Source organism: Hyphococcus sp., from assembly GCF_965228385.1.
In the GTDB taxonomy this organism is placed as follows: Bacteria; Pseudomonadota; Alphaproteobacteria; order Caulobacterales; family Parvularculaceae; genus Hyphococcus.
Map to the genome: position 1 here is coordinate 2514873 of NZ_OZ245810.1, position 57041 is coordinate 2571913.

General features: G+C 56.5%; 54 protein-coding genes, 1 tRNA gene and 2 pseudogenes (2 of these 57 cut by a window edge). 28 read left to right on the forward strand and 29 right to left on the reverse strand.

Annotation, left to right across the window (positions count from 1 at the left end):
* Positions 1-364, reverse strand: partial view of a UDP-glucose 4-epimerase GalE gene (gene galE, locus ACQK2Q_RS11725; protein ID WP_425409927.1) — the start only. It extends 623 nt beyond the left edge of the window; 364 of the gene's 987 nt are visible here — the first part of the coding sequence; it begins with the start codon at positions 362-364; its stop codon lies beyond the left edge, outside the window.
* A gap of 117 nt (positions 365-481) precedes the next feature.
* Between galE and ACQK2Q_RS11730 the strand changes: the two genes are divergently transcribed.
* Positions 482-1219, forward strand: a complete 738-nt coding sequence (locus ACQK2Q_RS11730; RefSeq protein ID WP_425409928.1) for a metallophosphoesterase family protein — start codon at positions 482-484, stop codon at positions 1217-1219.
* Here ACQK2Q_RS11730 and ACQK2Q_RS11735 read toward each other — a convergent pair.
* From ACQK2Q_RS11735 to argE, 3 genes are all read right to left on the reverse strand, one after another.
* Positions 1216-2574: a class I SAM-dependent methyltransferase gene (locus ACQK2Q_RS11735; RefSeq protein ID WP_425409929.1), complete on the reverse strand. Its 1359-nt coding sequence runs from the start codon at positions 2572-2574 to the stop codon at positions 1216-1218. The two genes, ACQK2Q_RS11730 and ACQK2Q_RS11735, sit on opposite strands and share 4 nt — an antisense overlap.
* 147 nt (positions 2575-2721) lie before the next feature.
* Positions 2722-3114, reverse strand: coding sequence for an MAPEG family protein (locus ACQK2Q_RS11740; protein ID WP_425409930.1), 393 nt, complete (start codon positions 3112-3114; stop codon positions 2722-2724).
* Positions 3115-3126: 12 nt separating this feature from the next.
* Positions 3127-4287 carry an acetylornithine deacetylase gene (gene argE, locus ACQK2Q_RS11745; protein ID WP_425409931.1) on the reverse strand — a complete coding sequence of 387 codons (1161 nt, stop codon included), beginning with the start codon at positions 4285-4287 and terminating at the stop codon, positions 3127-3129.
* A gap of 147 nt (positions 4288-4434) precedes the next feature.
* Between argE and ACQK2Q_RS11750 the strand changes: the two genes are divergently transcribed.
* Positions 4435-4815, forward strand: coding sequence for a hypothetical protein (locus ACQK2Q_RS11750; protein WP_425409932.1), 381 nt, complete (start codon positions 4435-4437; stop codon positions 4813-4815).
* A 145-nt stretch (positions 4816-4960) separates the two neighbouring features.
* On the opposite strand, the pseudogene ACQK2Q_RS11755 reads toward ACQK2Q_RS11750, so the two are convergent.
* The 7 genes and pseudogenes from ACQK2Q_RS11755 to ACQK2Q_RS11785 all read right to left on the reverse strand — a co-directional run.
* Positions 4961-5353 (reverse strand): annotated as a pseudogene (locus tag ACQK2Q_RS11755) (FKBP-type peptidyl-prolyl cis-trans isomerase); the annotation flags it as partial.
* 33 nt (positions 5354-5386) lie between these two features.
* Positions 5387-6001, reverse strand: a pseudogene (locus tag ACQK2Q_RS11760) (FKBP-type peptidyl-prolyl cis-trans isomerase); the annotation flags it as partial.
* Between the two features lie 51 nt (positions 6002-6052).
* A complete protein-coding gene (locus ACQK2Q_RS11765; RefSeq protein ID WP_425409933.1) occupies positions 6053-6619 on the reverse strand; it encodes a hypothetical protein in 567 nt (188 codons plus the stop codon).
* On the reverse strand, positions 6610-7245 hold the full coding sequence (locus tag ACQK2Q_RS11770; protein WP_425409934.1) for a lysophospholipid acyltransferase family protein: 636 nt from the start codon (positions 7243-7245) through the stop codon (positions 6610-6612). The genes ACQK2Q_RS11765 and ACQK2Q_RS11770 overlap by 10 nt, the downstream gene beginning before the upstream one ends.
* Positions 7245-8201: a phosphatidate cytidylyltransferase gene (locus ACQK2Q_RS11775; RefSeq protein WP_425409935.1), complete on the reverse strand. Its 957-nt coding sequence runs from the start codon at positions 8199-8201 to the stop codon at positions 7245-7247. Before ACQK2Q_RS11775 ends, ACQK2Q_RS11770 begins: the two co-directional genes overlap by 1 nt.
* Entirely contained in the window at positions 8188-8802 is a 615-nt protein-coding gene (locus ACQK2Q_RS11780) for a CDP-alcohol phosphatidyltransferase family protein (RefSeq protein WP_425409936.1), read from the reverse strand. The genes ACQK2Q_RS11775 and ACQK2Q_RS11780 overlap by 14 nt, the downstream gene beginning before the upstream one ends.
* Positions 8803-8859: 57 nt before the next feature.
* Positions 8860-9129 carry an usg protein gene (locus tag ACQK2Q_RS11785; RefSeq protein ID WP_425409937.1) on the reverse strand — a complete coding sequence of 90 codons (270 nt, stop codon included), beginning with the start codon at positions 9127-9129 and terminating at the stop codon, positions 8860-8862.
* Positions 9130-9424: 295 nt separating this feature from the next.
* Between ACQK2Q_RS11785 and ACQK2Q_RS11790 the strand changes: the two genes are divergently transcribed.
* The 4 genes from ACQK2Q_RS11790 (at position 9425) to ACQK2Q_RS11805 (ending at position 13840) form a co-directional block, all read left to right on the forward strand.
* Positions 9425-10642 carry a type III PLP-dependent enzyme gene (locus tag ACQK2Q_RS11790; protein WP_425409938.1) on the forward strand — a complete coding sequence of 406 codons (1218 nt, stop codon included), beginning with the start codon at positions 9425-9427 and terminating at the stop codon, positions 10640-10642.
* Positions 10643-10757: 115 nt separating this feature from the next.
* On the forward strand, positions 10758-11504 hold the full coding sequence (locus tag ACQK2Q_RS11795) for a sulfotransferase family 2 domain-containing protein (protein ID WP_425409939.1): 747 nt from the start codon (positions 10758-10760) through the stop codon (positions 11502-11504).
* Positions 11505-11667: 163 nt separating this feature from the next.
* Entirely contained in the window at positions 11668-12717 is a 1050-nt protein-coding gene (locus ACQK2Q_RS11800; RefSeq protein WP_425409940.1) for a 1,9-bis(guanidino)-5-aza-nonane synthase, read from the forward strand.
* A 184-nt stretch (positions 12718-12901) separates the two neighbouring features.
* Positions 12902-13840 (forward strand): alpha/beta hydrolase, encoded by a 939-nt coding sequence (locus tag ACQK2Q_RS11805; RefSeq protein WP_425409941.1) that lies wholly within the window; start codon positions 12902-12904, stop codon positions 13838-13840.
* Here ACQK2Q_RS11805 and ACQK2Q_RS11810 read toward each other — a convergent pair.
* From ACQK2Q_RS11810 to ACQK2Q_RS11820, 3 genes are all read right to left on the reverse strand, one after another.
* A complete protein-coding gene (locus tag ACQK2Q_RS11810) occupies positions 13837-14151 on the reverse strand; it encodes a hypothetical protein (RefSeq protein ID WP_425409942.1) in 315 nt (104 codons plus the stop codon). The genes ACQK2Q_RS11805 and ACQK2Q_RS11810 overlap by 4 nt on opposite strands.
* An 89-nt stretch (positions 14152-14240) precedes the next feature.
* Entirely contained in the window at positions 14241-14552 is a 312-nt protein-coding gene (locus ACQK2Q_RS11815; protein WP_425409943.1) for a hypothetical protein, read from the reverse strand.
* Between the two features lie 224 nt (positions 14553-14776).
* Complete coding sequence (locus ACQK2Q_RS11820) at positions 14777-15328, reverse strand: helix-turn-helix transcriptional regulator (RefSeq protein ID WP_425409944.1); 552 nt, start codon at positions 15326-15328, stop codon at positions 14777-14779.
* Positions 15329-15457: 129 nt separating this feature from the next.
* Between ACQK2Q_RS11820 and ACQK2Q_RS11825 the strand changes: the two genes are divergently transcribed.
* A complete protein-coding gene (locus ACQK2Q_RS11825) occupies positions 15458-17275 on the forward strand; it encodes an ABC-F family ATP-binding cassette domain-containing protein (protein ID WP_425409945.1) in 1818 nt (605 codons plus the stop codon).
* Positions 17276-17277: 2 nt separating this feature from the next.
* Entirely contained in the window at positions 17278-17751 is a 474-nt protein-coding gene (locus tag ACQK2Q_RS11830; RefSeq protein WP_425409946.1) for a GFA family protein, read from the forward strand.
* Here ACQK2Q_RS11830 and ACQK2Q_RS11835 read toward each other — a convergent pair.
* Complete coding sequence (locus ACQK2Q_RS11835) at positions 17748-18128, reverse strand: VOC family protein (protein WP_425409947.1); 381 nt, start codon at positions 18126-18128, stop codon at positions 17748-17750. The two genes, ACQK2Q_RS11830 and ACQK2Q_RS11835, sit on opposite strands and share 4 nt — an antisense overlap.
* A 9-nt stretch (positions 18129-18137) precedes the next feature.
* Positions 18138-18938 (reverse strand): acyl-CoA thioesterase, encoded by an 801-nt coding sequence (locus ACQK2Q_RS11840; protein WP_425409948.1) that lies wholly within the window; start codon positions 18936-18938, stop codon positions 18138-18140.
* Between the two features lie 197 nt (positions 18939-19135).
* Between ACQK2Q_RS11840 and ACQK2Q_RS11845 the strand changes: the two genes are divergently transcribed.
* The 3 genes from ACQK2Q_RS11845 (at position 19136) to ACQK2Q_RS11855 (ending at position 23827) form a co-directional block, all read left to right on the forward strand.
* Positions 19136-20530 (forward strand): hypothetical protein, encoded by a 1395-nt coding sequence (locus tag ACQK2Q_RS11845; RefSeq protein WP_425409949.1) that lies wholly within the window; start codon positions 19136-19138, stop codon positions 20528-20530.
* Positions 20531-20790: 260 nt separating this feature from the next.
* Positions 20791-22761, forward strand: coding sequence for a ribonucleoside-diphosphate reductase subunit alpha (locus ACQK2Q_RS11850; RefSeq protein ID WP_425409950.1), 1971 nt, complete (start codon positions 20791-20793; stop codon positions 22759-22761).
* Positions 22762-22765: 4 nt separating this feature from the next.
* Positions 22766-23827 carry a hypothetical protein gene (locus ACQK2Q_RS11855; protein WP_425409951.1) on the forward strand — a complete coding sequence of 354 codons (1062 nt, stop codon included), beginning with the start codon at positions 22766-22768 and terminating at the stop codon, positions 23825-23827.
* 692 nt (positions 23828-24519) lie between these two features.
* On the opposite strand, the gene ACQK2Q_RS11860 is transcribed toward ACQK2Q_RS11855, so the two are convergent.
* Positions 24520-24894 carry a hypothetical protein gene (locus ACQK2Q_RS11860; RefSeq protein WP_425409952.1) on the reverse strand — a complete coding sequence of 125 codons (375 nt, stop codon included), beginning with the start codon at positions 24892-24894 and terminating at the stop codon, positions 24520-24522.
* A gap of 347 nt (positions 24895-25241) precedes the next feature.
* On the opposite strand from ACQK2Q_RS11860, the gene ACQK2Q_RS11865 reads away from it, so the two are divergent.
* Both ACQK2Q_RS11865 and ACQK2Q_RS11870 read left to right on the forward strand, forming a co-directional pair.
* Positions 25242-25628 carry a DUF1304 domain-containing protein gene (locus ACQK2Q_RS11865; RefSeq protein ID WP_425411157.1) on the forward strand — a complete coding sequence of 129 codons (387 nt, stop codon included), beginning with the start codon at positions 25242-25244 and terminating at the stop codon, positions 25626-25628.
* 124 nt (positions 25629-25752) lie between these two features.
* Complete coding sequence (locus ACQK2Q_RS11870; RefSeq protein WP_425409953.1) at positions 25753-26517, forward strand: hypothetical protein; 765 nt, start codon at positions 25753-25755, stop codon at positions 26515-26517.
* Between the two features lie 17 nt (positions 26518-26534).
* Here the strand turns inward: ACQK2Q_RS11870 and ACQK2Q_RS11875 are convergent, their stop codons facing one another.
* The 5 genes from ACQK2Q_RS11875 to ACQK2Q_RS11895 form a co-directional block, all read right to left on the reverse strand.
* Positions 26535-26972, reverse strand: coding sequence for an FKBP-type peptidyl-prolyl cis-trans isomerase (locus tag ACQK2Q_RS11875; RefSeq protein WP_425409954.1), 438 nt, complete (start codon positions 26970-26972; stop codon positions 26535-26537).
* 248 nt (positions 26973-27220) lie between these two features.
* Positions 27221-28150, reverse strand: a complete 930-nt coding sequence (locus ACQK2Q_RS11880; protein ID WP_425409955.1) for a PLP-dependent cysteine synthase family protein — start codon at positions 28148-28150, stop codon at positions 27221-27223.
* A gap of 399 nt (positions 28151-28549) precedes the next feature.
* Positions 28550-28975: a hypothetical protein gene (locus tag ACQK2Q_RS11885; protein WP_425409956.1), complete on the reverse strand. Its 426-nt coding sequence runs from the start codon at positions 28973-28975 to the stop codon at positions 28550-28552.
* A 124-nt stretch (positions 28976-29099) separates the two neighbouring features.
* Positions 29100-31628 (reverse strand): TonB-dependent receptor, encoded by a 2529-nt coding sequence (locus ACQK2Q_RS11890; protein ID WP_425409957.1) that lies wholly within the window; start codon positions 31626-31628, stop codon positions 29100-29102.
* Positions 31629-31982: 354 nt separating this feature from the next.
* Positions 31983-33152: a hybrid sensor histidine kinase/response regulator gene (locus ACQK2Q_RS11895; protein ID WP_425409958.1), complete on the reverse strand. Its 1170-nt coding sequence runs from the start codon at positions 33150-33152 to the stop codon at positions 31983-31985.
* Between the two features lie 165 nt (positions 33153-33317).
* Here ACQK2Q_RS11895 and ACQK2Q_RS11900 point away from each other — a divergent pair, with 165 nt between their 5' ends.
* Entirely contained in the window at positions 33318-36071 is a 2754-nt protein-coding gene (locus ACQK2Q_RS11900; RefSeq protein WP_425409959.1) for an ATP-binding protein, read from the forward strand.
* Positions 36072-36093: 22 nt separating this feature from the next.
* On the opposite strand, the gene ACQK2Q_RS11905 is transcribed toward ACQK2Q_RS11900, so the two are convergent.
* Entirely contained in the window at positions 36094-36750 is a 657-nt protein-coding gene (locus tag ACQK2Q_RS11905; RefSeq protein WP_425409960.1) for a helix-turn-helix domain-containing protein, read from the reverse strand.
* A 231-nt stretch (positions 36751-36981) separates the two neighbouring features.
* Between ACQK2Q_RS11905 and ACQK2Q_RS11910 the strand changes: the two genes are divergently transcribed.
* Positions 36982-37182, forward strand: a complete 201-nt coding sequence (locus tag ACQK2Q_RS11910; protein ID WP_425409961.1) for a hypothetical protein — start codon at positions 36982-36984, stop codon at positions 37180-37182.
* Here the strand turns inward: ACQK2Q_RS11910 and ACQK2Q_RS11915 are convergent.
* Positions 37179-37865, reverse strand: a complete 687-nt coding sequence (locus tag ACQK2Q_RS11915; RefSeq protein ID WP_425409962.1) for an HAD-IA family hydrolase — start codon at positions 37863-37865, stop codon at positions 37179-37181. The genes ACQK2Q_RS11910 and ACQK2Q_RS11915 overlap by 4 nt on opposite strands.
* 139 nt (positions 37866-38004) lie before the next feature.
* Between ACQK2Q_RS11915 and glmU the strand changes: the two genes are divergently transcribed.
* From glmU to gor, 4 genes are all read left to right on the forward strand, one after another.
* On the forward strand, positions 38005-39354 hold the full coding sequence (glmU, locus tag ACQK2Q_RS11920; RefSeq protein ID WP_425409963.1) for a bifunctional UDP-N-acetylglucosamine diphosphorylase/glucosamine-1-phosphate N-acetyltransferase GlmU: 1350 nt from the start codon (positions 38005-38007) through the stop codon (positions 39352-39354).
* 8 nt (positions 39355-39362) lie between these two features.
* Positions 39363-40064: a ribose-5-phosphate isomerase RpiA gene (gene rpiA, locus ACQK2Q_RS11925; RefSeq protein ID WP_425409964.1), complete on the forward strand. Its 702-nt coding sequence runs from the start codon at positions 39363-39365 to the stop codon at positions 40062-40064.
* 85 nt (positions 40065-40149) lie between these two features.
* Positions 40150-40692, forward strand: coding sequence for a hypothetical protein (locus ACQK2Q_RS11930; protein WP_425409965.1), 543 nt, complete (start codon positions 40150-40152; stop codon positions 40690-40692).
* Positions 40693-40701: 9 nt separating this feature from the next.
* Complete coding sequence (gene gor, locus ACQK2Q_RS11935; RefSeq protein ID WP_425409966.1) at positions 40702-42090, forward strand: glutathione-disulfide reductase; 1389 nt, start codon at positions 40702-40704, stop codon at positions 42088-42090.
* A 314-nt stretch (positions 42091-42404) separates the two neighbouring features.
* Here the strand turns inward: gor and ACQK2Q_RS11940 are convergent, their stop codons facing one another.
* Positions 42405-42929 (reverse strand): invasion associated locus B family protein, encoded by a 525-nt coding sequence (locus ACQK2Q_RS11940; RefSeq protein ID WP_425409967.1) that lies wholly within the window; start codon positions 42927-42929, stop codon positions 42405-42407.
* 176 nt (positions 42930-43105) lie between these two features.
* Here ACQK2Q_RS11940 and acnA point away from each other — a divergent pair, with 176 nt between their 5' ends.
* From acnA to ACQK2Q_RS11965, 5 genes are all read left to right on the forward strand, one after another.
* Positions 43106-45781 (forward strand): aconitate hydratase AcnA, encoded by a 2676-nt coding sequence (gene acnA / locus ACQK2Q_RS11945; RefSeq protein ID WP_425409968.1) that lies wholly within the window; start codon positions 43106-43108, stop codon positions 45779-45781.
* A gap of 188 nt (positions 45782-45969) precedes the next feature.
* A complete protein-coding gene (locus ACQK2Q_RS11950) occupies positions 45970-46722 on the forward strand; it encodes a hypothetical protein (protein WP_425409969.1) in 753 nt (250 codons plus the stop codon).
* Positions 46629-48428: a glycosyltransferase family 2 protein gene (locus ACQK2Q_RS11955; RefSeq protein WP_425409970.1), complete on the forward strand. Its 1800-nt coding sequence runs from the start codon at positions 46629-46631 to the stop codon at positions 48426-48428. Before ACQK2Q_RS11950 ends, ACQK2Q_RS11955 begins: the two co-directional genes overlap by 94 nt.
* Positions 48429-48489: 61 nt before the next feature.
* Positions 48490-49311 carry a diaminopimelate epimerase gene (gene dapF / locus ACQK2Q_RS11960; RefSeq protein WP_425409971.1) on the forward strand — a complete coding sequence of 274 codons (822 nt, stop codon included), beginning with the start codon at positions 48490-48492 and terminating at the stop codon, positions 49309-49311.
* Between the two features lie 2 nt (positions 49312-49313).
* A complete protein-coding gene (locus ACQK2Q_RS11965; protein WP_425409972.1) occupies positions 49314-49895 on the forward strand; it encodes a thymidine kinase in 582 nt (193 codons plus the stop codon).
* 10 nt (positions 49896-49905) lie between these two features.
* Here ACQK2Q_RS11965 and ACQK2Q_RS11970 read toward each other — a convergent pair whose 3' ends face one another.
* Positions 49906-52722, reverse strand: a complete 2817-nt coding sequence (locus tag ACQK2Q_RS11970) for a phosphoenolpyruvate carboxylase (protein ID WP_425409973.1) — start codon at positions 52720-52722, stop codon at positions 49906-49908.
* A gap of 116 nt (positions 52723-52838) precedes the next feature.
* Positions 52839-52928: transfer RNA gene (locus ACQK2Q_RS11975), tRNA-Ser, on the reverse strand.
* A 291-nt stretch (positions 52929-53219) separates the two neighbouring features.
* On the opposite strand from ACQK2Q_RS11975, the gene ACQK2Q_RS11980 reads away from it, so the two are divergent.
* The 4 genes from ACQK2Q_RS11980 to ACQK2Q_RS11995 all read left to right on the forward strand — a co-directional run bounded on the left by ACQK2Q_RS11980 (position 53220) and on the right by ACQK2Q_RS11995 (position 56226).
* Positions 53220-53861 (forward strand): 50S ribosomal protein L21, encoded by a 642-nt coding sequence (locus ACQK2Q_RS11980; protein ID WP_425409974.1) that lies wholly within the window; start codon positions 53220-53222, stop codon positions 53859-53861.
* Between the two features lie 3 nt (positions 53862-53864).
* The gene (rpmA, locus tag ACQK2Q_RS11985) at positions 53865-54122 is read left to right on the forward strand and encodes a 50S ribosomal protein L27 (RefSeq protein WP_425409975.1); all 258 of its coding nucleotides are present in this window, start codon (positions 53865-53867) and stop codon (positions 54120-54122) included.
* Between the two features lie 96 nt (positions 54123-54218).
* Positions 54219-54776 carry a GNAT family N-acetyltransferase gene (locus ACQK2Q_RS11990; RefSeq protein WP_425409976.1) on the forward strand — a complete coding sequence of 186 codons (558 nt, stop codon included), beginning with the start codon at positions 54219-54221 and terminating at the stop codon, positions 54774-54776.
* A 367-nt stretch (positions 54777-55143) separates the two neighbouring features.
* On the forward strand, positions 55144-56226 hold the full coding sequence (locus ACQK2Q_RS11995; protein WP_425409977.1) for a DUF2855 family protein: 1083 nt from the start codon (positions 55144-55146) through the stop codon (positions 56224-56226).
* Between the two features lie 36 nt (positions 56227-56262).
* On the opposite strand, the gene ACQK2Q_RS12000 is transcribed toward ACQK2Q_RS11995, so the two are convergent.
* Positions 56263-56802: a DsrE family protein gene (locus tag ACQK2Q_RS12000; RefSeq protein ID WP_425409978.1), complete on the reverse strand. Its 540-nt coding sequence runs from the start codon at positions 56800-56802 to the stop codon at positions 56263-56265.
* Between the two features lie 13 nt (positions 56803-56815).
* On the reverse strand, positions 56816-57041 hold the final stretch of the coding sequence (locus tag ACQK2Q_RS12005) for a nitrilase-related carbon-nitrogen hydrolase (protein WP_425409979.1). The gene runs 1334 nt beyond the window's last position; only the last 226 of its 1560 coding nucleotides appear in the window; its start codon lies beyond the right edge, outside the window — the gene reads right to left on this strand; the stop codon is at positions 56816-56818.

Sequence of the window (57041 nt, forward strand, 5' to 3'; positions counted from 1 at the left end):
CGTAGACAGCGGCGGTGGATGAAAAAATGAAACGCTTTACGCCCGCTTCGACACAAGCGCGCAAAAGCGTCAGAATATTCGCCGTATTGTTGGCATAGTAATCCAACGGCTTTTTGATTGATTCCGGAACCAGAATTGATCCTGCGAAATGTATAACTTCTGTGATATTGTGGTCTTTAAAGGTTTTCGCGAGCGCGGTCTTATCGCCGACATCCGCTTCGATAAACGGAATTTCTGCAGGCGTCAGCCAGCGCGCGCCGGTTGAAAGATTGTCGAGCGCAACGGCGTCCTCTCCGGCGTCTTTCAGCGCCAGCAACATATGGGCGCCGATATAGCCAGCGCCGCCTGTTACAAGAACGCTCATAAAGCCGCTTTCATCCTCCCATTATCGCCGCAATGAGTTGGTAGTGATTCTATGTCACTTTTCTTATACTCTTTTTATAGGCTTTTTTGCACGCGGGATTAAAAGTTAACAACCATTATGTTCGAGAAATTTCTCAATCGTGAAGGCAGGGAGGCCGCTGCGCCGGACGGTAAACGCATCTACGCTATCGGCGATATTCACGGGCGCGCGGATTTGCTGGACGCCCTGCTTGATGCAATCTCAGCTGATTGCAACGATTTGGCAAAAGCGCAGCTTGTATTTCTAGGCGATTATGTCGATCGGGGAGAGAACAGCCGGGGTGTGATTGAACGGCTGGTTTCTCTCGCCGAAGCAAAACACGAAACTGTGTTTTTAAAAGGCAATCACGAAGCAAGCATGCTGGATTTTCTGAACCACCCGGAGGATCTTCCGCACTGGCTTGATTGGGGCGGTCTTGAGACGGCGGCGAGTTATGATGTGGATACCGCATTGCCCGACGCGCTGTTGGCCAACGCGCTGCGCAAGAACATGCCGAACGGGCATTTGAAATTTCTCAAAAATCTCGCGCTTACACATACCGAGGGCGATTATGTATTCGTGCATGCCGGCATTCGCCCCGGCGCGCCGATGGAAGAGCAGACGGAGGAAGATCTGTTGTGGATTCGTTCGCGATTTCACAACGCCGCCGCCGACGAGCGGCCGGATTTTGTCGTTGTGCATGGCCACACGCCGGAGGAAAAGCCGGTAGACGCCGGTTGGAGAATTAATGTGGACACAGGCGCTTGCTATGGCGGTCCCCTGACCGCCGTGGTGCTCGAAGGAGCCGAGCGCTGGTTCCTCAGCGTGCGCGACTAGCCGTTCGCTGTTTTCACCAGACCCGGATTATCAGCTATCAGCCGCGGCCCGCCGGATGCGGCGAGGATGGCGCGCAAGGTTTGCGCCCCCGCCGGCCCGTCGCCAGCGTTTATGGCTTTGCCATATTCAGCCGCAAAATTCGCTGCTGTAACGATATGCGGCGTTGGCGTCAGGAATATCATCCGGGCGCCAAGCATGATCGATTCACGCCAGCACTCCAGCGTCTCGCGCTTGTAGCGGCTTGACGCGATCAAAAAGTCGGGCTCTGCAGCGCGGCATTCAGTATCCGATATAATTCTCGGGCCTGTCTCGCCGAGACGCGCCGCGTCGCGCGCAGCGTCCGTATCCACAACCGCCGTGACGGCTTTCGCCGCCGGTCCCGCCCAGCGAAGCAGCGCCGCAGTTTGTGCGTCGGCGCCAAGAATATGGGCGCATTCTCCCCGCGATTCGATGTCTTCCAGTATCTCGATAAAGTCGCGTTGGACTTCGCCCGCCCGTTGTTCAAAGGATTGGTATGGCTGAAGCGCCCGCATTGCAAGGGCGTTTTCCTCATCCCACAATCGCGCCAGACGTTCGTACCATGGATCGAAATCATAGTCTTCGAAACCGGCATGTGTAATGAAAAGACGGATGGAGCCGCCTTCCTTGCCAGTAAGCGAGCCTTTGAATATTTTCAGCCCAGCCTCTCGCAGCATCCACTCGATAACGGAAAGCGAGTACACAGCGGAAACGCCAGCCTGCAGTGTTTCAACGCATGTGCGCGTCAACACCATGGGCGCGTAAATTGTTTCGAGCACGAACACGCCATCATCGGTCAATAGTGATTTTACGCGCGACAGCACTGTTTTCGGATTGTCGTGATGCTCAAGCAGGGAAACCGCCGTAATAATGTCGAATTTTTTTTCGCCAAATGCATCATCGAGTTCTTTGGACGGAAAAGCCGCCTTTCCGGTCCACGCCCAGTCGCCGATCTCGTCGAGAAAATCAGCCGGATCAACGCCGAAACGATCCACCCAGCGCGGGTAGAAAGACAAAAGCGTGCCGTCGCTGCATCCGATATCCAGGGCTGCGCAGTCGCGTCCGGAAATCATTTCCAAAGCTTCGGTGGCGACGGCGCGCAACTGATCGCGCGTCGAACTGTGTCGGGCCGAGGCGATAAACTCATCCGCCCGGTCAGCGCGCGCCGATTGCAAAAGACCGCATGCGCGCGCTTCGATAGACGGATCGCATAATACGAAGTCCGAGGACGCCTGGCGCTTTCGTGTAAATGGTTTTTCCATGCCGCCCAATGGCATTGAAAAAGCCGGGGTAAGCGCTTTCGAACCGCAAGCGCGGCATTGTGTTATCTTTTTCACGGAGATCGGCGCCTTTCTTCAGGATAGCCCGGTTTACTTATCCCGCAGGCTCGCAAAGCACCGTAAAAAGTTAGTAAAATTTACCGGCAACGCCTTATAAAATGCGGCTTTCGATACGCTCCGTTTACAACTCTTAACAGCAGATTTCTAAAACACCGCAAGGGTGATCAGGGAAATTCCCGTAACAAGCAGCGTGATCATGGTGAACACTGTACCGACAACGCGCCCTTGCGGCCAAACGCCCATCCCCAGACCCAGGAGATGAGAAATCCGTGCAAATAAAAACATCGCGCCCAATAAATGGATCAGCATGATCGGCGCGTTCAATAAAGCCAGCAGAACGAGACCGCCAAGCGCCGCTGGCGCATATTCAATATAATTTCCTTGCGTGCGTATCGCTTTCACCATGTACTCATTCCCGCCATCACCGAGATTGACTTTATGCTTCATGCGTGTTGCGCCGACGCGCGCGCTTAAAAATATCAGCAAAAAAGCATTTAACCCGACCCAGAGACTGGCGGCTTCAACTGGCGACATCATGATAGTCCTTTTCTATGCGGCGCTTAGCTTTTCAATCAGCTTGCGGATGAACTTAGTCCCTTCGCGCACCTGGTCAACTGTAATAAACTCATTCGCCTGATGCGCCTGGTCGATGGAGCCCGGACCGCAAATGACGACGGACAATCCGGCTTCCTGAAATTGCCCCGCTTCCGCCGCGTAAGCAACGACGTCCGTACTGTTTTTCCCTGTCAGGGATTTGGCGAGGTCAGCCGCCGGGTTCGCCGGCGACGGCGCCAGAAACGGCACATTTGTCATCTGTAGAATTTCAACGCGGCAACCGGGCGCTTTGGTGCGCATTTCCGCCTCTACGCCTTTTGCAAAGTCAGTAAATTCTTCGACAATCTCATCAAAACTATCGCCCGGCACGACGCGCAAATCCCATTCAAACCACGCTTCGCCAGCCATGATGTTCAATTGCGTACCACCGTGCGCAACATTCACCGTCATCGTCGAATAAGGCGGTTCGAAAGGCGACTGCGGATCGGCGCTGGCGGCGCGCAGGGCGCGCATGTCGGCGATCTTTGCGATCAGACGCGCGGCCGCTTCTACTGCGGACACGCCGCGATCCGTCTGGCTGGAATGGGTGGTGTAGCCTGTAACGGTGACTCGAAACGAACTGATGCCCTTGTGTCCGTCGATCACTTTCATGCTCGAAGGCTCGCCGACAATAACTGCTGAGGGCAACGGCGTCGTTTTGACAAGTTCTGCAATCATGCGCGGCGCGCCGATGCAGCCGACTTCCTCGTCATAAGACAGGGCAAAAATAATCGGGCGCTTCAGCCCCGCATTCAACATTTCCGGCACCAGCGACAGCCCGATGGCGGAAAAACTTTTCATGTCGGCGACACCCCGCCCGAAGAGTTTGCCCCCTTTTTCGACAACCCGCCACGGATCAGTGTCCCAATCCTGTCCGGTGACGGGAACGACATCTGTATGGCCGGAAAGCACGACGCCGCCCGCAACGTGCGGCCCGACAACAGCGTACAGATTTGACTTCGTTCTCTCGTCATTTTCGACGCGATACGTCTCTATGCCGAAACCGGCGAAATACTGTTCTATATCTTCGATAAGGGCGAAATTTGAACGCGACGATGTTGTGTCAAACGCAACAAGGCGCGAGATCCAATCCAGCTGTGGTGCAATATCTTTCATAGGCACGGTTTGCCCGACAAAGGCGCACGCATGCAAGCGGCAATCGCTGGACGGGGCTGATTACCCCGCAAACAAAAGAAAAAAGCCGCCTTCGCAGGCGGCTGAATATCGTGGATGTCCCGGCGATTCGCCGGAACATCACCTGGATTGTATTCAGAACAGCGTTACGCGGCTTTGCGGCGGGTCGCTGTTTTACGGCGCGCTACTGTGCGCTTGGCCGGCTTTTTCGCCGCTGTTTTTTTGGCTGCAGGCTTCCTTGCCGCTGTCTTTTTTGCGGCAGGCTTGCGGGCCGTCTTCTTTTTTGCCGTCGTCTTTTTCGCTGCGCGTTTGGCGGCAGGCTTCTTGACGACTTTAAGCTTTACTTTTTTTGATGTTTTTTTCTTGGCGGCCGTTTTGCGGGCGGCCGGTTTGGCCTTGGCTTTTACGGTCCGTTTCTTTGCTGCTGGTTTTGCAGCTTTTTTTGTCGCTTTTCTCATTGGAGAGATCCCCTTAACCGCTGACCTTAGTGCCAGCTACATCCCTCCTTAATATAAAGTTCGTAAATGAAAGGTAAAAATCGTTAACCACATAAATAACTGATCAGACTACGATACATGCAGCAATATAAAGGAAGAGCCCGGAAAGCCATTGCATTCCGGGCCCGGATTGAGCATCGCCCACAAGCGAACGCCGCCTATTTCACTTCAATTAGCTCAACTTCGAACACCAGCGCTTCGTTGGGCCCGATCGGACCGCCCGGCGTGCCGCCTTCGCCATATGCGAGTTCCGGCGGTATGAAAAAACGGTATTTGTCGCCCTCGCTCATCAGCTGGACGCCTTCTGTCCAGCCGGGAATAACGCGATTGAGGGGAAACTCGATCGGCTCGCCGCGAGCGTATGATGAATCGAATTCCGTTCCGTTGAGCAGGGCGCCCTGATAGTGCACTTTTACGGTGTCAGTGGCTTCGGGACTTTTACCATCGCCCGCACCTTCATTGATGACCTCATATTGCAGGCCGGACTGGGTCGTTTTGACTTCTGCTTTTTTCTCATTCTCAGCCAGAAATTCCTGAGCGGCTTCCAGATTGCGTTCGGGGTTTTGCACTTTTATCAACTCCACATCAAAGATCAGGGCTTCATTCGGGCCAATCGGCCCGCCGGGTGTGCCGGTCTCGCCATATGCTAATGCGGGCGGCACGAAAAATCGGTAACGGTCGCCTTCGCTCATCAATTGGACGCCTTCGGTCCAGCCGGGAATGACTTGATTAAGCGGAAATTGTGCGGCGGCGCCGCGCGCGCGCGATGAATCGAATTCAACGCCGTCCTTTAGCGTTCCAACATAGTGGACAACAACAAGATCGGTGGATTCCGGCGAGGCGCCGCCTTCAGCGCCCTCTTCAAGCACCATATATTGCAGGCCGCTGTCAGTGACGCTAACGCCTTCGCGTTGCGCATTGTCGTCAAGAAATGCTGTTGACGCCGCAAGGTTTTCCGTTGCTTTCTTTTGAAAATCCGCCTCGAGTTCCGCGCCGGACTTTGCTTCGTCCGGCAACGCCGCCCGCGATGAGTCAGCGCCCGGGTCGGTCGGGTCAATATCGGTCGGCGAGTCGGGCTGATCTTCCGGCTCGCCCGGGCCCGGCCGGTCGCACGCCGCCAGCGTCACCGCGAGTGCGGCGGCGGCTGTAAATTTCAACAGGTCCTGCAAGGGAAATCTCCTAATCAATAAAATGAGCATGCAAACCTAACCTAAGCCTTATTCCAGGCAAAATTACCAGATGGACGGGTTTTAATTCGCGCTCACACGGATCCAGACATAGGCCGCATAGAGGCCAGCCCAAACGAGCGCAAGCCCGGCGGCGTTAAGCCGCGCCAGCCCCAGCCGCTGCGCCAGTGCAAAACCGCCAGCCGCGATACCGATCGCCAGTGTAAAACGCATTAAACGCGCGCCAAAAGAAACAATCGCGAAAAGCAGCGGATTCACCCCGGCGCCGCCCGCTTCTACAGCATATATTTTATAGGGCGCGCCGGTAACCGCGCCGAGCGTCATGTTGACTGGCCATGCACCGTTCATTTCAGCCGACACGCGATGTATCAGATCGTCGCCAATCAACGGGACGCCCAGCAAGAACGTCCGCGCGCCGTCAATATCGCCTGCGCCCCAAATTATCATGATCAGCCCGCCGGCCGACGCCGAAAATGCGGATACCACTGCGAGACGAAACGCCCGCGCCAGACCGAAAACGAGCACCGCGGCCGTCAGCAGAACATCCGGCACAATGAAAAAGAAAGTCGCTTCGGCAAAACCCCAAAGCGCGGCCCCGGCAAGCCAGAGTTTTGGATCTCTTATTCCCACGGATGAAACCGGCCTTGCGCAGCAAGATCATTCATTGCGGTTTCGAGACTGTCCATAAAAGCGCCTGTATCGCCCCTCCAGCCGATTGGTTTTTCCGCAATCACATCACAATTGAACGGCACAAGAATCAGACTGCCGCGCGGCAGCGCTTTGCCGAGGCCATGCATGAACACTGGATGCACGGGCGCGTTGGCGCGCGCTTTGGCGAGAAAGGCGACGCCGCGTTTGAATTCCGCGCGCCGCTCCGGCTGACCGCGCGAGCCTTCCGGGAACAGAATCAGAATTTCATCGCGGTCCAGCGCCGCCTCCAGATCGGCGAGCGGGTTCCTGGCGACGCCAGTGCGTTTCAAGGGAATGATGCGGATAATATGCGTCGCAAACCAGGCGAGCCATTTATTCGAGAGGAAATAGTCAGCCGCCGCCGCCGGCCGCAAACGATGCAAGTCTTTCAGCGGGAACAGCGCCATCAGGGTCAGCGTATCAAGGTGAGAGTTATGATTGGCGACGATGATCGCCGGGCCTTTTGTCGGCAGGTTCTCGCGGCCGCGCACATTCATGCCGAGAATAATCAGCAGCACAGGGCGCACGATCAGCAAAAAGAACAGGAATTGCAAAAACCGCGTCATCAGATCCGCCCGCTGAACGCAAAGAAATGCATGGCGTGGTAAAAAACCGGCGCGGCGTAGGTAAGACTGTCAACGCGGTCGAGAATGCCGCCATGCCCGGGGATTAGCCCGCCTGAATCCTTGACGCCAAGGTCTCGTTTGAACGCGGAAATCGTAATATCGCCGAGGAACCCGGCGACCGCGATCATGGCCCCGGCCAGCGCTGCATAGTATATCGGCAGCGGCGTCAGAAACGGCCCGGCAAGCGCCGCCAGCACCGTCGTGGACAAAAGCCCGCCAAGAAACCCTTCCCAGGTCTTCTTGGGACTGACTTTCGGCGTGATTTTGCGCCGCCCGAATAGTTTGCCCCATGTAAACTGCGCCACATCGTTGAACTGCGTCAGCGCTACAAGGAACAGCAACAGTCCCGCCCCGCCCGCCGGCCCCGCCACGGCGTCGTCAGCCGCCAGCAGCATCGCCGTATGACTGAGCGCGAAGACGGTAATCATCAGTCCCCAGCTTAATGTGCCGACCGCGCGCAAAAACCCTTCGGTTCTGCCAGTGAGCGTCATGGCCATGGGAAAAAACAGAAACATCCACACGGGGATGAAAACCAGAAACAGCCCGTAGCTGTTCATGTGCGCGAAGGTGAACTGAACGGGGATCGCGAGATACGCGAACAGGAGGATCAACCGGTCGACCCTGCGCGTCGGGATGAGCGACACATATTCCTTGAACGCCAGATAGGCCACAAAGCCCAGGAAAACTGTGGAGACAACCGGATTGGTGACAATGGCGATGGTGAAAATGGTGATCATGAACCACCATGACGTCACACGGCGCGACAATTCGGCCGTCGCTTCGCTTACGCGGCGGCGCTTCATCACCGCGACGATAAGGCTGGCGGCGATCAGCAGCGCGTAGATGGCGCCGATAGCCCATAAAACGCGCATGGATATAGCGTCAGGCGTTTCCATGACGGCCTTCCTTTAGCGCCATTCGGCTGCGATTGACGATAGTCGCAAACGCCAGCGCCGCAGCAAAAGCGAGAAGCACCGTACTCCACCGCCCCGGTTCGATGAATAAGAGCAACAACGCCAGGGCGCCGAAGAAAAAGGCGCGGTCCGATTTGCCGAACGGCCCGTCATAACGCCGTGTCGCGCCGATCTGCACCGCGACAGCGCCGGTCATTTCCGCAATAATTGCGAGTATCACCAAAATGACAATGAGCGCGGCGGGCATGCCCGCAATCAGCGCGAAAGGCAGATAAAGCGCAGCGTCTGAAAAAACATCCGTCAGTTCGTTGAGGATCGCGCCCAGTCTTGACTGCTGGCCGAATTCCCGCGCCAGCATGCCGTCAATAGCGTTCATCGCCATACGAACAAACAACACAAAAGGCAGCGCCAGCAACACCCACGCCGCGCCGCCCGTCGCCGCATTCGCAGCGCCATGCGCCAAACTCAAGCCGAACGCCGCAATTGTCACCTGATTGGCGGTGACGCCGTCCTTCGCCAGCGCGCTGCAAAGTGGGCGCAACAACGCCTGAAATTTCGGTTTGAGGTCGTAGATGGTAGGCAAACGCGCAGCTCCCGCTTCGGCTAATTCAGCCTAGCGGGATTCAATTTGAAAACGAGCCTAGTTCAGCCCAAATCCGCTGACAGTTCTCAGATCCGCCGCGCCGATGATCCGCTTGCCGGCAAGGCGCACAGAATGAATCGGCCCCTCCAGCTCGCGGCTCCAGAAATCCAGAAACTTTTGCAGCACCGGATAGGACGGCGCGATGTCGTAATCCTGCCAGACATAGGACTGCAAGAGCTCGGGATAATCCGGCAAATGGTAGAGAATCTCCGCCGTCGCCAGGCGATAGCCCAGCATCTGCTTCTTGAAAGCCAATTCAGAACGCATATCCTCTCTCCTTGACGCAACAACCAGTCGATTATGAACCCGCTATTTTTGCGATTTGGCAAGCTTGACATGGCTGTTTGGAATAAAAATCTTTGAAATATTACAACACCTTAGCAGCCTCGCGCGCACCCTGCTGACAATCCGGCGACGCACAAGCGCGCAAAAACCGGTCCGCGCGCGCAATTTTTTCTTTACAAGACCCCGCTTCGTTCCTATTTGGCGATTTCGCCATTCCCATGGGACCTCTCCGCAAGAATGGCGCTTGGTTGAAGCAGCTTTTGCGAGGTTCCATGAGATGGAAAGGCACACTTCAGCGCTTGCGCTGGTCCTAGGGACAGGAATTGAAGGGTCCGGGCCGGACCTTCCCGTACATTGTCTTCGCCCGCACGCCGCGACACGCGCGGCGGACTGGTTCGTGCGCCATTTTCCCGGCGACGTTCTTTATGCGGTCAAAGCCAACCCGCACCCTGCGATTATTGACGCAGTGTACGCAGCCGGCGTCAAATGGTTCGACGTGGCGTCCTTGCCGGAAATCGAACTCATCGCCGGCCGCTGTCCGGACGCAACGCTCGCCTATATGCACCCGGTGAAGGCGCGCTCGGCCATCCGCCGCGCCTATTTCGATTTCGGCGTGCGCATTTTCGCCGTCGATTCCTCGGCCGAGCTGGCGAAACTGATTGCCGAAACAGGCGGCGCTACGGATCTGCACATTATCGTGCGTCTCGCTGTGTCGTCCGATTACGCGCAACACAAACTATCCGGAAAGTTCGGCGCGAGCGGCCCGGAAGCGGTAATGGTCCTGCGTGAAGCGCGCGCCGTCGCCGAAGAACTGGGCGTTTCGTTTCACGTTGGCTCGCAATGCATGCGCCCCGAAGCCTGGCGCGTCGCCATGCAATCGGTAAGCGAGATTATTCGCGCAGCCGGCGTCACGGTCGATATTGTCGATGTGGGCGGCGGTTTTCCGGCAGCCTATCCGGGCCTGACCCCGCCGCCGCTGATCGACTATATTGAGGAAATCAAGGCTGCGTTCGAGGAAATGCCCGTTCTGGAAAACGCAGATTTGTGGTGCGAACCGGGCCGCGCGCTATGCGCCGAAGCCGGCAGCCACGTCGCCCGCGTGGAATTACGCAAAGGCGGCGCGCTTTACCTGAATGACGGCGCTTACGGCGCGCTATTCGACGCCGCGCATGACGGACTCAACTTCCCTGTGAAAATGCTGCGCAAGGAAGGCTCTCCGCGCCGTCCGCTGAAGCCGTTCAAGCTGTTCGGCCCGACCTGCGATTCAATTGACGTCATGGAGGGGCCGTTTTTCCTGCCCGCCGACATCAGCGAGGGCGATTATATCGAGTTCGGCCTCACCGGCGCCTATGGCGGCGCGCTCGCCACCAAATTCAACGGCTTTGGCGACTATATAGAGATCGTCGCCGAGGACGCTCCCATGACAACCATGTATGCGGCGCAGCCCGCCGAAACCGTTCAAACCGTCACCCTGGAATTTCAGAAACGCGTCTGAGTTTTATTAACAAACCCGGTTTCGTGAAGAACCGACCGCCTTTACGCTTCGTTTGCGCAAAGGCGGTAACTCTCATAAAAGCCGTTCCACCGACTGCCAGTGAGATTGTGTACGCATGAATAATCAGAAACTGTTTTGGTTGCATATACGAAAATCGGGCGGGACGTCCACGCGGAACCGGTTGCCGGATAGCGTTTACAGCAAGACGGACCACTATTATGCGCCGCGCTGTTTTCTGCAATCGGACCCCGCTGACTGGAACGACATTCTCAACAATTACCGGGTGGTGCTTGGAGAGTATACCTTCCGGCGCGCGCAGTTCGCCAAAAAGTTTCTGTACAAGGACAATTGGGATGACTTACTGAGCTTTGCGTTTTCACGTGAGCCGCTCGATCGATGTCTCTCGATGTTTTATTATGTGTTCTGGCGTAACGCGGAGATAGGCGCGCGCCTTCTTGATTCCGTGCGCATCTATCGATCCACCGGCAAAGCGACTCTGACGGACAGCCGCGCGTTTGATATATTTCTGGATGTGCTTGACGAGTGCCTGAATGACGAGAAAAAATCCATCGTGTCCCCCAATCTTCATTTCCGGACGCATATTTCGCGCATGTCGCTGGACGTTACCGACGAGAACGGCGCGGTGATGCTGAAGCGGATTTACCGGCTGGAATCGATGAACGGCGCGTTGAAAGAAATACTCGGCGAATTTGGGCTTGAAGCCTTGCCCCCCGAAGAAACAAAGCGTGTAATGAACAAATCGAAGCAAAAACGCTTCACCCCAAGCCGGGAACAGATACGTAAAGTCGAGGCTTTGTACAAAGACGACTTCGATATTTATGAAAATGCGCGCGTTGTGTAAAAGACTAAAGATGAGCGGCCGGGCGGCGCCGCGCCGCCACTTGCAACAAGCCGCTCACAAGCTATAAACGCCACAAAACCAACACGGCCCTCCGCGCGTTCAACATCATAACGCGGCCCGGATCCGGTTCCAAAAAACCTGATAGATTGGAAGGACCGATATCATGACATCACAGGACAATCGTAAAGCCGAACTGCTTGCAAATCCGGTTGAACATTTCGACATCACCGCATTCGACGCGCGCCCCGTCATCGATGCATGGGAAAAAATGTCTTTTACCTCGCGTGATGCGGCGCGCGCGGCGCGCATTTACAATATGGCGCTGGAAGACAAAGACTGCACCGTTTTCTTAACCCTTGCGGGCTCTACCTCCGCGGGCGGCTGCATGCATGTCTGGCGCGATATGGTGCGCAACAACATGGTCGATGCGATTGTCGCGACCGGCGCTTCCATCGTTGATATGGATTTCTTCGAAGCGCTTGGTTTCAAACACTATCAGGCAAAAGAAATTCCCGACGACAAGGTATTGCGCGATCTATATATTGACCGCATTTACGACACCTATATCGATGAGGAAGAGCTTCAGGCTTGCGATCATACGATTTACGAAATCACGGAAAGCCTGCCGGCGGGGCCGATGTCTTCACGCGGATTCATCCACGCCATGGGCAAGTGGCTGGCTGATGGAAACGCCAAAAAGGAAGGCTCTCTGATCGAAGAAGCCTACAAGGCGGGCGTGCCCATATTCTGTCCGGCGTTTACGGATTCATCAGCCGGTTTCGGTCTCGTCAAGCATCAGGTCGAAAGGATGAAGCAAGACAAGCCTTACCTGTCGATCGACTCCATCGCCGACTTCCGGGAGTTGACGGACATTAAGATTCAGGGCGGAACCTCAGGACTATTCATGGTAGGCGGCGGCGTGCCGAAAAACTTTGTTCAGGACACGGTCGTATGTGCGGAAATTCTGGGCCATGACGATGTGGAAATGCACAAATACGCAATCCAGCTCACTGTCGCCGATGTCCGCGACGGCGCGTGTTCATCCTCTACGTTGAAAGAAGCCTGCTCTTGGGGAAAGGTCGATACCGCGCTTGAGCAAATGGTGTTTGCCGAAGCAACAACTGTCGCGCCGATGATCGCCTCGGACGCGTATCATCGCGGCCACTGGAAGTCCCGCCCCAAGCGCAACTGGGCAAAGCTTTTTAACGATTAATCAGGGTGCTGGTTAAGTTTCATTTACCTTGGTTACCAAAAAACGCGCGCGCTGGGGAAGAAAACCGCCTCACGCGCGCTTTTGGTTTCAAAATTGCGGCGTCAAATTAACCAGATCTTTCCCGCCGCCGGTCAAACTCGCGCCTGACGACAACGCGAATATCGCGTGGTGCAGGGGTGAGAGTATGGCGCTGACAGCGCGGCGTTTGGGCAAGGCCATCAGCGAGAATGCGCGTATGCGTATTTCAAGCTTGCGCGCCTATCCGGTGATCGACACATGGATGAATCCGGTAACGCGCGGGCTTGCGCGGCGATTTACGCATCAGGAGTGGCTGAAATCGCACGATGAAATCGATTTCGCATTTCGCATGAGCGATGTCGAGATCGGCGGCCATCCATGCGTGCGTTACGAGACGCAAACGCTTCGCAGGAATGATACAATTATTCTTTATCTGCACGGCGGCGGATTGGTCAGCGGTTCTCCGCGCGTCAACGCGTCAATGATTTTACCGACCTGTCAACTTGCCGGCGTAGAGGCTGTTGGCGTCGCCTACACGCTTGTGCCCGAAGCGCGTTTTCCCGCCCAGCTCGACGAAATTGAAGCCGTTTATCTTTCCTTGAAGGAACAATGCCCTGAAAAGTCGATTGTGCTTTTTGGCGATTCCATTGGCGGCACGCTGGCGCTCTCCAGCATGTTGCGATGGCGGGACAGCGGTATAGAACTGCCGGTAGGCGCGATCCTGGCGTCGCCCGCCGTTGACGGCGCAGGCGAAAGCGACACGCATATCAGTATTGGCGGCAGCGATCCGCTGTTCAGCGCAAACAGCGATCGCAATTGCAGGCGATTGTTTAACTTTTATGCGCCGGGATGCGATCTTACAAACCCGCTGATTTCACCGATATACGGTAATCTCGAAGGTTTGCCCCCCATCCTTGTTCATGCAGGCACACGCGAAGTCCTGCTCGGGGACGCGGCCCGGTTGACTGAACACGCCCGCCGCGCGGGCGTGGATGTGACATTGCGTGTTTACGACGGGATGTTTCATTTGTTCCACATGCACTGGGAACTTTCCGAGGCAAAAGACGCGCATGCGGATATCGCCAGCTTCATAGAAACGCTTTAAACTGAATGAATATGGCGTCTACGTGATATGCGAAAAAGCGCGCATATTATTATGTAAATAATACAGGCTTCAAAGAAGCGGTTGACGATAATCGCCATCCAGAATATTTCCGTTTCTATAAAACCCGCATACAGATGATAACCGACAAGGCCGCAATGCAGGATCGCCAGCGGCGCAGGAAACCATTTCGCTTCCGCCATACGATAAAACGCAACAGCAAGCATGACATCGACAAGCGCATAGGCGGCGTTCAATGCAACGCCGTCCAGCACCATCCAAAGCTGTAGTGAAAACAGCCAGCTGATGGTCATCAATCTTGCGGCCGCCGTTAATTGCGGCGACCGCGAATAGTAAGTGAGAAATAATGCGCCGCTGATGAGAGCGGCGTAAAACAGAAGCGTTATCCAATACCAAGAATTGATAGCACCGCCTCCGAAGGCTTTCTCTTCGGTATGCCCCCCGTCGCCTGCATCACAGTGATTCCCGCCTCGACGGCTTTTGCATTCAGGACGTCGTGGGCGTTGCTCGTGACCTCGGCAAGATTGACCAGTGCGGCCTGAATATCCGCGTAGGCCTGCGTGCCTTGTGATGCATGAAGCTTGCCATCGACTCCTCTGGCGACGACGGCGCCGGCGGCCAGTGTGGCCGCAAGGCCCGCAATTTGCTTTTCAAATCGTAATAACGCCAACTGTTCCTTTCGGAGATCGCTCATTGTACCAGTCCTTATTATCTAGAGTTGTATAAATGGTGCGAAATACAACCATAGATGGATTTTTATGCGGTCTCCACCCTAAAATACAACCTGTGGGAGAAATTTTACTTTGAAGTCGGAAGAGGACAACTATGCGGCGAGGATAGGCCGCATGATGTGGCGCGTCGCCAAGCGGCGCGCGGGGGAGCTAAACCGGCAGGATTTAGCAGAGCCGGCGCGCGCTACTATCTTGACGGCGGACGACCGCTGGGCTCGTGATACAGCCGGGCTGCAAGTTCCGCCCCCCGGTCAAGCGCCGCCGGCGCAGGAACACCCCCGCACTCTTTCAGAATTTCTTCAAGCACTGGCCGCAGAGCTTGCTCAAGACGAGCCGGACCCTGACGAGTCGTGACCTTGGCGAGCGCTGAATAAGTATTCGCCACCGCTTCGGCGGCCACATCCATTGTTTCGGGCGGCGTTAAACGCGTGTCGCCGGGAAGAAAATGATTAATAACCACGGCGATAGCACACATTAATCGCTCATGATCCAACAGCGGTTCTTGCGAGCGCGGATCAAGGCTGATGATTTCAGCCGAGCCCGGCGCATCGCCGCCATAGAGCACGTCGAGGGTCACTGCGCCGCCTGTCGCCTCAACAATGCGCCGGGCAAGCGCTGGTTTCGGCGCCTGCATACCGTTGACAATACGATATAATGTTTGCCGGCTGGCCCCGATACGTTCGGCAAAATACTGAACGGGCTCTTCCAGTTCCGATAAATACTGCTTCAACGGGTGCATTCTTTTCCCGCTTGTTGCTTTGGGCCCACTCGCCTTAGGAAAAGGTGTCACAAAATCGGCAACATTGCGTTAAGCACAGCGCGTGTCCCATGCTCCCGTGTCAAGAGATCCTCAGGATAGATAAACTTTATGTCTGCGCTCCTCCTATCGCTTACAGGCGTCAATCTCACTGTCGGGAGTGAAGCCCTGTTTGTGAACGCCGCCATAACCGTGACGGAACGCGCGCGCATCGCGCTTGTCGGGCGCAATGGCTCCGGCAAATCAACACTGATGAAAATCGCCGCCGGGCTGGTCGAAGCGGACAGTGCGGAACGCTTTATTTATCCGGGCGCAACTGTGCGTTATCTGCCGCAGGAACCTGACGCGAGCGCATATGAGACGATTGGCGATTACGCCTGTGCGGGACTGGATGAAACCGGCGGGCGCCATCGCGCGCAGGCCATGCTGGACGAACTTGATCTCGATCCCGGCGCCTCGCCGCTGGGATTGTCCGGCGGAGAATTACGCCGCGCCGCGAACGTGCAGGCCCTCGCCAGCAGGCCGGACATCCTGCTGCTGGATGAACCCACGAACCACCTCGACTTGCCCGCCATCGCCTGGCTGGAAGAAAATCTGAGGCGCGCCTCGGCCGCTATTGTCGTCATCAGCCATGACCGGCGCTTTTTGCAGACCATCACCAACGACACCGTGTGGATTGATCGCGGCGAAGCGCGCGCGACCGGCAAGGGCTTCAAAGACTTTGAATCATGGCGCGATAAATTTTTTGAAGAGGAAGAACTGGCCTTCCACCAGCTCGGCCGCAAAATCGTGGCCGAAGAACGCTGGATGCGCTACGGCGTTACCGCGCGGCGCAAACGCAATATGCGCCGCGTCGGCGAGCTACAGTCATTGCGCAAGGAACTGCGCGACACGCGGCGCGCACAGGGCGCGGCGAATTTCACCATTCAATCCGGAGAGCGGTCAGGCAAGCGTGTAATCGTAGCTGAGGATATTGCAAAATCATTCGGTAAACGGAATATTGTCAAAGATTTCTCAATTGAAATTGCAAGAGGCGACCGCATCGGCGTGGTGGGTCCGAACGGGGCCGGCAAAACCACATTGATCAATATGCTCACCGGCGCAATGCAGCCGGATCATGGGCAGGTCACGCTTGGAGCCAATATTGAAATCGTCTCACTGGATCAGCGGCGAGAGTCGTTGCGGCCTGAGATGCGCGTTGCTGATGCTATTAACGATGGCGCTGGCGACTGGGTGACCATCAACGGCCATAAAAAACATGTGGCGACTTATCTCAAAGATTTCCTTTTTGAAGCAGAGCAGTGGCGCCAGCCCGTCATGGCGCTTTCCGGAGGCGAACGCGGACGCCTCGCGCTTGCCGCCGCCATGGCGCGCCCGTCAAATCTTCTCATCCTTGACGAGCCGACCAATGACCTAGACCTTGAAACCCTGGAAATGCTGGAGGAGCAGCTCGCCGCCTATGAGGGAACATTGCTGCTGATCAGTCACGACCGCGCATTTCTGGATAATTTGGTGACAAGCGTGATCGCCACTGATCCTGAAGGGGATGGCAAGTGGGTGCGGTACGCCGGCGGCTATGACGACATGCTCGCCCAGCGCGGCAGCGCGCCGGGTGCGGAAAAAATTCAATCCCGCGCAAAAGACAAGCCGAAAACCAGCACTGAAATGGGAAAGCCAAAGCGCGTTGCGAAAGAAAAACTTTCCTACAAGGAGCAGTTCGCGCTGGAAAAGCTACCCGGCGAGATCAGCAAACTGCAATCGCAAATTGCCGGCCTAAAAGAACAGTTGAACGACCCCACATTGTTTGAGCGGGACGCGAGACTTTTCGACAAGACGGCGAAAACACTCGCCGCTGCGGAAGACACGTTAGGCGCCAAGGAAGAAGAATGGCTGGAGCTGGAAATGAAAAGGGAAGCGCTGGAGGGCTGAACATGGAAAGTACTATCACGCCGCCATTGAAGGCTGCTTGCCGCTGCGGAAAATTACAGCTTTCGATGGATGCGCCGCCGCTGGCGACATGCGCCTGCCATTGCGCCGGTTGTCAGAAAATGGCGGCGAGTGCGTTTTCGCTGACTGCAATCTTTGCCGCCGACAGCTTTTCTCTGTCAGCAGGCAATCCGGTAATAGGCGGCATGCATGGCGGGCTTCGCCATTATTTCTGCGATTACTGCCTGAGCTGGACGTATACGCGTCCGGACGAATTTGATGGTTTTGTCAATGTTCGCACGACCATGCTTGAACACGCAGAGGATTTTCCACCCTTCATGGAAACCTGCACAAGTGAGAAACTATCATGGGCCCATACCGGCGCCGTTCGCAGCTTTGAGCAATTTCCCGGCGCAGACGAGTTGGATGTTCTGTTCCGGGATTATGCGGCGTGGCGTGTTGACGACAGCCGCGCCTAAACCGGCTGAATCAGATCCCACTTGTTGCCGTACAAATCGCGAAAAACCACAACACGGCCATAAGGTTCGTCACGCGGCGCCTCGATAAATTCAACGCCTGCCTGTTTCAATCGCTGATATGTTTCATCGAAATTGGCTGTATTGAGAAACATGGCCACGCGCCCGCCGGTCTGGTTACCGATAGCGGCGCGCTGCTCATTGCTCGCAGCTTTTGCCAGAAGGAGATCGGCGCCGTCTTCTCCTGGAGAAACGACGACCCACCGTTTTTCCGGCGTCACCGTTGAATTGTCTTTCAACGTGAAGCCCAGCACATCGCAGTAATACGCGATCGCCTCATCGTAATCGCCAATAACAAGCGTAACGAGCGCAAGCCGCATGCATAATCCTTAAACGAAGATCGCCACCGACTGACGGCCTGCGATGACAAGGTCGCCGTCGGAATTCCAGACCAGCATATCCTGGCTTGAATAACCTTCCGACGCATTCTCGCCGCGCGAGTGCAACAGCCACCAGCCGTCTTTCGATTTTGGCGACGCATTTAAAACATTCACCATCCAGGTCATGGAACTGATCGGCGCGAATTCCTTAAACATCGGGAAAACTGCCGGCGGCGGCATATCGGCGAGCGCCAGCAGCGCCACGAGACCCTCCGCGTCCGGATCTTCATGCCGGACCCAAAGATGAAACTCATGTTTATCAGAGCTAGAAACAGGGCGGTCGCCTTTCGCCAGACGCACGCCGAAATGTTCAGTGAAACTTCGCCCGCGCGGGCGCTCCTCCGCCGGCGGGAAGAAAGCTTCGCAGTCATCAGGACCCGGCGCATCAGCCGCCGGGGTAAAAGTCGCATCGAATACCGATTCCCGCCCGGCGCCGAAAGCAAAATTACAACGCGTTGCAATGCCAGCGTCAGACGCCAGTTCGGATTCGACAAAGGCGACCGATTTGCCGCGCCGCAGTAATTTCGCGCGCCCTTCAACATCGCCGCCCGCCGGCCCGATAAAGGAAACCAGCGCCGAACGCAGCGGCGGCAAATCCGGGAAAGACCGGCGCGCGGTTTCAAGACATAGCGCGGCGGAAAGCCCGCCATAGGTCGTGCGCCCCTGCATCCAGCCTTGCGGGATATTCACGGAAAAGACGCCGTTTTCGTAAGAAGCGCTTTTTATCAGCGATGTGAAGTTCATGCTCATTGCGCGTGAAATCTCCACGGGCGGCGCGGACAATTCAAGCCTCTCATGCAGCAGTAAATCCAAGGCGAAGTTGACGCAAAGCCGGGGACATTCCTCCAAAACCCGCCAAAACCGGGGACCGGAAAGGATTAACGCCTCCCGCTTTTTCGTTTACCATGACCCCCTTGGGCGGTGTGAAGCGCTGGGGGTTTGTACAAATGGCGGCTGGCGGGAAACATGAAAAGAGCGGCATGCTGGATGCGATGCGCGAGAGCGCACAAGCTGCGCTGAAACATCTTGCGCCAGCGCCGTCTTTGACCGCAGCGCCTGAAGACGCCGCCGCGGAAACACTTTCTTTCACCGATCCCACGCGAGCGCTGTTTCCAGGCGCCAATATGGGCGAGCGCCAGGCGGACGAACTCAGCTTTTCCCTTGATCAGCGGCTGGCCGGCAGCGCCGACAGCGTTGCGCGTCGTGAAGCCATGCTGGCCCAAGACGCCATGGATCTGAAAAACGTCAGCGATGCGCGCGCCGCCGGGGAAAAGAGCCTCACCATCTGGGGATTGCGCTTCTTGATCGGCGCGGCGTGGCTGGCGATCGGTTTCTGGCTCAACCAGACGGCGCTTTACGCGCGCGCCAATGATTTGCCCACCGCTTTTGCGGGCGTTCTTGTGGCCGACGCCGGCCCCCTCGCCTACGCCTTTGTCATCGCCGGCGCCGCCGGCGCAGGGTTTGCCGTTCTGATGATCGCTTATGTGTTTATCAGCGGCAATGCGACGAACACAAAGCTCCGCCGCCAGGCGGAACGGTTCGGCGACCGGCTGGCTCAGGAAGCGCGCGCGCTGACCGCCTCGCTCAAAACCTATCGCGACAAGGTTGTCTCCAGCGACAGCGGCGGCGGCGTTTCCGCGGCCAGCCAGGCGCATCTGGCCGCACTGGAAGCGGCGTATTTCTTCCGCAATATCGCCTTTCTGACGACGATCGACCATCGGGCCGCCGATGATTCCTATCGTAATTTCCTGCGGCGGTATTGCCCGCCGGGCGCCGGCTTTTCGTTTGCGGAAATGGTGCTGATGGGAATTTTCGGTTCGCTCGTTGGTCTTGCAGCAGGATGGAAAACGTTCCGCGCGGGCCCGGCCGAACCTGTCGAGACGGGCGCGCTCGCCATCATGCAATACCCTTGGGCGGCGCAGATTTTAGTGTTCGGCGGGCTCGCCTATCTTCTCACCGGGGTTGCAATCGAACTCCTCTCCGGAGCCATCGGCGCGCGCGAAATGACCGCGGCGCGCAAGGACGCGCTCGATTCCATGCGCAGCGCCTATACAGCACAGGAAGCGCCGCTCGAATCGGAAGTCGTCCGGCAGGTGGAGGATGTGGTGGCGATCCTCACCGCCCGGCTTGGCGGCAAGGCGCCGGGGAAAACGAATCAATCCGCCGCGTTCACCGGCGGCGAAGCCGAACCCGACTGGCGCCGCCGCGATTCGTCGGTGAAATTCGTCGAAACCGGCTTTACCGGCGCCCCGGAACGCTGGCGCACGGACGCCTATGCGAAAAAATTTGAAGCCGCGGACAGGCGCAAACCGGGAGCGAAACGAGAGCCGAAACGCCCGTAAAACCTGTCTTTGCGTTAATATTATAAGCGCACTTATTGCGCCTCGTTAAGACCTCTTTAACCAAAAACTTTTGCCCATCGACCAACTTCATATTGACGTTCCCGGCAGGGTCGATCACTATATCTTGTGTCGATGCAGACCATCGGCGATTCATAAAAGAAACGAAAAGCCGCGCCGGATGCGGCCCCTCAAGGCCACTCCGGAGCAAGGGAATTTGCGCGCCTGATTTCGGGCGCGAAAGGAAAAAAGACGGGGTAGCGATGTCGTTTTCAGAGGCCGCAAAATCTACGCAGAACGCCAATTTGGAGGCCGCGCGCCCCGAGCCGTCGCCCGCGCCTGCCCCGGCCGACCATATCGCTGACAAACCGGCCAAACCCGCCCTGAAACTGGTGCGCGACATTGAAATCGACCGCTCGCGCGACGCGCTGCTGACCGATTTCGGCAAGACCACCATGGAAGACCGTTATCTCCTGCCGGGCGAGTCGTTTCAGGACATGTTCGCCCGTGTGGCGCGCACCTATGGCGACGACGCCGACCACGCCCAGCGCATTTATGATTATATCTCGAAACTCTGGTTCATGCCGGCGACGCCTGTTCTCTCCAATGGCGGCGCCAATCGCGGCCTGCCGATTTCCTGCTTTCTGAACGGCGTCGGCGATTCGCTCGACAATATCGTCGACACCTGGAACGAAAATGTGGCGCTCGCCTCCAACGGCGGCGGCATCGGCACCTATTGGGGCAATGTCCGCTCCATCGGCGAGAAGGTGAAGCACGCCGGCGCGACCAGCGGCATCATTCCGTTCATCCGCGTGATGGATTCCCTGACGCTGGCGATCAGCCAGGGCTCGCTGCGCCGCGGCTCCGCCGCCTGCTATCTCGATGTGCACCATCCGGAAATCGAGGAGTTTCTCGAAATCCGCAAACCGTCCGGCGACTTCAACCGCAAATCGCTGAACCTGCATCACGGCGTCAACATCACCGACGCCTTCATGGAGGCGGTGCAGAACGATGAGGAATTCGGCCTGAAATCGCCGAAGACCGGCGAAGTGCTGCGCACGATCAGCGCCCGGAAATTATGGCAGAAAATCCTGGAAGTGCGCCTAGCCACCGGCGAGCCTTACCTCTTGTTCTCCGACACGGTGAACAAGCAGATGGCGAAACACCAGCGCGATCTGGGCCTGAAAGTCTCGACCTCCAATCTCTGCTCGGAGATTATGCTGCATACGGGCAAGGATCACCTCGGCGAGGAGCGCACAGCCGTTTGCTGCCTCTCTTCCGTCAACGCGGAAAAATACTGGGAATGGAAAGACGAGCCGCAATTTGTTGAGGACGTCATGCGTTTCCTCGACAATGTCCTGCAGGACTTTATCGACCGGGCGCCGGCCTCCATGGCGAAGGCGGTCTATTCCGCCAGGCGCGAGCGTTCCGTCGGACTCGGCCTTATGGGCTTCCACTCCTTCCTGCAGTCCATGAACATTCCGTTCGAGAGCGCCATGGCGAAATCATGGAACAACCGCCTGTTCAAACATATCCGCATGGGCGCCGACGCGGCCTCGGTCGCGCTCGCCGAAGAGCGGGGCGCCTGCCCCGACGCGGAGGAGCGCGGCGTCAAGCAGCGCTTCAGCCACAAAATGGCGATTGCGCCGACGGCCTCCATCTCCATCATCTGCGGCGGTTGCAGCCCATGCATCGAGCCGATCCCGGCAAACGTCTTCACGCACAAGACGCTGTCGGGCTCGTTCACGGTGAAAAACGCGGCGCTGAAGAAACTGCTGGCGGAAAAGGGTCAGGATACGGATGAAGTCTGGTCGTCCATCCTCGAACATGAGGGCTCGGTCCAGCATCTTGAGTTCCTCACGCCGGATGAAAAGGACGTCTACAAGACGGCGTTCGAACTGGACCAGCGCTGGGTGATCGAGCTTGCCGCCGACCGCACGCCTTACATCTGCCAGGGCCAGTCGGTGAACATCTTCCTGCCCGGCGACATCGATAAATGGGACCTGCACATGCTGCACTGGATGGCGTGGGAGAAAGGCTGCAAGTCGCTCTATTACTGCCGCTCGAAATCAATCCAGCGCGCAGGGTTTGCAGGCGGCACGAAAGCGGCGAACGACGCCGCCGCTGCGGACGCTATCGCCGAGGGCGGGAACGCGGCCGAGGCCGAAGGCGTCGAGCAGATGATGCAGGCCGCCGCCAAGACCGACTATGACGAGTGTCTGGCTTGTCAGTGAGTTCGTGAAATTACTAGGCATAAAAGATGAGTGCTGGTGCGGTTCGAAGAAACTCTTTCGAGACTGTCACAAAGCGCAAGTCTCACGCGAAGTAGATGAGATCATAGCAGTTTCCGCCATTTCGAACGCCATGAAACGATGGAAAAAATGCTATCATTGGGATGCCTCAGAGTCGTGCAAAGGTCGCCCCATCAGAGCCCATACAATCCAAAGACAAGGCGTACTCAGACATATATTAGACGAGAATCAGCATTGCTTATCATTTAAAGGGGCAAGCCACGATGAAAGCGACCTACCCGAATTAAAAGAAGTTGGATGGAGAAATGCTTCTGCATTTTTTGGATTCTGTCAGCATCATGACAAAATATTTGCCCCAATTGAAGAAGGAAATTTTGAAGTTACTGAAAAAAATCTCTTACTGGCAGCATTCCGTGTAGTTTCATTCGAATTGCATCAAAAAGAATCTTCACTCTCAGCAATAGAACAGTTCAAAGCCAAAAACCCTAGTATAAATAACGATCTGCAATTTCATGCTATGCTGAAGGTGCATCAGGAAGGGTTAGAAAATGCGTTAAAATATGCGCAGATGATTTCATCTGAGCTAAAAGGAGGAAAATCGCTCTTACGGCATGCTGTTATTGAAGTAGCGGGAACTGCAGAATTCCTCGCAGCAGGAACCCCATCGCCCGGTAAGTTAGGCGGCCCTCCAAGAATCGCGCCCATTGGTTCACCGCTTCCTCCAGACGGCTTTTTGTTTACCTCCGTTCATGAGCAAAAAAACGGCTACATTTGGTGCTTTTCTTATCCGCCAGATGATAAAATAGCTTCGGATTTCGTAAATTTTGTCGTCGATAAAGAAACCAAATTGGATGAAAGCATACTACCACATATTCTTAGTCAGTACTGTGAGCACACTTTCTTTTCTTGGAGTTGGTGGTCGGCACTAAATTACAACCAACGAACTTTTTTACGCATGGTTACTGCCGATCTTTTTGAAGAATTCGACCCTCACAAATTACAACCTATGCCATCACAAAGGACGGCGATAAAAGCGTATCATCTATAATATTAGCGCCTGCCAAAATGACGGTTATGGTTAGCTTCATCGCACTCCCCTAATGACGCCGGAAACGACGCAGGCTAAACTGCGCGCCCATGAACAACTCGATTTTCGAGTATGTGGGTAATCTCGACACACTGCTGTGGCGGTGGCGCTCGGCGCAATGCTCGCCACTACAGGCGCGCCTATTCAGGCCGCATAAACTGAAACATTGCTGTGACCCGGCACCCTCGCCGTCATTGTTATCATCATCGCCTCGCTGCATGGCGGCTTTTTCGTTTTGAACCGTTTGCTTTAAACTGTGTGGGTCCCGGCGTTCGCCGGAAGGACGATGGTTGCTGGTTACGCGCGCGCTCTCCACGCCGTCATTGCGGACTCCGGTTCAAAGCATGCTTTGAACCAATCCATAAACGTCTTTCCTGTTGTTGGAGTTAAGAATGGATCCCGGCTCGAAGGCCGGGATGACAGTGGTGTTAGATTCGCGATTAATCACTTCCTCCGCTCACCCCGGCGAAAGCCGGGGCCCAGTCACAAGAGACTCATGCCGGGCGGCGCCCGGTTTTATGCTTTTGCTGGTTTCCGGCGTTCGCCGGCACGGGCGGCGCATCGACAAGCGAACGCCGCGGCGCCTGATCGGCCCGCGGCGGCGCAAGATACGTACAGGGAAGAACCGGGCGGCGTCAGGCCGCGCCGTGCCCTCAAGGGCGGCAAGCAGCGCCGGTGCAGGCAGTCTGTGAGCGGCGCATTTTGTCGATCTGATCGCCTGTCCGTTTGGTCTGTTCGGCCTGACGGGTCCACTGATCTACAGTGGCGCAAACGCGCTTTTTAAACCGCGTACCGGTCTTGGCCTGCATGCGGCAAACGATCCTGTCGCCGTCAGCTTCCGCCATTTTCTGCTCTTCCGCGGCGCCCTCTTCTTCCACGACCGTCTCTTCTTCCGGCGCGGCAGCGGTTTCAGTCATCTCCGATTCGGGCTCCGGCGCGGCGGCGACATTTGTCGAGCTTTGATTTTGCGTTGCACAACCCGCTGCGGCGCAGATAATCCCAATCGCCGCCAATTTGAACAGTTTCATCACTTCACTCCGCAATTCGAACAAACAAAAATAAACTTGCCGAAAACCTACTTGAAGGCCTTTTACACGTCAATGAACCGGGTCCGTTCGCCCATACGCATTAACAAATCCGATGCCATAATTGCTTTTTTGCTGTTGACCGGTTGCGCAGCAAAGCCGAGACGTAACGGGCGGCGCAGCGCGCTTACGCCAACCTCTTTGCGTAACCTTTCCGTAAACCGAATGATTGCAATCCCGTCAGGGCAAGGAACGTAAAAATTCGCGTCCTTAACCCTGAAACGCCGCTTTCTTCATGCGCTGTGTCTTGATACGCTGGAACGCGCCACCCGTTCAGGAGGTCTCATATGCTGAGAATCTTCGCTGCTATCGCCGTACTGATTGTCGCCGCGCTGCATGTGGCTTTTCTCGTGCTGGAAATGTTTTTGTGGCAGACTGAGACCGGCCGCGCGGTCACCGGCTATTCAGTGGAAGAAGCCGCGTTCACATCTGTTCTCGCCGCCAATCAGGGGCTTTATAACGGCTTTCTCGCCGCGGGGCTCTTATGGGGCCTCATGGCGGGCAAACGCGGTGTACAGATATTCTTTTTACTGTGCGTCGTTACCGCCGGACTATACGGCGCCTGGAGCGCGGATTCCTCAACCATCCTGATGGCGCAGGCGATCCCCGGCGCGCTCGCGTTGATCCTGACCGCGCTTGCGGGCAAGCCCGGGACCAGCGCTAAAATCGAGCTCTAAATAGCGGCGGCGGGGTTTACGCTCGTGAATGACGCGGCGCCTTTACCGTGACGAGACCGGCGACACGCTGAAAAGCGTAAGCCCCCGCGTTTTAACACATGAAACTGATTTTCCGGAGGTACAGATGAATTTTTTTGTAAAATGCCTCGCGGTGTTGTTCACCGCATACGCGCTCGTCACCGCGCCGGCGGCGGCTGAACCCACCGACGTCACCGTGCGGGTGATCGCCAAGGGTGCAAAGTTCATCGGCGATTCAATGGGCGGCGTGCGGATCGTTCTGCGCGACGCCGCGACTGGCGCAATCCTCGCCGAGGGAGTCACGACCGGCGGCACGGGCGACACGAATAAAATCATGCGCGAGGGGATCGACCGCTACGGCGCACGCTGGACCCCGGGGGCCGCCGCCTTCAATGCGCGGCTCGATATTGACGCGCCCGTCAAGATCCGGGTTGAAGCCACAGGCCCCCTCGCCCAGCCGCAATCGGCGCTTACCGTGACAAGTGAACAATGGGTCGTTCCCGGCCATCCGGTGACCGGCGGCGACGCCTGGCTATTGGAAATGCCGGGTTTCGCCGTCGATATACTGACGCCGGCGGCGCATTCCTCCGCCGACGGAGAAATCACCATCGCCGCCAATGTTGTGATGATGTGCGGGTGCCCCGTCACGCCCGGCGGACTTTGGAACGCCGACGCCTATGACATCAAAGCCATGATCTATCGAAACGGCGAACAGGTTGACGAAGTCACGCTGGAGTACGCCGGCGAGGCGAGCCAGTTTAAGGCAATGTTTTTCCCGAAAGACAACGGCGCCTATCAGATTATCGTCGTCGCTTTTGATGAAGCGAGCGGCAACACCGGCCTTGACCGGACGAGCGTTCTCGTCAGATGAGAAAGGGCGGTCCTGCTCTAGGCGGCTTCCTTGATCTCCACCAGCGTCAGGCCGAAATGCAGATCCTCGCCGGCCAGCGGATGATTGCCGTCGGCGGTGATGTTTTTTTCACCCACTTCCGTGATCACAAGATTGACGGTGGTCCCGTCCTGCTGTTTCGCCGACAACGTCATGCCCGGCTGCGGCGGCTGGTCCTGCGGCAGCTGATCGCGAGGAAGCTGCACCACCATTTCCTCGCGGCGCGGGCCAAAGGCGTTGGCGCTTTCGATGGTCACGGCTTTTTCCGCCCCGACTTCCATGCCTTCAAGCGCGGCTTCGATGGCGGGAAAAATCTCCGCCTTGCCGAGCGTCAGCGTCTGCGGGCCCGCCTGTTCGGTGCCGCCCACAACGCGTCCGTCGCCGGTGCGGACAGTATAATCGATGACGACCGTGTCGCCTTGCTTTGCATTCGTCATGAAAATTCCTTTTTGGTCTGCTGATTATTTTATTTGCGCTACTGTTTATAGTGCGCTGCTGCTTTTGTTCGCTGTTGGGCGGCCGCCGCATATATGCGGGGAAAACCGCAGCGCAGGGGCGCGCGAACAGATCTTCGCCGGCCGCATCCTTGCCGGCGCCGTTTACCGGCTTTCGCAGGTTGTCTCACCGACGCTCGCCGACAGACCTCGCAAACGCCGGGCGCGCGGTCAAGGCGCCGCCGGACGCCCTAGAAATATTTCATGCCCGTATCGCATAAAATGGTGACTATTGTGGGATCGTCGCCAAGTCGGCCCGACGCGATCAGCTTGGCGCTCGCGCAGACATTGGCTGCAGCGCTGTATCCGACGAATACGCCTTCCCTGGCGCCGAGCGCGCGCCGCCAGCTTTCCGCCTCGTCGTCGGAGACGGCAAGGCTCTCGTCCATCAGATTCATATCGAACAGGTCTGGAATATGCGCGTAGCCGGCGCCCTGAATGACGTGTTTCGGTTTTACTATCGTCTTGCCCGCCAAGGGCTCGGCGCCTTCCGGTTCGACGGCGGAGACGACGATCGCCAGGTTCTGCTCTTTTAAATATCGCCCGGCGCCGATCAGCGTCGCGCCGGTGCCGACCATCATCACGTAAGCGTCAACCTTGCCGCCAGTCTGATTCCAGATTTCAGGCCCGGTGCTTTCATAATGCGCGGCAAAGCATGCTCTGTTTCGCCATTGGTCCACATAATAAGCGCCGGTCTCTTCAGCGCGCGCTGAAGCAAACGCCTGCGCCGATGCGATGTCTTCTCCGGTAACCTTGCCGGGTTCGCCTGAAACTTGCGGCACACGGATTACTGTCGCGCCGAAGGCTTCCATGACTTTCGCCCGCGCAATCGAATTGCCTTCCGACATCACAGCCGTAAAAGGGTGACCGTATTGCGCGCAGGCGACCGCGAGCCCGGCGCCCATATTGCCGCTTGTCATTTCAATAACAGCGCCGCCCGGCTTCAACGCGCCGGTCGCAAGCGCTGTTTTTATAGCCCATCGGCCGTTACGGTCTTTCATGCTGCCGCCGGGCTGCATAAATTCGCATTTGCCGAGAATGCGTCCCGGGCCTTCATAAACCCGCCGTAAATCGATCAGCGGCGTTTGCGCCACAAGGCTGGCGGCGTCCGGATAACGCATGTCGGATTATGCTCCCCTGTTATTGATCGGCGCGCGAAAGCGATCCATTTGCAGCGATAAATTCGGTTATGATCACAGCGGCGAATGCGGCGCAAGCGCTTGCGCAGTTTTCTGACGGGTTAAGCGCGCGAACCTTTTGGCGCGCGCATTTAGGCCCGCGGCCGCAAAAACAGGCTTGAAATCGCCAGTCCGGAATTCACCGCGATAAATGTGATCAGTACGATCTCCAGAACGCCCATGGTCTCTCTCCCCGGCCAAAGCGTTTCAACGATCTGGTCATTGGGTGCGGCTTTGGTGGTGGAAATGGGGCGGCCCGGCGCCGGGACAAGGGTTATCTATAACGCATGTCGCTGAAAGGGGGCGATTGTGCGGCGAATGGTTTTTCGTTGCGCGGGCCGGCTATTTTGTGCCGGGCTCCATGACTTTCAGCCCTACGCGGCCGAGATCAGCAAGCATGACGAACATGCCGACAGCGACGCCGCGGTGCACCGTTCCTGTCAATTGGTAGACGTCATATGCGAAGTTTCCGAGCGCGCCCATAATCAGCAACCGTGCGATGAACGTCGCGGTGAAATTGACCGATTTGGCGGCTAGTCTTTTTTTTCGTTCTTCGGGCGTTTCGTCGATGCCGCGCGGACGCATGCGGCTGAGATCGGGTTCGAGAGTCGCCGGCCGCTCCGCTACGACATTGCCGCCTGACGCTGTTACAGCCTGCGCGGCGCTGACGCCGCCTGCCAGGCTTGACAGCCTGTCCGCGCTGATCGCGAACGCCGCCTGATTTTGTTTCCCGCCAAACGCCATCGCGCCCGCCCCGCTCTCATTCATTGCGCCTTAACTTTGCAGGAACAGGCATTCTCATCCGCTTACAAAAAAGCTTTGAATTTTACGGACATAAAAAAACAGGCGGTCCGAAGACCGCCCGTTTTCATCCCCTTCTACGCGTCCGGCGTTAGAAAGACTTGCGTACTGTTACGCCATAAGTGCGCGGCGGATTGAGATAGCCGGAGAAGCTGCCCGGCTGAATAACCGTCGGAAACGCACTCAGGAGATACTGGTCGTCCGTCGCGTTGCGAACCCATCCCATCACTTCAAAGCCGTTTTCCCACTCAAGACCCGCGCTGACATTCAGCACGTTGACTTCGCGAGAGGCTACCGCTGCGGCAACGTTATCGACAACCTGCGTCGAACTCTCGAAAAGATATTCGGCGCGAAGATAGCCCTCGAGCGTATCCGCGAAATTATGCGTATACGTCGCAGACGTTGAAACGCTCCACGGATGGATGCCGGCGGGCCGGAAGCCGGACGCGTCGAACGTGGCGGCGCCGGCGGCGCAAGCAGGAATCGTCACGCCTGCAAAGGTGGAGCAAGGGGCGTTCGAAAACGAGTCGTATTCCGGATCCAGATAGGTCACGCCCAAAGTGAAGGCGAGCGGATCAACCGGAGAATACGCCGCGTCAATTTCAAAACCGCGAACCGATTGCTCTTCAGCATTCGCAAGCACAAAGCCTGTGCCGATGAACAGGTTGGACTGGAAGCCATCGATGGTCTGGTCGAACAGCGCCACGTTGAAGTATCCACGGTCGAAACTTGCTTTCAGGCCGATCTCAAAGAGTTCAACGTCTTCCGGATTGGCTTCGCGGCCAAATCCGGTAACCGGGTCAGGCGGACGCGAGTCGGAAGACATGTTCACAGCGCCAGCTTTCCAACCGGTTGAGTATGAGAAGTACGTGCTGAAACTGTCAGTCCAGTCGTATGTGATCCGCGCCGCGTATGTGATTTCGTCATCCGACAGCCGGCCGTCATCCAGCGGGTCGGCCGGGTTCGGCACCGGCACGGGAACAGGCAGGAACTGCAGCGGCGCTAGCGCTAGCGCTGAGTTACAGGCTGGCGGCGGATTCATCGGCGAACATGGCGTGGTGCTGATCGCCGACGCTGCGGCGACTGCGCCGGCGAACATCGGATTTGCGAGGTTCATCGGCGTTGGCGGCTGACCCGTCAGAGTCTGGAATGCGCCGCCGAAGCCGACCTGTACAAGGTCAACATTGTAGAATGGCTCATTGTTGACCTCATCGAACCGGTAATCCTTTTCGTCGTTGATATAGGCAACGCCGCCGGAAAGCGTCAGGCGATCCGTCAAATGCAGGTCTACCTGACCGAAAAGAGAATAGGACTGGTTATCGAGATAATAATCGCCGAAATAACCGCCGCCTGGCTGCAGGAATGTTCCCGGCGGAAGCATCAATGCGCTTTCCAGACCTGAGATGCCGCCCATGGCGAGAACGCCGTCAAGATAGGCGCGCGTATGCACGCCGGAAATGACATCGCGGCTCAGGAACACTTCTTCATCAAAGAAAAATGCGCCAATCAGCCAGTCCAGCGTATTATCGCCAGTTGAAGCCAGGCGAATTTCCTGTGTGAAGGTTTCATAATCCCGGGATTGCGGGTTCAAAACGATGTCCGCTGCGCTGAAATCGGCGTCGGTCGCGCTGTCGTCGCTTTGTTCGCGATATGCGGTGATCGAGGTTAATTGCGCAAAGCCGAGATCCCAGTCCGCCTGCAAGGAAACGCCCTTGCCCACAAGCTCGTTTGACGGTGCGGTGTTAAACGCAACATCATAGTTTGTGTCGCCCGCGGGATCGATGGTCAAACCGAGGCCGAATGGCGCAGGAGCGCCAATGGCTTGTGTCGCCGGACCGTTCAGAAGCTGGATCGCGCCGCAGCATTCTTCGTCAATTTTATTATAGTCGCCGATCAAACGGAACGAGAGCGTTTCCGTAGGCTCGAACAACAATTCTGCGCGCGTAGACCAGCGGCTGCGTTCGTTCGTGTCGTCGCCGGTGACGATATTCGTATAATAGCCGTCACGCTGGTTAATGCTGCCCGATACGCGAAATGCGAGCGTCTCGCTGATGGGGCCTGTAAGCGTTCCCGCAAACAGAATTTGATCATAGTTGCCGTAAGACGCCTCGACGCTGCCGCCAAGTTCATATTCAGGCGATTTCGTCGTGATACTGATGGCGCCGGCGGACACGTTTTTACCGAACAGGGTAGACTGTGGACCGCGCAAAATCTCAACCCGCTCAAGCGTAGGAAGGTCGAGGATCGCCGCCGCCGAGCGTGAACGGTAAACACCGTCAATAAAAACGCCGACCGATGATTCAATTCCGGGGTTATTCGCACCGTTGCCGAACCCGCGAATGACGAAATTCGTCTGCGAGGAATTCTGCAATTGCGTCACGCGCAGGGAAGGAACCGAAAATTGCAGATCGAGAAGATCTTGCACCTGCGCCTTTTCAATCACCTCCGCATCGACAACGCTCACCGCAATCGGCACTTCCTGAAGGGTTTGCGGGCGCTTTGTGGCTGTAACGACGATCGTGTCAGATTGCGCCGCAACGTTTCCGGCGCTGAAAGCGCATGCCGCAACGCCCGACAAAAGCAATTTTGTCAACGTGCGGTTTGAGTTGTTTTGTGTCATATTAGACCCCTGAATTTGCCCCTCCCTGATCGGGGCTGGTGATTTGCCGGCCGTTGGGAAAATCGGCCGAACTTTCGACTTCACTATTTGCTCACACCTTCGCTTGCGTCCAGTACAAGGTTGAGGCGAAGCTGCGCTCCGTTGCGCTGCGTTACAAAATTACAACAAACTTTACGCTACATCAGAATTGCTGCGCCGCACACTAAACTTTGGCGTTGCTTAAAAATGAGCGTGATAGATCAATAATCGGTTAACGAAAAACGGCGGGCCCGCCCCTCTTGCCGCCGTGGTAATTTACGCTCGCATAATGGACGCCGAGTGATGGCGGCGGCTGGCGGTTTGCCGCGTCGGCGCTCAGGCGACTTTACCTTGCGAGAGGTTGCGCGACGCCGCTGTGGGAATTGCGCGGACACGGCTCGCCGGCAGGGAAAAAATTGCCTTTGTGCCGGCGCCCACTTTGGAATCGAGCCTGAAGCTTCCCTGATGCGCCGCCGCTATCGCCTGCACAAGCGGCAAGCCGAGCCCAAGTCCCTCGCGGGAGCGGCGTATGGACATATCGAGTTGTGCAAACGGCGCGCAAACCTGAGCCAGCTTATCCGCTTCAATGCCCGGCCCGTTGTCTTTGACGATGATGACCACCGCGCCGCCGCGCGTCAGCGTCGCGCCGACGAAAATCTTGGCGTTTTTGGAGGAAAATTTAACGGCGTTATCGATGAGTTTTCGAATGGCGCGGCTGACAAGCGTCCGGTCGCACGTCACCTCTATGTCCTGATCGGCCGGCCGTGATTCCAGCGCTGCGCCCGCCAGGTTCAAGGTATTTTTCATCTCGGCAACCGCGTCGTCGATAAGCGCGTTCAAGCATACGTCCGCTTCATTGATCGTAATCGGGCCTGACCGCGCGTCGGAGGCCAGCAGCATATCGGAGACCGAACTCAAAAGACGTTTACCGCTGTCGATGATATACGCCGAATATTCCTGGTGAACGGGATCATTATTCTGTTTGAACTGCTCGCCGATAATCTGCCCGAATCCGATAATTGCATTGAGGGGCGTGCGCAGCTCATGGCTCATCACGGACATCAGGCTGTCTTTAAATCTCGCCCCCGCCTCCGCCTGATCGCGCGCGGCCTGCAACGCCTTGCGGTCTTCGCTCGCCCGCAGCACGAATTTCACGGCATGGTTGAACAATGACCAGTTGATCGGTTTGGCCAGAAAAGACGTCGCTCCGGCCGCAAAGGCCCGGTCCACCGCATCGCTCTGATCGCTGGCGGTGATCACCATGACGGGAATGGCGCTGATGGACGGATCGCTGCGAATGGCGCTGGTTAACTCGAACCCGTTCATCACGGGCATGTCCAGATCGGAAACGACAAGGTCAATATCCCGCTGCTTGAGAAGCGTCAGCGCCTCACGGCCGTTTTCGGCGGAAACAACGGCATATCCGGCCTCAGCCAGCTTCGCGCCCGCCAGTTCCCGCATCACGGGATCGTCGTCGGCAAGTACGATGGTCGCAGCGTTCGTCAATTCAGAATTCTCCCGCTTACAGGCCGATTGTCAGGCCGGCCCGCAGAACAGAATAAAGACAAATTTGATTAACAGGGGCTTTCCAGCGCAGGGAGTGAAATCAAATTTCAAACAATTGCGTCCATAGTTCTAATAAAGTTTTGTTTACTTGTTCAGATGCGGCGGATGACCGGGCAGAAAAAATCATTACGCAGCCGTCTTACGACGCTTGTCGTTGTCGCGATTTTTGGCGCGGTCGCCATCGTGACCGCGTCATCCGTCTGGCGTGAAATGGCGCAGTATGGGGATGCAAAACGCGCCGAGCTTTTTGCCTCCGCCAACGTATTCGCCTCGGCGATTTCGGAACATGTCAACAACAAGGATAAATCTTCGACCCTCAATGCGCTGAAGGCCATTTCCTATATTTCCTCGATTGAGTATGTCCGCGTGGACGGCCCTGACGGCGCGCCGTTTGTCGAGCTGGGCAGCGCCACCGCACTGGTCACAGATGACGACGCAAGGCTGTTTCCAGAGCATTCCGCGCTCGACATGCTTATGTCCAGCTCCACCTCGACGTCGGTGGACATCGTTCGCGGCGGCGAGACGGTCGGCGCCCTGACGCTTTACGCCGATACAGGCTCGCTATCTGACCGAATTGGATTGCTGCTGTACGACGCGCTGGTGGCCGCAATTTTCGCCGGCGGCATCGGCGTGCTGATCGCCTTGAAGATGCAGCGCGCAATCACGGAGCCGATCCTTTCACTGGCGCGCGTCATGGGACGGGTGCGCGAACAGGGAGACTTCAGCACGCGCGCCGCAAAAACCGGCGATGATGAAACAGCGCAGCTTGTCGATACGTTTAACACCATGCTCGATCACATTCAGGAGCGCGACAGCAAGCTGCAGGCCCATCAGCGCAACCTGACGCAAACGGTGGAAATGCGAACCTCGGAATTGCGTCTCGCCAAAGAGTCGGCGGAAGCCGCGAATATGGCCAAGTCTGATTTCCTCGCCACCATGAGCCACGAAATTCGCACGCCCATGAACGGCATGCTGGCGATGGCTGACCTGTTGAGCAAGGCGAGACTGGCGCCGCAACAAAAACGATACGCAGAAGTCATCGCAAAATCGGGTCAGAGCCTTCTCGCTATCATCAACGACATTCTCGACTTTTCCAAGATTGAAGCAGGCCGGCTTGAGCTTGAGACAATTGCTATCCAGCCTGCGGTCATCGTTGATGATGTTGTCAGCCTGTTCTGGGAGCGCGCGGCGGAAAAAGGCATCGATCTCGCGGCTTATGTGGCGCCGGACACGCCCGAAGAAATTGAAGGCGATCCGGTGCGGATCAATCAGGTTCTCTCCAACCTCGTCAATAACGCTTTGAAATTCACCGAAAACGGCCACGTTACGGTCGCAGTTAAACGCAAAAAACAAGAGGGCGCGGGCGACGGCGCAAACTGCATCATCGAGTTTTCCGTCACAGACACGGGCGTCGGCATTGAGCAGGACAAACAGGCGGCGATATTCGAAGCCTTCTCCCAGGCCGATCAGACGACAACCAGAAAGTTTGGCGGCACCGGTCTCGGCCTCGCTATCAGCAGACGGCTTATCGAAGCCATGCGCGGACAGATTGGGCTGACCAGCAAGCCGAATAAAGGGTCACGCTTTTTCTTCACAATTCCCGTAACGGCCCTAAAGCCGCCCGCAGCCATTCGGCGCGTGCAGGAGGAAAAACGTGCGCTCGTTGCCATCGATGGGGACGCGACGCCGAAAATGCTGGCGCAGTATGTCCGCGAAACGGGGATCATTCCTTCTGTCGTCAGCGCCAGCGAAAATTTCGGGCCGCATATCGCTTACGCTGATATGATATTCGCCTCGGTTGAATTTTTTGAAGCCTATCAGGAAGCGATCAGCAAGGGTAACGCACAGTGGATTCCCGCGCGGATCTGTGTTTGCGAGCTTGGCGATGACCGGCCTGAGGGCCTGCTCGAAAGCGGGGTTGTAGAAGACCTGCTGATGGCGCCCCTGTCGCGCAAGGATGTGATGGAACAGATTGACCGCATCCTGGACGACAAGATGCGCGGGATGGCGGCGCTGCAGGAAGAGCTCAGCGACGCGCCGTCCCAGGTCGCCTTTACAGGTCAGCATATACTCGCCGCTGACGACAGTGCGGTAAACCGTGAAGTCGTGCACGAAGCGTTGAAGCGGCTCAACCTGAAGGTCACGCTCGCCAAAGACGGACGCGAAGCCGTGCATCACGCGCAGGCACGTCATTACGATCTCATCCTGATGGACTGCTCGATGCCGGAAATGGATGGCTTCGAGGCCACGCAGGCTATCCGCGCGCTCGAAAAACAGGCCGGACGCGCGCGCACGCCGATCATCGCGTTGACTGCGCATGTCTCAGATAAACAGGACCGCTGGCGCGAGGCGGGCATGGATGAATATCTGACCAAACCGTTTACGCTGGATTCGCTTGCCGCAATGCTGGCCGGGTTTTTGAAACTCGCCCCGGAATCCGCGGCGCCGGGACTGGAAAAACCAAAGACAGCGGCGCGTGAAGAAAAACCGCAGCAGCATTCATTCGATCAATCCGTTTTGCAGCAGATCGCCGAAATGCAGTCGGCGGGCTCCAATCTGCCTCTTCGCGCGCTGACCTTGTTTAATGAACATTCACGCGACGCCATGCGCACCCTTATCGAAAGCCTGAAGTCAAGAAACAGCGAAAAGATTGCCAGGGCCGCGCACGCCCTAAAATCAATGAGCGTTAATGTCGGCGCACGGAATTTAGGCGCAGCCTGCGGGAATCTCGAAGCCGAAGCGCGCGCCGATGCTTCAATCGAGTCCCTGTCAGCCTTGTGCAAGATTGTCGTATTGGAGTTTCGCACGGCGCATGCGGAATTGCCGGCGCTCATGAAAACCTATGAGAAGGCGGCGTAGCGAGGCGCGCAATGCGCCTTGCCTAGTGAATGCGAATAGAAACCCGAACACAACCGATGATTTTTACGGCGCCCGACATGATCGTGCTTGGGAAGTCCCGCTCGTTTGACGCCGGTTCAAGGCGCGCCGGAGAAGCCCGGTAACGGCGCAACATTGGCGCATCGCCAACCTGCGCCAGACAAAAGTCTCCATCTTCCGGCGCGCGATCATCGTAGTCGACGATGACCACTGTATCGGGCAGGAACGCTTGGTTGACCGCCGCATCATTTATAAAAACGGCAAACAGTTTCGATGCGCCGAGCGTGACCGGAAGATAGTCTTCCGCAAAAGCATGCGGGTCGATTGACGGGTCTTTGGCGATCAGCGTCGCCGTGCGCAGACTTATCACCGGCACATGCCGGACCGGTCTTCGGATATAGGCTGCGGCGGCGTGTTTATCGCTCTCCGTCATCGAGCGATCGCCGGCGGCGAGCCAATCCAGCGGCGCCCCCAGCGCGTCCGCCAGCTTGGCGAGCGTTAATCGTCGCGGATCGTGTATGCCGCTTTCCCAGTTTGCGATGGCCGGCTGACTGACGCCTACGCGTAAGGCGAGATCTGACTGGCTGAGCCCTTTTGCTTTGCGCGCCTGGCGAATACGGTCACCGATGGACCGGGCGGCGATGGCGAATGACGATTCCAAATCTTCCTCCCGAAACTATACGATAAACTTATATTTATCTGATAGATCGCGCTATAAAATTCTGCAGCAGAGAACAAAACGTGTGCTGAGAACGGGTTATGTTGTGAAAATATAACGAATTTTTCAGGTAAACGTCCCGGTGTAAAAAAATCAGTTTTGTGCTTGAAAAAATCAGATTGTCTTATATTCTTCGCCCGGTGGAAACGTTCATAGGCTAATTCGGGGTAATCGATGACTGACCTGTGCAATCGCGACGGCGCCAGCCGTCTTGCAGCAAAAATTCAGGACTTTTGGCGTAAACGCGGCTTTGACGTGGTGGTGGAAACAAAAGACGAAGGCTTTGTTTCAACCATGCGTTCCGCGCGCACCGACATCAGAAGCAATATGATCAACGGCATGCCGACGAAATTCGGCGCCGCAGAAGCGCGTTAGCCGCGCAGCGACTGTTCAATAACAGGCTGTAAATCGGCGTATTGTGAAAACATTGCGGCGGCGTTTTCCGGCTGCGTAACTGGGCCGTATCCGAAATCGGCCACATAGCACGGCAGGCCCGCCGCCGCCGCTGCGCGAATATCCGTATCGCTGTCGCCGATAAAAACCGCTCTGCTCGCATTGGTTTTCTCAAGGCATAACAGCACCGGGGCGGGATCGGGTTTCGGCGCCGGTGCGGTGTCTGCGCCCACAACACAGTCAAACAACGCCGCAATCTCCAGCGTTTCCAACAGCAACCGCGCCATGGCTTCGCGCTTGTTCGTGCAGATCGCCATTTGCGCGCCGCGCCGCCGCAGATTTTCTATAAGCGCGACAACGCCCTCAAATGGGCGTGAATGAACCGCAATGTTATGCTGGTAATGATCGAGAAATAATTCCAGCGCCCGGTCGAGTTCTTCGTCGCTGGCGTCGCGCCCGGCCGATAATTCGTAACCGCGCATGAGCATGCGCCTTGCGCCGTGCCCGACCAGATGACGGACGTCTTTACCCGGCGCCGGATCGAGACCCGCTTCAGACAAGGCGAAATTCATCGACGCCGCCAGATCCTCCGCCGTATCGACGAGCGTGCCGTCGAGATCAAATAACAGGCAAGCGCCTGAAAATTCGCCATCGCGGCTTGTCATAAACCTACCCGTACTCTCATTTCACCCCCGCTTCTGTGGACCGCTAAGACGCTTTAAAGATTTGCCGTAAAACATAGTCTGCTTTACCGCAAATATGGTAGACGCCGTCCACGCGCCTCCAGAACAGAACTGAAACATAATGACGAAACCTTCCATCGCCGCGATAATCCTGGCCGCCGGGCATGGCACGCGCATGAAGTCGCAAACGCCCAAAGTCATGCACGAAATCGGCGGGCGCGCCATGATCGCGCACGTGATTGACGCTGCAAACGCCACTGACCCGGCAAGTATTTCCGTCGTCATTGGAGATCATGCGCCGCAGGTCGGCGCGTTTGCGCAATCGCTCGATCCGCGCGTTAAAACCGCCGTCCAGGCCCCGCCGCAGGGAACGGCGCATGCGGTGGCTCAGGCCTTGCCGTTAATTACAGATTTCGATGGCGTTGCGCTTATTCTTTACGCCGACACCCCGCTCGTCAGACCCGGCACGCTCAATGCGCTTGCGGAAAAAATCCGCGACGGGGCGAGCGTCGCCGTTCTCGGCTTCCGGCCTGAAGATCCCGAAGCTTACGGACGGCTAAAACTCGATAGCGACAACTCTCTCGCGGCTATTGTCGAAGCAAAAGACGCAACGCCCGAAGAACTTGAAATCAGTTTGTGCAATTCCGGCGTCATGGCGATCGACGCGCGATTTTTACAGGCCCGCCTGAAAGATATTAGTAACGATAACGCCAAGAGCGAGTACTACCTCACCGATATCGTCGCCCTGGCGCGAAGCGACGCCAAAACATGCGCCGTTATAGAAGCAAGCCCCAGCGAAGTCATGGGCGTGAATTCGCGCGTGGAGCTTGCAGAAGCTGAAGCGGTTTTCCAATCGCGAATGAGAATTCAGGCCATGGAGAACGGCGCGACGCTCGCTGACCCTTCAACGGTCTTTTTTTCTTACGACACCGTGCTCGGCAAAGATGTTGTTATCGGACAGCATGTGGTTTTCGGGCCGGGCGTCGTCATCGCGGACGGCGTCAATATTAAACCCTTCTGCCATATTGAAGGCGCGCAAATAGGTCCAAAGACCGATATCGGTCCGTTTGCGCGGCTGCGACCGGGCGCCGACGTGATGACGGGCGCAAAAGTCGGCAATTTTGTCGAGATCAAAAAAGCCAGCATCGGGGCCGGCGCCAAGGTAAGCCATCTCAGCTACATCGGCGACGCTGAGATCGGCGCGGAGGCGAATATCGGCGCCGGGACGATCACCTGCAACTATGACGGATACCGCAAACACATAACCCGCATCGGCAAGGGCGCCTTTATCGGTTCGAATTCAGCGCTTGTGGCGCCCGTTACGATAGAAGACGGCGCGTATGTGGGCTCCGGCTCGGTCATCACAAAAGACGTGGAAGCCGATGCGCTTGGCGTGGCGCGCGCGCGCCAATCGGTCATCAAGGGATGGGCGTCGCGGTTCAGAAAATCACACGAGACAAAAAAGCAGTAGGAACGCAGATGGATCAGGATATTGGCAAACGCCTTGCTGCGGAAGAAGCGGCGAAATATCTCGAGCGGGGCATGGTGCTGGGTCTTGGCACCGGTTCAACGGCTGCGCATTTCGTCGATATCGCCGGGGCGCGCGTCGCCGAAGGCTGGCCGCTGAAAGGCGTGCCGACATCCGAAACGACACGCCGGCAGGCGGCGCTTTTAGGGATTGAAATTATCGAACCGGATGAAACAACCGTGATCGATCTGGCGGTGGACGGCGCCGATGAGGCCGACCCCGGCCTCAATCTCATCAAGGGGGGCGGCGCGGCTTTGCTGCGCGAAAAAATAATCGCGCATGCCGCCAGAAAGTTCATCGTTATCGCCGACAAATCAAAACGGGTGACGGCGCTCGGCGCATTCCCCTTGCCCGTCGAGATATCGCCTTACGCCTGGGCGCTCACGGTGGCGGCCATGCGGCGCGTGCTTGATGAGCATGGATTTTCTCAAGCAAAACTCGCCATACGCGCGTCAGACGGCGTTTCGGTGAAAACGGATGGCGGCAATCTCATTGTCGATTGCGCGCTCGAGCGGATTGAAAACCCGGGCGTGCTGGAAAAAGCGCTGAACGACATTCCCGGCGTTCTGGAAAACGGCCTGTTTTGCGGCATGGCGGACATGATCATTTATGGTTCGGACGACGGCGTATCGACGGCGGCGCCGAGAACATAACGCTACAGGACTTTTGCGCTTCCCTGATCCGTGCGCTAGCGTTCCCGGCGAAGAGAGCTTTCAGCAAAACTCAAGGGACCCGCGAGTGAGTATGACGCAAACGCGATTTGAAAACCTTCAAGAAGCGATCAAGACCTACGGCGCGGCGGCGTTTGAAAACCTGCTCCGCAGCAAGGGTTTCGCCGAAGCCGTACTGGCGGGATTTCCCGGATATCTGGAATGCGCTTCCGAATGCGTCAAGGCGGCGCCGCCGGCGGGCCCTTTCGATCCGACAAAGGATTACGGCGAAGCCGCCTTCAGCTACAGCCACCGCGAGGTCATCGTGTTGGAGCCGATCATTTTCGGCGTTGCGCTGACGGTGAAAAATTTCGAGGACTCAGGGTCTTTATGGCTGAGAACCGCGCTTTCGGTCGAAGTCACCGGCGACACGTTCGACGTGTTTGTGGCCCGCCAGCCGCTGATCCGTATACCGCTCGACTACGAAGAAAAGCTCGAACCGGTATTCGACGCCATCTATCGCGAGTTTTTGAACACTTTTCAGCTGGAAGTGCTTGAGTTCAATGATAAGCGCTTTGCAACAGGCATTGGTTTCGTTCCGGAAAGCGCGCCGCCGGCGCCAGAAAAATAAGAGCAGGACATGACAAAGTACGACTACGATCTTTTCACCATCGGCGCAGGCTCGGGCGGCGTTCGCGCATCGCGCCTGGCGGCGAGTTACGGCGCAAAAGTCGGCGTCGCGGAAGAATACCGCGTCGGCGGCACCTGCGTTATCCGCGGCTGCGTGCCGAAAAAGTTTCTCGTTTACGCCAGTGAATACGGCCATGGATATCACCACGCCAGGGGGTATGGCTGGTCGGCGGATAATGTTTCATTCGACTGGAAGGCGCTGATTGAAAACAAAGACAATGAAATCGACCGCCTGAACGGCATCTATATCCGCAATCTGAAAAACGCCGGCGCGGATATTTTTCAGACCCGCGCCACACTAAAAGATCCCCATACTGTCCATCTCGAAGCCGAAGATCGCGACGTCACAGCCGAACGCATCCTTATCGCGACGGGCGGCGCGCCCTGGACCGACGAGACAGTGCCCGGTCACGACCTCGGCGTCACCTCGAACGAGGCGTTTCACCTCGACAGCCTGCCCGGTCATGTTGTTGTCGCCGGGGGCGGCTATATCGCCATCGAGTTCGCCTGTATTTTCAAGGGTCTTGGCTGCGACGTCTGCCTTGTCTATCGCGGCGAAGATATCTTACGGCATTTCGACGCCGACATATCCGTCCAGTTGCACGCGGAACTTCAAAGACAGGGCATTCGCGTCGTCACGCAGAATATTTTCGAGAAAATTGAAAAAACGGATGGAGAGAAAAAACGCGTTCACCTTTCCGGCGGCGATACAATCGAAACGAATCTCGTCTTCTGGGCCGTGGGCCGCAAACCCACGACCAGGGGGCTGGGCCTGGAAGAGGCCGGCGTTGAACTCGACAAGAACGGCGCCGTCAAAGTCAACGAAAACTCTCAATCATCCGTAGACAACATTTTCGCCGTCGGCGACGTGACGGACCGCGTCAACCTGACCCCGGTGGCCATTCGCGAAGGCGCGGCGTTCGCCGAGACGTATTATAATGACAACCCTACACAGACGGATTATCGCTTCATCCCGAAAGCGGTCTTCTCCCAGCCGCCGGTTGGCACGGTCGGCTATTCGGAGCAGGACGCGCGCCATGAATTTGACAATGTGGATATCTACAAAACAAATTTCCGCGCCATGAAGCACATGCTGACCGGCTCGGAAGAGCGCGTGATGATGAAGCTTGTTGTCGACGGCGACACCGATCGCGTGCTTGGCTGTCACATTGTCGGCGAAGACGCGCCGGAAATGATTCAATGTATCGCCATCGCCGTGAAAGCCGGTCTCAAAAAGAAAGATTTCGACGATACGGTGGCGCTGCACCCGACGATCGCCGAAGAACTCGTCACCATGCGCGAGAAGTTTGTTCCGTCGGATGAGAAACTTTCGCGTTAAAAGCGAGCCCGCTTCAAAATTTTACATCCTATCTGATGAATTCTTCCATATTTCCCAGTGTTGGTGGATAGATATCCACGGGGCTCCCGGCGGCCTTATAATGCCTTTCGTTATTGTAGTGGCGCTCTTTGCGTCATGAACCTTCGCGAAACGTGGGTGCGCGACAACCGGAGAGTTTTGTCCGTATGCATAGGTTGTACAAAAATTTTCTAAAAGTTGCACAACAATCGGCTGTACGCCAGCAATCAAGCGGCGCAGACGGCGCGAGAAATCAGGATTGTATAACTTTAAAGCGGCGCAATAGACGCAGCGGCCTATTGGCACTCCTCGGCGGCGCGATCCAGCGCCGCGGAAACGCCGCGCAGGGAAATCACATAGCTTGTCGCCGTGCCGCGCTGGGAAAGCGCGCTGACCCGCATATCCGCGCCTCTGCGCATGGCGCGAACAAGGCGTTCTTCTTCAGCCGATTCTTCGATAAACGCCTCATTGTCGGAAACATACATATCCCATTTATCGGAACCGATCCGGAGCGAGGGTTCCGGTTTTGTGTTCAACGCATAACCCGTCATCAAACTCGGCTGTTCTGTCGCGGCGCCGGACGCCCAGGTCGCGATCAGGAAGAAGACATCGCCGTGATTGGCCGATTTCGGCGATTTGTCGGCCGCTTCGGTGGCGGCGAAACAGATTTTCTGGCCGTCGGACTCGCGTACGAAAACACTCCAGTCGCGGAAGGTCGCTTTCGCCTCGGGCTGCTGCGCGGCGGCGCCGAAAACCGGCAGGCCGGCGGCGGCGAAGCCGGAAAAGACGGAGAGAACAACAGGTAAGGTCAAACGAAACATCAAAATCTAGGCTCCCTACTTTCACGCGGCGCGGCAGTTTATTGCGGTCAATGGCGATCCCATACCATAGTTCGAAATTTGTCGCGAGCGCGACAAGAAGATGAATTGCATGCCATGGGCCCATGCGCCATAACAGCCCGGAATTTCACGGATTTTTTTCATACCGGAGGAGCGAGATGATACCCGGAAGCGATTCACTGAAGACTAAAAAGACGCTGAACGCCGGCGGCGCGAGCTACGCTTATTACAGCCTCGATGAAGCCGCCAAACAGATCGGCGACATTTCCCGGCTGCCGTTTTCCCTGAAAGTCCTTCTGGAAAACCTGCTTCGCTTTGAAGATGATCGCTCCGTTTCAACCGACGATATCAAGGCCTTCGCGGATTGGCTGAAAGAAGGAAAATCAACGCGCGAAATCGCCTATCGCCCGGCGCGGGTATTGATGCAGGATTTCACCGGCGTTCCCGCCGTTGTCGACCTCGCCGCCATGCGCGACGCCATGAAAAAACTTGGCGAAGATCCGGAAAAGATTAACCCGCTGGCGCCGGTCGATCTTGTCATCGACCATTCCGTGATGGTGGACTATTTCGGCGGGCCGGATTCCTTCGAAAAAAACGTCGACCGCGAATATGAAAGAAACGGCGAGCGTTACAAGTTTCTGAAATGGGGCCAGGGCGCATTCGATAATTTCCGCGTGGTGCCGCCCGGCACCGGTATCTGCCATCAGGTCAATCTGGAATATCTCGCGCAGACAATCTGGACGGCGGAGTATAAAGGCGAGACCTACGCCTACCCGGACACGCTTGTCGGCACGGACAGCCACACGACCATGGTCAACGGCCTTTCTGTTCTGGGCTGGGGCGTCGGCGGCATTGAGGCGGAAGCGGCGATGCTCGGCCAGCCTGTTTCCATGCTGATCCCGGAAGTCATCGGTTTTAAAATGACCGGCAAACTGCCGGAAGGCGCGACCGCGACCGATCTTGTGCTGACTGTTACGGAAATGCTGCGTAAAAAAGGCGTTGTCGGCAAATTCGTTGAGTTCTTCGGTCCCGGTCTCGACCATCTGGCGCTGGAAGATCAGGCGACAATCGCCAATATGGCGCCGGAATACGGCGCGACCTGCGGCTTTTTCCCGATCGACAATGAAACGCTGCGTTACCTGAAAGCGACGGGACGGAACGAAGACCGCATCGCGCTCGTAGAAGCCTATGCCAAAGCGCAAGGCATGTGGCGCGATAAGGAGACGCCCGATCCGGTGTTCACCGATACGCTTGAACTCGATCTGGCCAGCGTCGTGCCGTCTCTCGCCGGTCCGAAACGGCCGCAGGATCGCGTATTGCTGTCGCAAGCGCCGGAAGGTTTCGCGAATGCACTCGACAAGGAATACGGCAAAGCGTCCGAAGCCGGCAAACGTGTTCCGGTCAAGGGCGAAGATTTCGATCTTGGTCATGGCGACGTGACCATCGCCGCAATTACGTCGTGTACGAACACATCAAACCCATCCGTGCTGATCGCCGCCGGCCTGGTGGCGCGCAACGCCCGAGCCAAAGGACTGGCGGTGAAACCCTGGGTGAAAACGTCGCTGGCGCCCGGCAGCCAGGTGGTTACAGACTATCTTGACGCCGCTGAGCTCACCGATGATCTCGATGCGTTGGGTTTCAATCTCGTCGGTTATGGCTGCACAACGTGTATTGGCAATTCCGGACCGCTTCCGCCCGCCATTTCAGACGCGGTCAACGAACACGATCTGGCTGTCGCTTCCGTACTTTCCGGCAACCGGAATTTCGAGGGCCGCGTCAGTCAAGACGTTCGCGCGAACTACCTCGCCTCGCCGCCGCTTGTCGTCGCTTACGCCCTCGCCGGCTCGATGAATATCAACCTGACGACTGATCCCTTGGGTCAGGACAAGGACGGGGCAGATGTTTTTCTGAAAGACATCTGGCCGTCGAACAAGGAAATCGCTGAAGTCGTGCGCGAACATGTGACGGCGAAAATGTTCGCAACGCGTTACGCGGATGTTTTCAAGGGCGACGACAAATGGCGCTCCATCGATGTCGGCGACGGCCAGACTTACCAGTGGCCATCCTCGACCTATGTTGCGAACCCGCCCTATTTCGAAGGCATGACAAAAGAGCCGAAGGCCGTTGAACCGATTAACAGCGCCCGGATTCTCGCTCTTTTCGGGGAGTCGATCACGACCGACCACATCTCGCCCGCCGGGGCCATCAAGGAAGACAGCCCGGCCGGCGACTATCTGAAATCGCACCAGGTGCCGGTTGAAGAGTTTAATTCCTACGGCTCGCGACGCGGCAATCACGATGTCATGATGCGCGGCACCTTCGCTAATATCCGTATAAAGAACCAGATGCTTCCGGGTACGGAAGGCGGCGTAACGAAATATACGCCGTCTGGCGAAGAGATGCCGATCTATGACGCCGCGATGAAATACAAGGAAACGGGAACGCCGCTCGTGGTTATCGCCGGTGAGCAATACGGCACGGGTTCGTCGCGCGACTGGGCGGCGAAAGGCACGATACTTCTGGGCGTGCGCGCCGTCATCGCCAAAAGCTTTGAACGCATTCACCGCTCGAACCTGATCGGCATGGGCGTCTTACCGCTACAATTTAAAGACGGCGACGGCTGGGAAGAGTTGAACCTCAGCGGCGATGAAGACATTACCATTGAAGGCGTGGACGGCATCGAACCGCGTTCAACGCTTCCGGTTATTATCAAGTTCGCCAACGGTGATGAAAAAAAGATCGAAGCGCTGGTGCGTATCGATACGGCGGATGAACTCGATTACTTCCGTCATGGGGGTATTCTGCATTATGTGATCCGCAAACTGGCGGCGTAAAATAGTGCGATGACTGAACAAATGTTGCGGCTGTTAAAAAACAGCGGTAACATTTGTTCGCACTGGAACAGGCGAATTTTTTCTGAAATAGTCTCCTCATCAAGACCAGAAAGGCTTGCGAGGGGGCGGGGGCGCTGTTTCTACCGGCTTGCAGAATTACGCTGTCAGTCATCGCTGTGATCGCAGCGATGCTGGCCAGCGCCGGCGCATCCCCCTGGGCGCGCCCCGGCGGCGAGTTGCTCGTCATCTCTCGCGGCGAGTATTTTCGAACGGAACTGGATTCTTTTGAAACACCGCAAGGCGTCATCGATTCACGCTTTGACCGGTTTGAATCCAATACCTATGTAGAATTCGGGCTAACTGAGAACATCACGCTGGGCGGCAAGGCGCTTTATGGAACCACCTGGTTTACGCGTGGGCCTGATGTGGATACGGCGAACGGCTTTTCCGAAATCGAAGCGTTCGCCCAATATCAGTTCCTAAGAAACAATACGCATGCAGGTTCCGTAAGAATCGCCGCCGCAAAACCGGCGCGCTTTCAATCCGGCGCGCGCACAATTCTGCAAAGCGATAAATTTGATACGGAACTCGCCGCGCTGTACGGACGCAACTTGATACGCGCGCCAATCAAAGTTTTCACCGCAATCGAAACCGGTTATCGCAAGCGATGGGGCGACGCCGCCGATCAGATCAAGTCTCAGGCGACAATAGGCGTAGAACCTTCCAGCCGGTTGCTTTTTCTGCTTGAAGGATTTTCAACTTTTTCGCTGCGAAACGAACGCGACAATGGCGCCGATTTCGATGTCGTTAAAGTGCAGCCGTCAATCGTTTTTCGCTTTTCTTCAAAGTGGGCCGTGCAGGCGGGTGTGTCCGAAGAAATAGCAGGCCGCAATCTGGAGCTTGGGCGCACTTATTTCATTGGCGTCTGGAGCTCGTTTTGACGGGCGGGACTGATATGTCTCCTGATCTGCGTGCTGCAAGCATAGTCGCGCCGCCTGATGAAACGCTGCAGGACTTCGCTCAAATCAGACGCTATTTAAAAAACGGGCGAACGCCCTGGCGGCGTCTTTCTGAGAAACGGCGTGGTCGCCTGATAAACGAGACTATCGTTACCCGGGAGGCTGCGGGTGAAGCTAACGGCAAGCCTTTCCCTTTGCATGACAATTACTTCGTGCAGAATAGCGAATTCAACTATTATATTTATAAACGCTTTGAGCGGGAAATCGCTTATGCTGCGACACAGAAACTAAAATCCGAAAGACCGGCCGACTCCGCCTACAGACTGCTCTCCTTCGCGCATGTTTTTTTCCTAACGCTGTCATTGCTGATTTTAACTTTTACATTCTATGCCAGCCCGATCGCCACGCTTATCACGTTGAATGCAGCCATTACGCTTTTTTTTCTGGCTGCTATTTTCTTCCGTGTATATCTGATTATCTTGAGTCGTAACGAGCCAGTGAGGAGCGATTCACCGATTGTAATCGATGATGATGCGTTGCCCATTATTTCTATATTATTACCTCTTTATCGCGATGCTCAATCGTTACCGACATTGATACAGGCGATTGATAATCTTGATTATCCCGAATCAAAAAAAGACGTAAAACTTCTTCTCGAAGATGATGATATTGATACAATCACAGAAGCGCGACGGCTCGGTCTTCATGATCGTTATCAGTTTGTCATCACGCCCCACAATACGCCAAAGACAAAACCGAAAGCGTGCAATTACGGCCTCTACCTTGCGCGCGGCGACTTAATCGTCATTTACGACGCCGAGGACTTGCCCGAACGCGAACAACTAAAAAAGGCCGCCGCAGCCTTCAACGGCGCAGACGGTCAGCTCGCATGCGTGCAAGCGCGCTTGAATTATTATAATGCAAACGACAACTGGCTGACGCGATTGTTCACATTGGAATATTCACTATGGTTCGATTGGCTATTGCCAGCACTGCAGCGCATGGATGCGCCGATACCGCTCGGCGGCACCTCAAATTTTTTTCGAACTGACATTCTGGAAAATGTAGGCGGCTGGGATCCATTCAATGTAACCGAAGACGCCGACCTTGGCCTTCGGCTGTCGCGGCTTGGTTATCGCGTCGAAGTGCTTGATTCAACAACGTATGAAGAAGCAAATTGCCAGGTCAACAATTGGATACGCCAGCGTTCGCGATGGATGAAAGGATACTTACAGACTTGGCTCGTACATATGCGCAAGCCCCACAGAATCATTGAAACAACCGGCTGGAAAGGATTCTTCGCCGTCCAAATGTTTGTGGCGGGCAATCTTTTCAGCGCGTTGATCAATCCTGTTATGTGGGCGTTGTTTCTCATGTGGATATTTGTGAAAGCGCCGCTCATCGAACAGATGTTTCCTTCGCCCCTCATGCAGATAAATCTGGCGGCGCTCGCTTTTGGCAACATCTTCTTCATCGCGATGATGGCCCTTGCCCCGATCAAGCGAAACCGCAGCGACCTTTCTATGTACGGATTGTTGACGCCCGTTTACTGGTTGCTAACATCAGTCGCTGCGTATAAAGGCATGTGGCAAGCTATCACAAAACCACACTATTGGGAAAAAACCGATCACGTGATTAGCGACGCGGCGAAAGCCCGCCGCACCAAAGCGTTGAATGATCACTTTTAAAAAAAAGTCGAAAAACCTGTCCTGAACGATGTCATCTCTTGCCGGCTATAAGTACCTTAAAATGAATGGACTTGGTAACGAGTTCGCAATTTTTGATCTCCGCAACAAGCCGGCTGCAATTGATGCGGAGACTGTGCGCATTATCGCCGATAACAAAACGGGTCCTGGTTGCGATCAGGTCATTACGATTGAAAACCGCAAAGGATACGACGGCGTTTTCATGGGTGTATGGAACGCAGACGGAAATGAAGTTGGCGCCTGCGGCAACGCCGCACGCTGTGTCGGCTGGCTGTTAATGAATGAAACGGGCGAAGGCAACGCCAGATTTATGACGGGTGGCGGAGAACTGTACGCTTTGCGCATTGGCGAAAACCGTATTGCAATTGATATGGGCGAGCCCCGGTTTCACTGGCGTGATATTCCGCTCGCTGAACAGATGGATGACACCCGCTTTGTGGACGTCAAACTCGGTCCCATAGACAACCCCGTACTGTGGGGGCCATCAGCCGTTAATGTAGGAAATCCGCACTGCATTTTTTTTGTTGAGGACGCAGAGTCGCAAGCGCTGGACCGTTTCGGGCCGATGATAGAGCATCACCCGCTCTTTCCCGAGCGGGTTAACGTGTCTGTTGCGCAAGTCACAAGCAAACACGCAATAAGGCTGCGCGTCTGGGAGCGCGGCGCGGGCATTACAAAAGCATGCGGCACGGCGGCGTGCGCCGCTACGGTCGCCGCTCATCGCAGGCGCCTGACCGCGCGCAAGGCGACTGTTACGCTGGACGGCGGCGATCTGGGCGTAGAATGGCGTGAGCATGACAACCATATCATCATGTCGGGCGCAATTGAATTTGAGTATGAAAGCGCGCTGCCGGAAAGTTTTTAACATTGGCAAAACTCTATTTCAATTACGCAGCCATGAATGCCGGCAAATCCACCGCGCTGCTTCAGGCTAGCTTCAACTATCGTGAACGCGGTATGCGGACGATCGAGTTCACGGCCAAGCTTGACAATAGAACGGAAGAAGGCGTGATTGCCTCGCGCATCGGCCTGCGGCGTCATGCTCATCTGTTCGACAGCGCAACCAACCTGTTTGATGTCGTGAAACAGGAAACACAAGACACGAAAGCGGCGTGTGTTTTTCTAGACGAAGCGCAATTTCTAAGCGCAGAGCAGGTTCGTCAACTTTCACAGATCGTCGACAGACTCAATATCCCTGTCATCTGCTATGGACTACGCACCGATTTTCGCGGCGACCTGTTCGAAGGCAGCGCCAGTCTTTTTGCGCTCGCAGATGAGATTCGCGAATTGAAAACAATCTGCAAATGCGGACGCAAAGCGACAATGAATTTGCGCATTGATCCGCAGGGCAACGCAGTGCGTGTTGGCGAAAAAATCGATATCGGCGGCAATGACAAATATGTCCCGCTCTGCCGGAAACATTTTTTCGACGCGCTTGAAAAAGATTAAGCGGCCATCTCTATCCGAACGCGCCGTAATGGTTGCTGATGGCCTGGCTGAGCTTGCGCGACAAACCGGCGATTTCACTTAGCGGCGCCACAAAATCCCGGTGAATTTCAGGATAGGCGCCGCCTTCAAAAACTGAATCCTGCACAGGCTCCCTCAAACCCTTGAAGGCTTCTCCGGCCTCACTTTTCTTGGGAAAAATTCGGCCGATCATCATAATCGCTTCATCCAGTTTCCAATCAAAAGCAAGTTCTATCAAATCTTCATTGTCCAAATCATGCCGGCGCGAGAAAGGCGGCACGCTGGCGACGACCGAAACCGCTTTCGCCATAAGCGCCTGGCGAATTGCGTGCAATACACTGAGTTCAGCTTGCTGTACCGGTAACGAATCTTCGGGAACGATTCCCTTGGAAAGCAAATCATCGAAACGGCGCATATCCTGCGCAATAAAATCCGTTAACTGATTAAATGCTATCGAGGTCGCGCCATCCTCGAGGGCGGCCTGTACATTCTCATACGCATCAGCCGCGTGACCTGCGCCGGCGGCGACTGAAAGCTCGGACCAGAAAGACGGCGAAAAAATCTGAGCGTAAGCGCGCAGAACGGACACATTGGTGAGACGACGCGCATGCGCGGCCAGCGCCGTTAATTCTCTCATTCTGCGAGAACAACTGATATGATCCACAAGCCGTTCGGCTTCCTGGCCTGCAGCACTGCCAAAGCCGCCAGACACATTAACGGGAGCGCCAAGCTGCTGCAGAATCGCGTTATGCGGGATGGCGCGCAGCGCGCTCAAATCAAATCCCTCGCCGCGGGCGCGCTTCGTCTGCCGCGATCCGGTTTTATATAAAAACTGCAACGCGAAGCCGGAAAGCGCGCGGCGATAATCATGACGCCGGAAGAGATCTTCCTGCCAGGACTTCAGGCCGCGATAAAAGTCCCATGAATAATTGATGTCCGCGTAGAAACAGTCCACCGCTTTCGATGAAAAGTCTTCAAGCGTTCGCGCCCATAACATTTCGATCGTTTGCGAGGCAAGTTCCTGCGTCTGAAAATGCAGGTACCCCTCGCCGCCCTGAAAGCTACATTCCGTACTTAACGGAATGTTTTTTTCAGCAAACAGCGATCGCACCCACGGCGCCGTTAAGTGGTTTAAACGTTCCGTGAAAGAGCCTGAATGTGCGCCCCGCCCCATGGATTCGCCATGAGTATTGAAAATCAGGGCTTCAACTTCGTTCAGTCCCGCATCCGCAAGCGCGCGAGCAAATAAAACATGCAGCCTTTCGGTCGCGAGATTAGCAGCGCACTGTCCCATAAACCGGCCGGAGTCGGAAAAACCAAGCTGGATGCAGATGCGCCCGCGCGCTGTGATATACTCCTTAAATCCGGATTCGCTGAGCAGTCTCTCAATAAACCGTCCGCCGCGCTCCAGCGCCTGCGGCGATTCAAACAACGGCGAAATATCCAGCTTATGATCAACGCCATAATGGCGAGCCAGGTAAACGGCGCCCATCACGGTCGCCGGCGCTTCGCATTCAGCGATCAGGTACCGGATCGGGGCGTCCCCATCGATATGTTTGAGGATTTGCGCGCACAACATGAACTGCCGGCGCGCTGTCATTTTCTCCAGAAAAACCGATGCAAAGTTTATCGGCTTCGCCTTTGTCGATGTCGCCTTTTTTGCTGCAATATCGAGTGCTGACCGGCCCAGAAACCCCGTATCCGGATCGAGCCCGAAGTCAGCGCGCAAAGCCGAACGAACCTGAGCGGCGTTGACGCGCAAATGGATACGCGAAAGCCCCAGGCCATAGGCGCACATATCGGCGCGCAATAGTATCAAGGCGATCTTGTCATCCCCGCCATCTTCGGTTTCGATCAGCGATGTAATTGTCTCGATAGCGCCGGAAAGACTTATCAGACGGCCAGGAGCGTCTTCAGTCAGAAGGTTCGCCGCCTTCACAACCGTATCGGCGTCGTCAAGGTCGCCTGCGAAAGCCTCCGCCTGGCGCTCGGCAAGCGCTGCGGCTTCGTCCAGCTCCTTATGCAGTTCGGATAATGTTTCGTCCGTATTTTGCGTTCGGATTTTATCTATTTGTAAAACATAACGGCGCAATTGCGCCGCTTTTTCAGAAATCCGAATACGGATGGTTTCGCCCCAATGGATATCCGTACGCCCGTCAAGGTCATAACCAACCCAACTCGCCACACTTACCGGATTGAGCTTTAACGTCGTCCAGCGTTTGGGAAAACGTTCGCGCGCAACGCAAATTATCGCTTCGTTCAGGGCGCGCATGGCGTCTTGCGCGTTCACAATCGCTTTCTTGGCTTCGCCATGTTCGTAACGCAATGTAATTTCATCGCCGGCGTTTTCATTGAGCGCTTTGAGTTTGCCGCGCCACGCCTGTTTCTCGTTGTCGGCGCCATCAACCGGATAGTCCGCCATCAAATCACGACGCGCCGCGCCGAGCGCGAATGTCGGGTGCGCCGTAAACACAAGGCCGTTTTTCGCGTCCTCTGCAGCGGAGCGAAAAGCCTCAAATCCGCGCTCTGCTAGCCCGTTCAAAAGCGCATCCAGGTCAACAGCGCCGTCGGCGCGTCGTTTATGAAAAGCGCAAGTACGCGCTTCAAATGCGCGATCGTTCAATTCCTGAACCACGGCCGCCGCAGCGCCGATCGTGATGTCGCCGCGCTCAAGCGCCATAAACAATTCCGACGCAAGACGCGCGACCGGGTTAAGGTGCGGGTCTTGCCGGCGCTCATCTTCGAGCGCCTTGAACGTCTCAATGAGCGATTCAGCGGTTAAATCTCCGGATGTGTTCTTGATCGTCACAATCGCTCCTTATACTGCAATCATTGCCGCGCCGCAGCATAGTAGCGGAACCCCGCAGGTAAATAGCCAAATGAAAGTTGTTGAGCAGAATCAACTATTTGAGTGGTGGTAATTGCTGGCGGAGAGAGAGGGATTCGAACCCTCGGAACACTTGCGTGCTCAACGGTTTTCGAGACCGCCCCGTTCGACCACTCCGGCACCTCTCCGCGACGGGCGCTGGTCAACCGCCCGAAAGTCTTGCCGCGCCGGCAAGAAATGGGGTGTCTAGCCCCTGATCCCGGCACTTGCAACACGCACGCTATAGAGTATCTCCGCCAAGAATTGTTTAACCCGCCAGCGCTTCGGCGCGGGGTCCGGTCAGCGGCGGCGAAACCCGCCGAAAGCCGCTTGACGGCTCGCCGCCGCCGGGCTAGAGACCGCGCTTTCATAACAACCGGGCGGCAGAAACCGGGGCGAAAAAGGACAACGGGGCCGAAAAGAGCCCTTCGGAGTCGGATATGTACGCAGTCGTAAAGACTGGCGGTAAGCAATACCGCGTTTCCAAAGACGATATTTTGAAGGTTGAACGCCTGCCCGGCGAGGCTGGCGAAATCGTCACGCTTGGCGAGGTGATGATGCTCGGCGACGGCGGCGATGTGACCGTGGGCGCGCCGGTAGTGGACGGCGCCAGCGTTGCGGCGGAAATTCTCGAGCAAAAGCGCGACAAGAAGATCATCATCTTCAAAAAGCGCCGCCGCCAGAATTATCGCCGGAAAAAAGGCCACCGCCAGCATCTGACAGTCCTGAAAGTCACGGAAATCCTGACAGACGGCGCCAAGCCGAAACCGGCGGCGAAGAAAAAAGCCGCCCCGAAACCGGAAAAAGCCGCTGATAAGCCTGCGGAAAAGAAATCCGCGCCGAAGGCTGAAGCCAAACCGGCGGCCGCAGGCGGAAAAGACGATCTCAAAAAGCTTTCCGGCGTCGGTCCTGTGCTTGAGGAAAAACTGAACGATGCGGGCGTCACCAGTTTCGCGCAGATCGCCGCGTGGGGCCCGAAAGACATCGAAGAATTTGACGAGAAGCTCTCCTTTAAAGGCCGGATCGAACGCGAAGGCTGGGTTGAGCAGGCAAAAGAACTCGCCAAGGGCGAGAAGGAGTAAGAGATGGCGCATAAAAAGGCAGGCGGTTCCTCCCGCAACGGACGCGACTCGGCTGGACGCCGTCTCGGCGTCAAGAAATACGGCGGCGAAAACGTCATTCCGGGAAACATTATTGTGCGCCAGCGCGGTACAAAGTTTCATCCGGGCGACAATGTCGGCATCGGCAAGGACCATACGCTTTTCGCCCTGGTGAATGGGCGCGTACAGTTCGCCGAAAAGCGCGGCGGCAAAAATTTCGTTTCGATCATTCCGGGCGAATAACACCGCGCCGTCGCCGGCGCGCGATTGCGCCGGCCGGTTTGAGGATTTTAAGGGAAGGCGCAAACCGCGCCTTCCCTTTTTCTTTTGAGGCTGGTCATGACGGTCATCCAAATCAATCGCTATACATTGAGGCCGATGATGGAAACGGACGCGCCCGTCCTGGCCGGGCTTTGCAACGACCCGGCGATCGCCCGCAATACGGCGCGCATACCCTGCCCGTACACGCTTGAGGACGCCCGGCGGTTTGTGCGCTATATCGCAGAAGCGGGCGCGGCGGGCGACGAATTCGCGTTCGCCGTCTGCGCCGATGACCGGATCATCGCCTGTTGCGGGGTCGCCAAGGACGGCGGCGCCTGGGAGCTTGGTTACTGGGTCGCAGCGGCGGCGCGCGGACGCGGCGTCGCCACGCAAGCCGCCGGCGCCGTGACGCAATTTGCGTTTGAAACGCTTGGCGCCGAAACTGTCACGGCGGGTTATTTCACCGACAACCCTGCATCCGCGCGCGTGCTTGATAAGCTCGGCTTCCGTGCGACCGGCGAGACGGTCGAACTCTATTCTCTGGGGCGCGGCTGCGCCGTCGAAACCCGGCGGATGGCGCTCAACGCAGCGGATTTTGTGCGTCCCGAAGGCGTTCGGATCAAAACCGCGAAATAAAACGAGCGCCCGGGACTTCCTGGATGTTGTGCAACTCCAACTTTGCGGCGCGCCTTGGCGGCGTGATTGCTGGCGTAGAGAGGAATGTGGTGCAACTTTCACAAGATTGTTGTGCAACATTGGATTTAACACGCGCCTTTCCCGTTTCTCGCATTCCGTTGGCGCGCCTGAAGTGCGGCCGAAGCTGAAAGCGAGCTCATGCAGAACTTACGGGGCGTAGTATAAGGCCGTAGCAAAAGGGGTGGATATCTACGCACCGAAAGCGGGATTCCGGTCGATTTTCGCCTATCAGCGTATATTTTCGCGAACCCCACTCAACCTGACGGTGTGTGGATGGTAAAGCGAGATCACACAAGGAAAGGCCGCCATGACCGAGATCACCGAATTCATCGTCGACAAGCGCGATCTATCGAAACACCGGCTGGCGGCGCGCGCCGCGCCTCAACTGATGGATGGCGAAATCCTGGTGAAAGTCGACCGTTTCGCGCTTACCGCCAATAACGTCACCTATGGGGTGGTGGGCGAAAAGATCGGCTACTGGAAATTCTTTCCGGTTACGGAAGAAAACGAGGGGATCATTCCGGTCTGGGGCTTTGCGGAAATTGTTGAGTCAAATCACCCCGATGTTCCGGCCGGCGACAGGCTTTACGGCTATTTTCCCATGGGCAGTCATCTGGTGATGAAGCCAGAGAAGGTTACGGATGCGAGGCTGTTCGACGGGGCGGCGCATCGCGCCGGCCTGCCGCCGGTCTACAACGCCTATGCGCGCGTTAAAGCCGAACCGCATTTCGACAGGGAGATGGAAGATGAGCGCATGGTGCTGTTTCCGCTCTATGCGACGTCATTTTGTATTTACGACTTTCTAAAAGACAATGGCTGGTTCAATGCGCGCCAGGCGATCATTCTTTCCGCGTCGAGCAAGACCGCCATCGGAACCGCCTATGCCATCAAGGATGATCCCGGCGCGCCGCGTCTCGTCGGCCTGACCTCCGCGCGCAACCTGAATGCGGTGGATAAGCTGAAAATCTATGACGATGTTTTGACCTATGACGATATCGACAGGATCGATGCGGACACGGCGGCGGTGATTGTGGATATGTCAGGCGACGGCGCCGTGTTGAACGCGCTGCATAAAAAACTCGGCGACAAGATGAAGTTCACATCGAATGTCGGCGTCACGCATTTTGACGCCAACACCATGGGACCGGACTTTATCGCCGAGCGCAGCCAGATGTTTTTCGCACCGGGGCACATTCAAAAGCGCACGCAGGAATGGGGGCCCGGCGCGTTTGAAAAGCAGGCTTTCGCCTTCTGGAAAGACGCGTCGATCAAATCCCGCGACTGGCTGGTGATTCGCCGCGAGAGCGGCGCCAAAGCCGTTGAAAAAGCCTGGAACGAAGTCCTTGCGGGCAAAACGCCGGCGGATGCAGCGTGGGTCGTCGGGTTTTAGGCGGCGCCTCGGGATGAGGACTGATTTGTACCTGGATTAAAACGGATTGATCGCATACCCGTCCTGCTGCAGCAGGACATGCGCGGTCATGGCCGAGAGCGCCATTTCAACGCCGGGCGCCAAGTCGTCATTCGTAACGTCATAATAAGCTGCGCTTTGTCCGCAGACGATAATCCGCACGCCCTCGCCCGTTAACGACGCGATAAGAGCCGCATTGGCGTTCTCGCCGCCTATAGCATCCGCGTAGCGCGCAGCATTCGAAACATCGTAAACCGCCTTGCCGTGCACGACTACAGCGACGTTGATATCCTCTATGGGCACGCTGGCGCGCGCATGCATATTGATAAACCGCGCGGCGGAGACAAGCGTCCGGTTCAATTCGCCCGCATCGGCGGCCTTGCTGACGTCGAAACTGATCCGCATTTTCGTCTTGTCTGGAATGCTGAAGTCGGCATCGACATCGGCGACAGGACCAAAGTCTTCGAATACAGGGCCGGTTCTGAATTTTTCGCCCTGCGCATGCGCCGGCGCCGCCAACAGCGCAAATGCAAGCGCGGCATGGAAAAACGATTTCATCTAATTTTCCTTTCTAAACGCGCCGCCCCTTCCAGCGGACGTTATAAAGATCGAAGCGCCGGTTTTTAAGATTTTGCACAGCGCCAGACTGGCGGCTGATCAGCAAATCCTGAAGGCTTAAATCGGCAAGCGCAATAGTCTCGGTATTCGGCGCGGTGTCCGCCGCAACACCATCGCGCGCGAAAGCGAAGTCCGACGGTGTCAGGATACAGCTTTCCGCATAGTGAATATCCATGTTT

What these genes read in the sequence shown, in the direction of transcription:
- ACQK2Q_RS11805 (WP_425409941.1), top strand. Translation starts at nt 12,902, where the DNA reads ATGGCGCTGACAGCGCGGCGTTTGGGCAAGGCCATCAGCGAGAATGCG.
- ACQK2Q_RS11770 (WP_425409934.1), bottom strand. Translation starts at nt 7,245, where the DNA reads ATGACGCGGTTTTTGCAATTCCTGTTCTTTTTGCTGATCGTGCGCCCT.
- glmU (WP_425409963.1), top strand. Translation starts at nt 38,005, where the DNA reads ATGACGAAACCTTCCATCGCCGCGATAATCCTGGCCGCCGGGCATGGC.
- ACQK2Q_RS11840 (WP_425409948.1), bottom strand. Translation starts at nt 18,938, where the DNA reads ATGAGCATGAACTTCACATCGCTGATAAAAAGCGCTTCTTACGAAAAC.
- ACQK2Q_RS11850 (WP_425409950.1), top strand. Translation starts at nt 20,791, where the DNA reads ATGTCGTTTTCAGAGGCCGCAAAATCTACGCAGAACGCCAATTTGGAG.
- ACQK2Q_RS11775 (WP_425409935.1), bottom strand. Translation starts at nt 8,201, where the DNA reads ATGGAAACGCCTGACGCTATATCCATGCGCGTTTTATGGGCTATCGGC.
- ACQK2Q_RS11815 (WP_425409943.1), bottom strand. Translation starts at nt 14,552, where the DNA reads ATGAGCGATCTCCGAAAGGAACAGTTGGCGTTATTACGATTTGAAAAG.
- gor (WP_425409966.1), top strand. Translation starts at nt 40,702, where the DNA reads ATGACAAAGTACGACTACGATCTTTTCACCATCGGCGCAGGCTCGGGC.
- acnA (WP_425409968.1), top strand. Translation starts at nt 43,106, where the DNA reads ATGATACCCGGAAGCGATTCACTGAAGACTAAAAAGACGCTGAACGCC.
- ACQK2Q_RS11785 (WP_425409937.1), bottom strand. Translation starts at nt 9,129, where the DNA reads ATGCGTTCTGAATTGGCTTTCAAGAAGCAGATGCTGGGCTATCGCCTG.
- ACQK2Q_RS11860 (WP_425409952.1), bottom strand. Translation starts at nt 24,894, where the DNA reads ATGAAACTGTTCAAATTGGCGGCGATTGGGATTATCTGCGCCGCAGCG.
- ACQK2Q_RS11940 (WP_425409967.1), bottom strand. Translation starts at nt 42,929, where the DNA reads ATGTTTCGTTTGACCTTACCTGTTGTTCTCTCCGTCTTTTCCGGCTTC.
- ACQK2Q_RS11800 (WP_425409940.1), top strand. Translation starts at nt 11,668, where the DNA reads ATGACATCACAGGACAATCGTAAAGCCGAACTGCTTGCAAATCCGGTT.
- ACQK2Q_RS12000 (WP_425409978.1), bottom strand. Translation starts at nt 56,802, where the DNA reads ATGAAATCGTTTTTCCATGCCGCGCTTGCATTTGCGCTGTTGGCGGCG.
- ACQK2Q_RS11885 (WP_425409956.1), bottom strand. Translation starts at nt 28,975, where the DNA reads ATGAATGAGAGCGGGGCGGGCGCGATGGCGTTTGGCGGGAAACAAAAT.
- ACQK2Q_RS11870 (WP_425409953.1), top strand. Translation starts at nt 25,753, where the DNA reads ATGAATTTTTTTGTAAAATGCCTCGCGGTGTTGTTCACCGCATACGCG.
- ACQK2Q_RS11880 (WP_425409955.1), bottom strand. Translation starts at nt 28,150, where the DNA reads ATGCGTTATCCGGACGCCGCCAGCCTTGTGGCGCAAACGCCGCTGATC.
- ACQK2Q_RS11910 (WP_425409961.1), top strand. Translation starts at nt 36,982, where the DNA reads ATGACTGACCTGTGCAATCGCGACGGCGCCAGCCGTCTTGCAGCAAAA.
- ACQK2Q_RS11825 (WP_425409945.1), top strand. Translation starts at nt 15,458, where the DNA reads ATGTCTGCGCTCCTCCTATCGCTTACAGGCGTCAATCTCACTGTCGGG.
- ACQK2Q_RS11820 (WP_425409944.1), bottom strand. Translation starts at nt 15,328, where the DNA reads ATGCACCCGTTGAAGCAGTATTTATCGGAACTGGAAGAGCCCGTTCAG.
- rpiA (WP_425409964.1), top strand. Translation starts at nt 39,363, where the DNA reads ATGGATCAGGATATTGGCAAACGCCTTGCTGCGGAAGAAGCGGCGAAA.
- ACQK2Q_RS11835 (WP_425409947.1), bottom strand. Translation starts at nt 18,128, where the DNA reads ATGCGGCTTGCGCTCGTTACGCTTGTTATTGGCGATTACGATGAGGCG.
- ACQK2Q_RS11790 (WP_425409938.1), top strand. Translation starts at nt 9,425, where the DNA reads ATGGAAAGGCACACTTCAGCGCTTGCGCTGGTCCTAGGGACAGGAATT.
- dapF (WP_425409971.1), top strand. Translation starts at nt 48,490, where the DNA reads ATGAATGGACTTGGTAACGAGTTCGCAATTTTTGATCTCCGCAACAAG.
- argE (WP_425409931.1), bottom strand. Translation starts at nt 4,287, where the DNA reads ATGAAAGATATTGCACCACAGCTGGATTGGATCTCGCGCCTTGTTGCG.
- ACQK2Q_RS11990 (WP_425409976.1), top strand. Translation starts at nt 54,219, where the DNA reads ATGACGGTCATCCAAATCAATCGCTATACATTGAGGCCGATGATGGAA.
- ACQK2Q_RS11980 (WP_425409974.1), top strand. Translation starts at nt 53,220, where the DNA reads ATGTACGCAGTCGTAAAGACTGGCGGTAAGCAATACCGCGTTTCCAAA.
- ACQK2Q_RS11900 (WP_425409959.1), top strand. Translation starts at nt 33,318, where the DNA reads ATGACCGGGCAGAAAAAATCATTACGCAGCCGTCTTACGACGCTTGTC.
- rpmA (WP_425409975.1), top strand. Translation starts at nt 53,865, where the DNA reads ATGGCGCATAAAAAGGCAGGCGGTTCCTCCCGCAACGGACGCGACTCG.
- ACQK2Q_RS11795 (WP_425409939.1), top strand. Translation starts at nt 10,758, where the DNA reads ATGAATAATCAGAAACTGTTTTGGTTGCATATACGAAAATCGGGCGGG.
- ACQK2Q_RS11915 (WP_425409962.1), bottom strand. Translation starts at nt 37,865, where the DNA reads ATGACAAGCCGCGATGGCGAATTTTCAGGCGCTTGCCTGTTATTTGAT.
- ACQK2Q_RS11950 (WP_425409969.1), top strand. Translation starts at nt 45,970, where the DNA reads ATGCTGGCCAGCGCCGGCGCATCCCCCTGGGCGCGCCCCGGCGGCGAG.
- ACQK2Q_RS11810 (WP_425409942.1), bottom strand. Translation starts at nt 14,151, where the DNA reads ATGACCATCAGCTGGCTGTTTTCACTACAGCTTTGGATGGTGCTGGAC.
- ACQK2Q_RS11730 (WP_425409928.1), top strand. Translation starts at nt 482, where the DNA reads ATGTTCGAGAAATTTCTCAATCGTGAAGGCAGGGAGGCCGCTGCGCCG.
- ACQK2Q_RS11875 (WP_425409954.1), bottom strand. Translation starts at nt 26,972, where the DNA reads ATGACGAATGCAAAGCAAGGCGACACGGTCGTCATCGATTATACTGTC.
- ACQK2Q_RS11740 (WP_425409930.1), bottom strand. Translation starts at nt 3,114, where the DNA reads ATGATGTCGCCAGTTGAAGCCGCCAGTCTCTGGGTCGGGTTAAATGCT.
- ACQK2Q_RS11830 (WP_425409946.1), top strand. Translation starts at nt 17,278, where the DNA reads ATGGAAAGTACTATCACGCCGCCATTGAAGGCTGCTTGCCGCTGCGGA.
- ACQK2Q_RS11995 (WP_425409977.1), top strand. Translation starts at nt 55,144, where the DNA reads ATGACCGAGATCACCGAATTCATCGTCGACAAGCGCGATCTATCGAAA.
- ACQK2Q_RS11890 (WP_425409957.1), bottom strand. Translation starts at nt 31,628, where the DNA reads ATGACACAAAACAACTCAAACCGCACGTTGACAAAATTGCTTTTGTCG.
- ACQK2Q_RS11845 (WP_425409949.1), top strand. Translation starts at nt 19,136, where the DNA reads ATGGCGGCTGGCGGGAAACATGAAAAGAGCGGCATGCTGGATGCGATG.